The sequence below is a fragment of the Arthrobacter koreensis genome (assembly GCF_009193255.1).
GTDB lineage: Bacteria > Actinomycetota > Actinomycetes > Actinomycetales > Micrococcaceae > Arthrobacter_B > Arthrobacter_B koreensis.
This window is the reverse complement of record NZ_WACG01000001.1, coordinates 1,303,116-1,358,470: the sequence shown is the minus strand read 5'-3', so window position 1 is coordinate 1,358,470 and position 55,355 is coordinate 1,303,116. Positions and strand designations below refer to the sequence as shown.

Here is a 55,355-nt window from a genome sequence, read left to right as displayed (position 1 = left end):
TAGGGCTGCACGCCCGTCCTGCCTCGCTCTTTGCCGAAGCGGCTGCTGCCCAGCCGGTGGAAGTCACCATAGCGATGCAGGGTGAACCGGCTGAGGAAGCACTGGATGCCTCGAGCATGCTCTCGCTCATGAGCCTGGGCGCCTCCCACGGAGATGTGGTGGTCCTGCGTGCCGAGGGCGACGGCGCGGACGCCGCCCTGGACGAGCTGGTGAAAATCCTCGAGACCGACCTCGACGCAACCTAGGGAACCTGCTCCCGGGCTGCCGCCGTAAACGGATCCGAAACAAAGCGAAGCCAGCGGCCACTGGCCACTGGCTTCGATAGCAACTTCACGCTGACCCCCCACAGGCAGCGGACGTTACATATTCATTAGTCTGGCACAGGGTCATGAATTTGTGAACGCATCCCATGATTTTCGACTCACATTTTCGTAACGTTCCTCAGGCGTGCGGCACCCGCCGGCCGGCGCATCTGGAGGCGGTTCGAGACCCACATGACGGCGAGGCCGAGCGTCACCAGAATGACAGCGGAGAACGGGAGCAGCAGCATGAAGACTCCGATGTCCGCTACCAGGGTGAGGGCGGTGAAAAGCACCACCACGGCCAGCCCTACGCCGAAGAGGCCGGACCCTATCCGGTGCGGCAGCCGGTAGCGGGAGTTCCGCGCAGCAGCGAGCGCCGGCGCGCAAACGCAGGCCGCGACGTAGGCGGGATACAGCCTTCCGAGCATCCCGTAGACCTCCACGCTCACCTGGTCGTTGTAGTCCAGCAACCCCGTCGAGGTGACGGGGATGTCGCTGGCCAGGAAGAAGGCGGCAGTCAGCACCACCGTGAGCCCCAGGACAACCAGCCCAACCGGCCCCACGATGAGCCGCCGCGCCCATTCGGCACCGAAGGCGGCGGCACCGCGCAGGCCCAGGATCACGAAGACCCCGTACAGCGAATAGCGCAGCAGCAGGTTGGCCAGGTTGAATCCACCCAGGAGCGGGTCAACGAACTCGTAGATCAGCGGCAGGCTGAGACCGGTGGAGACGGCTATGAGCACCATGCAGAAGAAGATGCTGCGGTTGCGGCCGCGGATGGCGTCCGGCAGCCGGAACAGGGCAAAAAGGAAACTCAGCGCGAACGCCGATACCTGGACGGCAAATCCTGCGGTCATCCCAGATTCTCCAAGAGTGCGTGGTCATACTTGTCATCTTGTTCACGTTTGCGCAGCACCTTGGCCAGCGCATCCAGCCTGTCCCGGGCAAGGGAGACAAGTTCAGCGTCGGTCAGGGCAGCCAGTGCCTCTTCACGGCCCGTGGGCGGCCAGCCGCCCTCCTCGGGCTGCAGCACCCCGGTAACCACCAGGCCGCTGGTCAGGGACACACCTGCCTGGCGGGCGGCCTCGACGGCGAGCCTCGTAGCCAGCCGTCCAGCGGTCAGCTGGGCGGAGATGTTCTGGGGAGCGATTCCCGTGGCTGCCGAAAGTTTGGGGCGAAGGTCTCCGGGATCCACGGCGTCGAACCACGGCCGCACCGCTATCGAATCCGCATAGCCTGCCACCTTGGGCACGGCGGGGTGTTCCTGGTCCGCGCCTGCCCTGGCCAGGACATACTCCAGGATGCACTGGTAGGGGACCTGGCTGATCAGCTCGGCAGCGGACGGGGCGCGGCGGCCCTCGGCTAATCCGCGGAACCCGTCGAACTCGGAGAGTACTGCCACCGGGTCCTGGCCGTAGGCCCGTGCAACGCGGACCACCGTTGCCACAGCCACGTTTCCCCGCACCAGCTGCTGGGCAAGGGTTGAGCGTTTAATGCCCGTCCTGCGGCACAGATCCGCGGTGGATTCGTTGGGAGCAACACGGTTCCGCCAGCTCTGGAAGGCCTTAGCGGACACCCCCATTTGACCCCCATAACTGCTCGATTGGATTCCCTGCGACCGGATCAGTATACTTCTAGCACTGGCTCCCCCCTCTGCGTTCCCCCCATATGCAGAGGCGGGAGCCAGCTCCAATTAAGCGTCAATTGTGCGTGCTGGTCAGCGCGTCCCGCAGCCGGCTACCCTGCCCGCCGCTTCGCAGCATCGCGGGCGCGCTCCCACGCTGTTTCAAGCTCAGCCACTGCATTGCCGTAACGCTCCAGAGCTGAATCCCCGGCGTCGCCGGCCCCGGCCGCTTCATGCGCCGCCGCGGCCTCCCGCGCAGCACGGGCCAGCTGGCTGGTTTCCTTCTCACGCACGTCCGTCAGTCCCGGGTATTCCACGCCCTTCCAGGGATCGAGTTCATATGAGCCCCATTCCAACAGGACGGCTTCACGCCGGCTGGCAAGGGTTTCAAGGCGGCGGCGCCGAAGTTTCTCCACCCGCGCACGCTTCCGGGCCCGGTGCCGGCGGTCCACCCAGTACCACGCGCCGGCGGACCCGCCCAGGGCCAGAAGGCCGACCACTGCCCCGGCCCCCGGGGCCGCGAGCCCGGCCCAAGCAATCGCCGCGACAACGGCCAGTCCGCCCGTCAGGCTCACCCAAAAGAGCCGTTCTCCATCCTCGCGGCGAAGGGCCGAGTCGATGGCCGGGGCCGTAAGCCCGATCGCGGCAGCAGCCAGCAGCAGTGCAGGCAGGCCTGCCAGAAAGCCTGAGTCCATGCGCTGCTCCCCTTTCCGCGCGTCCCGTCCATGCGTCCGGCTACACTCACCAAAAACTTACCAAGTATGCTGATAAACAGTGTCTGCGCCGAGGTATTCGGAAGACTCAAGCATTGCATGACGTCTCACAGCTAAGGAATGACATGTTGGTACCAGCCCCGCGCGGTGAACTCACCTCCGCGCTCCTGACCGTGCTGCAGGACGGCCCTCAAGCGACTGCCGAACAGTACGGGACGCTCGACGGCGCAGCCGGACGGGTGCTCGACGGCTCGGCAGATGTCCTGCGGGACGATGACCTGCAGCTGGCCCTCTTCCTCCTGTACGAACTCCACTACAGCGGACTGGACGGAGTCGACGCGGACATGGAATGGCAGCCGGAGCTCATCCGGGTGCGCAGGAAGCTGGAGGCTGCCTTCGAGGCCGCCCTCCGGCAGGCCGTTCCCGTTCCCGCGGCCCCCTCCCCCGAGGCCGAAGAAGTGGCCCAGACCCTGTTCAAGCTGGCCGCGGACGACGACGGCCCGAGCGTTTCCCGGTTTGTTGCCCGTCACGCGACCGAAGACCAGCTGCGGGAATTCCTGGTGCTGCGTTCGGTGTACCAGCTCCGCGAAGCTGACCCGCACAGCTGGGCTATCCCCCGGCTGGCCGTGGGACGCGCCAAGGCGGCCCTGGTGGAGATCCAGGCTGACGAGTACGGCGGCGGACGTCCGGAACGGATGCATTCCGCACTGTTCGCGCGCACCATGGAAGGGCTCGGCCTGGATACCACCTACGGGCACTACCTAGACCGCATACCGGCCCTGGTGCTCGCTTCCTCCAACGCGATGTCACTCTTTGGCCTGAACCGCCGGCTCAGGGGCTGCATCGCCGGGCACCTCGCAGCATTTGAAATGACCTCCTCCATTCCGAACTCCTTCTACGCCCGCGGCTTCAAGCGGGCCGGCTACGGCCCGGACGTCACCTTCTACTTCGACGAGCATGTCGAAGCGGATGCTGTACACGAGCAGATTGCCGCCCGGGACCTCGCCGGCGGGCTGGCCGAGGCTGAGCCCGAGCTCCTGGAAGACATCCTCTTTGGTGCCGCCACCGTCCTGACACTTGATGCCCTGCAGGGTGCGGAACAGCTGGAAGCGTGGAAGGAAGGCCGGAGCGCGCTCCTGGAGAATTCCCCGTTCCGCGTGGATGCCCAGGCCCTGGACGCCGCAGCGGCGGGCGCCGGAGTGATGGCATGAGCGGGCAGCCGGCCAGCGGCCCCGATGCGGTGACAGTCCCCGGCTCCGAGGTCACCGTCGTCCCGTCCCCCGGTGCGCAAGCCGATGAACCGTTCGCCGTCACCGAGTGCCAGGGCGGACCGCTGCTGGTGCGGGGCGACTTCGAAATCCTGGACAGCAGCGGCAACGAGGTGCCCAAAAACCGGGAGACGGTGGCCCTGTGCCGCTGCGCCGGGTCCCGGATCAAACCCTGGTGCGACGGTACGCACAAACTGCTTCGGCGGGCCAGCGAAAACTGATGTACCGCCACCGGGCCCTCCGGACAGCAGAACACCCCGGTTCCAGACGGAACCGGGGTGTTCTTGTATTTCTTGGCGGGTGGGCCCTGTGGGGCTCGAACCCACGACCCACGGATTAAAAGTCCGATGCTCTACCAACTGAGCTAAAGGCCCCCCATCGACACGGCTGCACAAGAGCCGCCACGTCGACTTTTCCACTTTATCGCACCCCTTGGTAATCGTGGAAACCCTTCCCGGGGCGCGAATCAACCCCTCTGCGGCAAGTGGTTCCCATCTCCCGAAAGCGGCTTAGATTCCACACCCCGGCGGGAGTATTCTCAAAACATGACTGAGTCGAATGCATCGGTTCCCCGTCACCACAAACCCAAGCTGTACGCACCCATGGACTTCGCCAACCACCCCGGCGGCGCCGATCCTGCACGGGTCTCGGAAGCGGCCCACCTGGCAGCACAGGCGCTGGTGCACCATGGCAGGGAAAGCGATGACCCCGAGGTCACCCGGCGGCTGGTAGAGCTGGCCGACCAGCAGGGACTCGAGGCCGTCGCGGAGATCTGGGCCACGAGTCCGGCCAGGTCCCTGCCCGGCGCCCTCTGGCGCCTGTACGCCCTGCGGGCAGCCGTCCAGCAGAACCCGGACAAGGTGGCAGCGTTCTACGCCGCCGGCATGGAGGCTGCGCAGGTTTCAAGGGTGGTGTCCGGCGTTGCCGAGCCCATGGGCGCCGAAGAAGTGCGTGCCATGGCGGACACGATCCTCTCCGGCGCCTTTGAAGGAGAGTTCGACGTGGCACTGGAGCGTTTCGCCGCTTTCTGCCGCGTGGTTGCCCTCGGTGAAACCCATCACGCGGACTCGGCGGAAGCGGCCAGCAGCGCCCGCGCAACCGAGTTGACCCGGAACGCCCGGCAGCTGGTGCTCACGGCGGAAGACCTTGAACACTCGGCCGAGGCGTGGCGCCGGGGGGAGCTGGACTGACCCCGCGGCACCGTGCCAGGGCTGTGGATACTCCGGTTGACATCAGGGACCCCGAGTAGAAAACTGAAAGTGGTGTCGGACCGCGGAACCCCCGGGCTTCAACTTAGAGCCGCTTCGAGCGGCCTTCCGCCGAGAGGCGCTCCCGGTCCGGCACCGTTACTCTTTTCCGCATCGGATATTCTTACCGATGTGATGAGCCCCCAGCACAGCAGGTCAGCCCGGTGAAGCTCCAGCTGTTTCCCCAGGAGAACGCCGGCCTCGACCTTTTGTCCCGCATGGCCGCTCAGGGCGTCCGCGGGACGGCCACCCTCTCCGAGGCACTGGGGGCGGAGCCGGAAGAGTTCCCCAGGCTGGCCGAGGAACTGCACGCCCTTGAAGCGGAGACCACCGAACTTCACTTTGCGCTCATGACGCAGATGCGCACCAGCTTCATCAACCCGCTGCCGCGTGAAGACCTGTACGACCTCTCCCTGATCCTGCTCTCACTCATGGAGCGCCTGGACAGTGCCGCGGAGATCGTCTCGCTCTACAAGCTGACCAATGTTTCCCGGCGGGCCGCCGAGCAGCTGGAGGTCCTGGGCAGGCAGGCCGAGCTCTCCGTGGCGGCCATGCGGACCCTGGCCTCGCTGGATGACCTGGAAGACTACTGGATCGAAATGCTCCGGCTGAGCAAGCGGGTGGAACGCACGCACCGCATGTGGCTCGCCGAGCTGATTCATGACCATAAGGCGCTGTCCTACATCCGCCACCGTGACCTGGCCGACCAGCTGGCCGCCGCTTCGAAGGAGCTTCGCCGGCTGGGCACCTACGTGGGCAACATCCTGGTCCGGGAATCGTAGTTGACCACCGTACTGCTGGTGGCAGTGTTCGTCTTCGCGGGCGCATACGCCTTCATCAACGGCTTCCACGACGTCTCCAACTCGGTGGCCGCCGCCATCCGGACCCGGGCACTTACCCCGGGCGTCGCCGTCGTGCTGGCCAGCGTCTTCAACCTGCTGGGCGCCCTGATGAGTACTGCGCTGGCCCTGGTGCTGGCGGACCTGTTCGTGAAGCTGCCCGAAGGAAGCAACGGACTGGGCATCCTGATTGCCGCGCTGGCCGCGGCGTGCGCCTGGGGCCTGTGGACCTGGTGGCGGCGCATGCCTTCGTCCTCCACGCACGCCCTGGTGGGCGGAATCGTGGGCTCCTCCGCCGCCTCCCCCCTGGTGGGCGGGCCGAGCGTCTCAGAGTCCTTCCGGATGCTCTGGGACCAGATTGCCCTGCCGCTGCTGCTATCCCCGGTCATCGCGTTCGTGCTGGCGTACCTGCTGGTGTTCCCGGTCATGTGGCTGATGCGGTACAGCTCGCTGCGGCGCGGAGATGCCGGCAACCGGATTGCCCAGTCAGTCCTTTCGGCTGCGTTCTCGCTCGGCCACGGCATGCAGGACGGACAGCGGACCATGGCTGTCCTGGTGCTGGGACTGGCCGCGGCCGGTTACTCCAGCGGCGGCGGGATCCCGTGGGGGGTGCAGGTTTTTGCCGGCGTCGCACTGGCTGTGGGGGCGCTCTTCGGCGGCTGGCGGATCACCCACACGCTCGGCTACCGGCTGGTGCGCATCGACCCGCTGCGCGGCATGAGCGCCCAGGCCGTGGCCACCGGAATGCTTTTCCTGGGAGGACTCTGGCTGCACATCCCGCTCTCCAGCACGCAGACCATGACCAGCGCCGTCGTGGGCGCGGGTGCGAACCGGCGGTTTGCCGCCGTCCGGTTCATTCCGCTGCGTGAGATTCTCTTCACCTGGCTGGTCACGGCTCCGGCTGCAGCGCTGCTGGGCGGCATCTTCCTGCTGGCCCTCAGCCCGCTGCTCTAGGACCGCGCCTCCCGCGTCCGCCTCCCCCCTTCTCTACCCCTCCCCAGACCCGAACACGCCGAGAGGCCAGTTACGGCTCTTCTCAGGGCTGAAAAGAGCCGCAACTGGCCTCCCGATGGGTTGGGGGCGAGGGCGCCGGGTTACCCGAAGCGGCCGGAAACGTAGTCCTCGGTGGCCTTCACGGTCGGGTTGTTGAAAATGACCGTTGTGTCGTCGTACTCGATGAGCTTGCCGGGTTTGCCCGTGCCGGCGATGTTGAAGAACGCGGTCTTGTCCGAGACCCGGGCGGCCTGCTGCATGTTGTGCGTGACGATCACCACCGTGTAGTCGCTCTTGAGCTCCTCGATCAGGTCCTCGATGGCCAGCGTGGAGATCGGATCCAGGGCGGAGCAGGGCTCATCCATGAGGATCACTTCGGGAGACACCGCAATGGCGCGGGCAATGCACAGGCGCTGCTGCTGGCCGCCGGAAAGGCCGGAACCGGGCTTGTCCAGCCGGTCCTTGACCTCGCGCCACAGGTTGGCGCCGGTCAGGGACTTCTCCACCAGGTCATCAGCGTCCGAGCGGGAAATCCGCTTGTTGTTCAGCTTCACGCCGGCCAGCACGTTGTCCCGGATGGACATGGTGGGGAACGGGTTGGGGCGCTGGAAGACCATGCCGATGTGGCTGCGGACCGTCACCGGGTCCACGCCGGGGCCGTACAGGTTCTCGCCGTCCAGCAGCACTTCGCCCTCCACCCGTGCGCCCGGGAGCACCTCATGCATGCGGTTCAGGGTGCGCAGGAAGGTGGACTTGCCGCAGCCGGAGGGGCCAATGAACGCGGTGACGGAACGGGCATCGATCTTGATGCTGACGTCTTCGACCGCCAGGAAGTCGCCGTAGTAGACGTTGAGGTCCTTGACGTCGATTCGCTTGGACATGTAGTTCCTTCTGTTCTGTTCCTGGGGAGTTCCCGTCCGGGTCCTCCCGTGCCGCCGGAGCGGTGAGGGGTCTGGGGTCAGCGGCCGGTCTTGGGCGCGAAGATGCGGGCAACCAGGCGGGCGCCGAGGTTCAGCAGCATCACCATGAGGATCAGCAGCAGCGCCGCGGCCCAGGCGCGCTGGGTACTCGGGTCAGTGTTGGTGGGCGAGGTGGGGCTCATCAGCTGCCGGTAAATGAAGGTGGGCAGGGACGCCATCCAGCCGGCAAAGACGTTCAGGTTGATGGTGTTCACGAATCCTGCGGTCACCAGCAGCGGCGCGGTTTCGCCGATCACGCGCGCAATGGCGAGCGTGACGCCGGAGGCGATGCCGGAGATGGCCGTGGGCACCACGACCTTCAGGATGGTCCGCCATTTCCGGACGCCCAGGGCGTAGGAGGCTTCGCGCAGCTCATTGGGAACGATCTTGAGCATCTCCTCGGTGGAACGCACCACCACGGGGATCATCAGGACGGAAAGCGCGACGGCGGCGACGAACCCGGTGCGCGTGCCCGGCCCGAAGACCAGGCCGAAGAACGCGGCGGCGAAGAGGCCGGCAACGATGGAGGGGATGCCGGTCATGACGTCCACGAAGAACGTGATGGCCCGGGCCAGGGGCCCGCCCTTGCTGTATTCCACCAGGTAGACGGCGGTGAGCAGGCCGATGGGCACGGAGATGATCGTGGCCCAGAGGGTGATCAGCAGGGTGCCCATAATGGCGTGGTAGGCGCCGCCGAGGACCGGCCCGCCGCTGGCCACTGTCTCGTTGTCCACGGTGCCGGTCATGCCGCCCATGGAGGTGAACAGGAAGTCCATGCTCAGGCCCGGGATGCCGCGCACCAGGACGGTGAAGATCACCGAGATGAGGGGAACCAGCGCCAGGATGAACGCCCCGTAGATGAGGTTGGTGGCGAAGCGGTCCGCGGCCCGCCGGCTGCCTTCGACGACGCGGGTGGCGATGGTGCTGCCGGCCACGAAGAGCACGGCGGCGAAGATGGCGAACGTGGCGATGCTGAATCCCAGCAGCGCAGAGAATGCGGCACCGAGGACGATCGACGCGGCGAACGTGGCCCAGAGGGCCCAGCCCGGGAGCTGGTTCTTGGTCAGGGACGCGGAGCGGGTCAGCGTGGTGTCAATCATCAGTTGGCTCCCGAGAATTCTTTGTGGCGGCTGATGATCCAGCGGGCAATGACGTTCACGATCAGGGTGATCACGAACAGCACCAGGCCGGCGGCAATCAGCTCAGAGAGGCGCAGGCCGTAGGCCTCGGGGAAGTTCAGGGCGATCTCCGCGGCAATGGTCTGGTTGCCGGGGCGGATGAGGCTGGCGATCAGGCCGCCGGAGGAGAGCACCAGGGCAACGGCCATGGTCTCGCCGAGGGCGCGGCCCAGGCCCAGCATGACGGCGCTGATGATGCCGGGCCGGGCGAACGGGAAGACCGCCATGCGGATCATTTCCCAGCGGGTGGCGCCCATGGCCAGGGCGGCCTCCTCATGCAGCTTCGGCGTCTGGAGGAAGATTTCGCGGCTCAGCGAGGTGATGATGGGCAGCACCATCACGGAGAGCACGATTCCGGCGGTGAGCATGGTCTTGCCGGTCTGGCTGGCCGGCCCGGCGAAGAGCGGGAACCAGCCGGCGTTATCGGCCAGCCAGTTGTACGGGCCCACCAGGGCCGGCGCCAGGACGGTCATGCCCCAGGCGCCGTAGACGACGGAGGGGATGGCAGCCAGCAGGTCCACGACGTAGCCCAGGCCCTGGGCAAGCCGCCGGGGCGCGTAGTGGGAGATGAAGAGTGCGACGGCGATGCCAACCGGAGTGGCGATCAGCAGTGCGATGGCAGCGGCGATAACCGTGCCGATAACCAGCGGGAAGATGTAGGCGAGGAAGCCCGAGCCGCCGGAAATGTCATCCGAAGAAGCGGTGAAGGTGGGAAGTGCCTGCCAAAGCAGGAACGCGGCTACCGCAAAGAGGACGGTAAGGATCAGACAGCCCGCCAGCAGTGTGATGCCGGAGAAGACTTTGTCCCCCGCGCGCCCGGCACCGCCGGTGCCCTGTATTGACTTGCTTGACACTGCACAACCCTTCGAACTTTGTTGGCAACTTGCTGAATGTGGACAAGACACCGCACTCGCCAGTTTTCACTGATCCCGGGCCAGATTCAAGCTGGCCCCCGGCCCGGCAAATGCCCCCGCACCGCGCTTGTGGCGCCGTGCGGGGGCATCTGCCGGCTTGCCTCCAGCTAGGAAGCGGCCTTGATGGATTCGATCGCCTTGGCTGCCTGCTCCTGCAGCGCGGCGGACATCGGCGCATTACCTGCGGCTTCGCTGGCGGCGGCCTGGCCCTCTTCGCTGACCACGTAGGAACCGAAGGCCTTGATCAGGTCAACGGTCTCCTGGCTGTCGTAGGTGGTGCAGTAGAGGTGGTAGGAGACCAACACCACAGGGTAGGCCCCGGATTCGGTGGTATCGCGGGCCAGTTCCATGGCCATGTCCAGTTCCGGACGTCCCTCGCCCTTGACCGGGGTGGACGCCTCGACGGCCTTGGCAGCGGCGTCGGCGGTGTAGGCCACGTACTCGTCCCCCACCTTCACTGCCACGGTGCCCATGGAGCCGACGGCGGACGCGTCTGCGTAGGTAATCGCACCGTCGGTCGAGCTGGCTGCGGAGACGACGCCGGAGGTTCCCTGCGCGTTCTCCTGGCCGTCGAGTTCGGCCGGCCATTCACCACTGGCCTCGGTGGTCCAGACATCCGGTGCCGCGGCGGCGAGGTATTCGGTGAAGTTCTCGGTGGTGCCGGACTCGTCCGAACGGTGGACCACGGTGATGGCCGTGGCCGGCAGCTCGGTGCCCTCGTTCTGGGAGGCGATAGCCGGGTCGTTCCAGGTGCTGATCTCGCCGCGGAAGATGCCGGCGATCGTGTCGGCGTCGAGGTTCAGCTCGTCCACCCCGTCGAGATTGAAGGCGATGGCGATCGGCGAGATGTACGCGGGGACATGCAGTGCACCGTCCGGACCGCAGGTCCCAAGGGAAGCTTCGACTTCCTCATCCTTCAGGTAGGCGTCGGACCCGGCGAACTGGACGCCGCCTGCGAGCAGTGCCTCGCGTCCGGCACCGGAACCGTCCGGGGAGTACTGGATGGATGCGTTCGGGTTGGCCTTGGCGAACCCTGCAATCCAGGCGTCCATTGCGGAGGCCTGCGAGCTTGCTCCTGCACCGGAAAGCGTTCCGGTCAGGGCGGAGTCCGAAGACTCGGTATCGGCTGCTGCGTTCGTGGCGTTGTCACTGCCGCAGGCTGCCAGGGCAAGCGCTGCAACCGAGAGGACGGCCGCCGTGCGGCCAATGCGGAATACCTTCACAGTCGTGGTCCCTTTCAAGGGTGGTATACCGGCGCGTCAACGCCGGGAGACTTTTCGCTGGAACGTTTTTCTGCGTCCCGAAAAACACAGTGGCCTGCCAAGGTGAACAAAAAGTGAACTGCTGCCAAGCAGAACTGGAATAGTTCCGGGACACGTCACAGACTCCGTGCCTTCTCTTCCCAGACGCCCGCCGTCCTAGACTGTTCCCATGCCAGCCCGCGACCGTCTCAGCGCCTCGAGCAGGTTCCTGCGCAACAGGTTCCGGATCGGGCTCAAGCGCAGCGGCGCGTCTGTGTACCCCGCCCTGCAAATGACCATCTGTGCCGTGGGCGCCTACGCCTTCGCGGAATACGTGCTGGGACACCAGGGTCCGCTCTTCGCCGCCACGGCAGCGCTCATCTCCCTTGGCTTCTCCCGCGAACCGCGCACCCGCCGTGTCCTTGAAGTGGGAATCGGCTGCACGCTGGGCATCACCATCGGTGAACTGCTGCTGCATGTTCTGGGCAACGGCCTGTGGCAGGCCGCCGTTGTGCTCTTCGCCTCGCTGATGCTGGCCCGCTTCCTGGACCGGGGCGTTATCTTCACCACGCAGCTTGGCCTCCAGTCCCTGCTGGTGGTGCTGCTCCCGGCCCCCGACGGCGGAGTCTTCACCCGCAGCGTGGACGCGATTGTGGGCGGTGTCTTCGCCCTGGTGGTGACCATGCTGGCTCCGCGGGATCCGCGCCGCGAGCCGAAGTCCAACATCCGGGAGCTGCTCAGCGAGCTCTCCGCCGTGCTGCGCCAGGTCGCCGATTCACTGGCCCGCAGCGATTCGACCCTGGCCTGGCACGCGCTGGTTCGGGCCCGCAACACCCAGCCGCAGCTGGACATGCTCGCCCGCAGCATCCGGGATGCGCGGGAGATCGCCCGCATCTCGCCGGCCTACCGCAGGCACCTGGCCGAGCTCGGAGACCTGCGCGGCTCCGTGGGCTACCTGGACTTGGCGGTTCGCAACAGCCGCGTGTTTGCCCGCCGGACCACCTCGGTCATCAACCACGCCTCACTCTCAGACACCGCGGTGGACAAGGTCTCCGAAGTCATCAATGACACCGCCGACGCCGTGGACATCCTGGCCCGCGCGCTGGGCGGCGGTGAATCCCAGCCAACCCGCGAGCGCCACCTGCGCCAGGCCCGGAACGAGCTGGCCGCCGTCGCTTCCCGGCTGCATCCGGCGGCACTGGACGTCACGGACCTCTACGGGGATGCCCTCGTGATGCTCTTTAGGCCGTTGGTAGTGGACCTGCTGGAGGCTACCGGGCTCACCCACGAGGAAGCGGTCAGCTACCTTTCCGAGGTCTAGCCACCGGCGCCGGAACCGAACGGGGATGTCAGTGCCGGCAGATAGCCTGTTGGCATGGCAACAAAGACTTCCCGGGCGAAAACCGCCAACTACCGCTGCACTGAGTGCGGGTGGACTGCCGTCAAGTGGGTTGGCCGCTGCGGCGAGTGCCAGGCCTGGGGCACCGTCGAGGAGGCCGGAGAGGTCCTGGCCCGCACTACCCCGGCTTCGGTGGTGGCACGTCCTGCGCAGCTGATCGCCGACGTCGATGCCACAACTGCCGCTTACCAGCCCACCGGCGTGGGGGAGCTGGACCGGGTCCTGGGCGGCGGGCTGGTCCCCGGCGCCGTGATCCTGCTGGCCGGCGAACCGGGCGTGGGCAAATCCACCCTCCTGCTCGACGTCGCTGCCCGCGTTGCCGGGCAGGGCCGGGACGTGCTGTACGTGACGGGCGAGGAATCCACCGCCCAGGTCAAGCTGCGTGCGGAACGCATCGGCGCCGTCTCCTCCAGCCTCTACCTCAGTGCCGAAACCGACCTGGGCCAGGCGCTCGGCCAGGTGGAACAGGTGAAGCCCGCCCTGCTGATCGTGGACTCGGTGCAGACCCTCAGCAGCACCGCTGTGGACGGGAGCGCCGGCGGTGTCAGCCAGGTTCGGGAAGTCGCGGCGTCGCTCATCAACGCCGCCAAGACACGTAACATGACAACCCTGCTTGTGGGGCATGTGACCAAGGACGGTTCAATCGCCGGCCCGCGCCTGCTGGAACACCTGGTGGACGTTGTCTGCCAGTTCGACGGGGACAGGCACTCCAGGCTGCGGCTGGTCCGCGCGGTGAAGAACCGCTACGGACCCACTGACGAGGTTGGCTGCTTCGACCTCACCGAGGACGGCATCGAAGGCCTGGCTGATCCGTCCGGCCTGTTTGTCTCCCGGACCAAGGAACCGGTCTCCGGCACCTGCATTACCGTGACGCTGGAAGGGCGGCGCCCCCTGGTGGCGGAGGTCCAGGCCCTGCTGGCGGAGACCGGCAACGCACAGGCACGGCGCGCCACCAGCGGACTCGATTCGTCCAGGGTGGCAATGCTGCTGGCGGTCCTGCAGCAGCGGGCCTCCATGAACCTCGCCAAGGATGACAGCTATGTGGCAACAGTGGGCGGCGTGAAGCTCACTGAACCCGCCACGGACCTTGCCGTGGCCCTGGCGGTCGCATCCGCCAAAATGAACAAGCCCCTGCCTGCACGCCTGATCGCCTTTGGCGAGGTGGGCCTGGCTGGAGAGGTGCGTCCCATCCCCGGAATTGCCCGCCGGGTCCAGGAAGCTGAGCGCCTGGGATTCAGCCACGCTGTGGTGCCTGCGTCCCCGAACGGTCCCGGCCAGGTGCCGCCCGGGTTCAAGGTCCGGGAAGTCTCCACCCTTTCCGAGGCCCTCGAGCTCCTGTTCTAGGGCGCGTCCCGCTCCGGTTATGTCATTGGGGCTGTCATACTCCGGGAACTGAAGTGGCAGATGGGTATGGATTGCCCACTACTATGGGGAAGTGTCTGCGCAAATCCACGCCCAGAACGCCCCGTGGGCCGGAGTGGCCGGAAGGAAGTGACCATGCCTCGCACCCCCGAGGACGCGCTTAAGGCAACCCTCGCAAGGGTTGCTCCGGGAACTGCGCTGCGCGACGGTTTGGAGCGTATCCTCCGCGGCCGCACGGGCGCACTCATTGTCCTGGGGTTCGACCGCACAGTGGATTCGATCTGCTCCGGCGGGTTCGACATCGGCATTGAGTTCTCCTCCACCCGCCTGCGCGAACTGGCCAAGATGGACGGTGCGATCGTCTGCGACAAGGACGGCGCCAACATTCTCCGCGCTGCCGTCCAGCTGGTCCCTGACCACACCATCGAGACGCACGAATCCGGCACACGCCACCGGACCGCTGAGCGGGTGGCCATCCAGACCGGCTTCCCGGTGATCTCCGTGAGCCAGTCCATGCAAATCATCCAGCTTTACGTCGGTGGCCTCCGCCATGTCCTGGAGGGATCCGAGCCGGTGCTGGCCCGCGCCAACCAGGCTCTCGCCACGCTGGAGCGGTACCGCACCCGGCTGGACCAGGTCACCAATTCGCTCTCCGCCCTGGAAATCGAAGCCATGGTCACCGTCCGCGACGTAGCTGTCACCCTCCAGCGCCAGGAAATGGTGCGCCGCATCTCCGAGGAAATCGCACAGTACGTCCTGGAACTCGGCGTCGACGGCCGGCTTCTGTCCCTCCAGCTGGAGGAGCTGACCACCGGTCTCGGTCCGGGCAGCGAAATGATCGTGCGGGACTACGCGGACATCGGCGGAACCCCGGGCAACGTGGACGAACAGATCGCTACCCTGCAGGGCCTGAGCTCCTCCGACATGGTGGACCTGGGCAAGATCGCCGCCGTGGTTGGCTTCCAGCCCGGGCAGGATTCCCTCGAAGCCGTGGTCCAGCCGCGCGGATACCGCCTGCTGAGCAACATCAAGAGCGTCCCTCCGGCCGTCTCCAACCGCCTTGTGGACCACTTCGGCGGCCTGCAGAACCTCATGGCCGCGAACATCGAAGACCTGATGCAGGTGGACGGAATCGGCGAACAGCGTGCCCGCACCGTTCGTGAAGGCCTCTCCCGGATCGCCGAGACCAGCCTGCTCGACCGGTTTATGTAGCCCGCTGGCCGCTAGTCCAGCTGGAAGACAGCCGTTTCGCTGGTAGCCTCGCCCAGCCTCGCCGTGTAGACGTACCAGCCGGGGTTGGGGTTGCTGGCCACCGCCGCGCAGCCGGGTGCGGAGCGGAGCCGTTCCCAGGTGAAGTTCGCCTTCTCGGTTGCTCCCGGCTCGAACTCCTTGAGCAGGTCCTCCGCTCCATCCTGGCAGTCCGCTGAAGAGAAGATCCGGTCCGATCCTGAGGTGACGATGAATTCCATCTGCGTGGTGCCAACGTTGATCTTGCACGGCTCGGTGCCGGTGTTGGTCACTGCGAGGGTCAGCAGTGGATTGGATCCTGCGGCGTAGGCTGCGGCATCCGTGGCGGCCTCCACCTTCACAGCCGACGGCGGGCAGATGCCCTCGTCCGCCGGTTTGGCTTCGCCTGTGGCTTTGGGGGAGCTGCCGGGCGTCCCTTCAGCCTCCGCGGACGGACCGGGAGTGCTGTCCGGTGCTGTCTGGAAGGGTTCGGAGGCAGTCGCGTCCTCCTTGCCGCCGGAGAGCGTTGCGGCAACCACCACTCCCGCCCAGGCCAGGGCACCCAGTACTGCCAGTACCAGCAGGGCCAGGACAATCCTGCGGCGGCGGTAGACGGCTTGGCTCGGCTTGCGGGGGCCGCCCGGCCCCCGGCCGGAGACACCGCTGGTTTTTTGCCCCGCACTGCTCCGGGGTCCGTTTGCCGCCATGGGTTAAGGCTATGAACCCTGCCCCGGATTACGGCGCACACCACGCCGGTCAGTAAAGTATTGCTGGTCATTACCGAGGGAGATGCATGGAACCGAAGCACACGCGGACGCTGCACGCACGCATCATTTCCTGGTTCTCGGAGCACGCCCGTGACCTTCCCTGGCGGCATTCGGACTGTTCACCCTGGGGCGTCCTGGTGAGTGAAGTGATGCTGCAGCAGACTCCGGTGGTTCGGGTCCTTCCGGTCTGGCAGGAGTGGATGCAACGCTGGCCGGAGCCCGCCAGCCTGGCCGCCGAGCCGAGCGGTGAAGCAGTCCGGGCCTGGGGCCGCCTGGGCTATCCCCGCCGGGCACTGCGGCTGCACGCTGCGGCAGGAGAGATCGCGGCCAGCCACGGCGGGAAAGTGCCGGACACGCACGCCGCCCTGCTCGAGCTGCCGGGAGTAGGTGACTATACGGCTGCTGCGGTAGCGTCCTTCGCCTTTGGACGCCGCGAGACCGTGGTGGACACCAACATCCGCCGGGTCCATGCCCGGCTGGTGGCCGGGGACGCACTGCCCGCCCAGTCGCTGACCGCCGCGGAGAAGAAACGTGCTGTTTCCCTCCTGCCCCGGGACGACGCCGAGTCCGTTGCGTGGAACGCCTCGGTCATGGAACTCGGAGCGCTCGTCTGCACGGCACGTTCCCCCCGCTGCGGCGAATGTCCGGTCCTGGATGACTGCGCGTGGGTCCGGGCCGGCCGTCCTGAGCCGCACTACGTCCCCAAGGGGCAGGCATGGCACGGCACCGACCGGCAGGTCCGCGGAGCCATGATGGCCGTACTGCGCCAGGCGGACGGGCCGGTGCTGCGTGAACTGCTGCTGACCGGCCCGGTGGACCTGGTGGCACCTGAGGCCGATGCCGAACTGGCGCCGCTGGCTGCACTGCACGCCCTGTCCGCCCCACAGGAGCAGCTCGAACGCGCGCTTCAGGGACTGCTCCGCGACGGCCTGGCCGAGGCCACAGATTCAGGTGTGCGCCTGCCTGCCTGAGGCTTGCCCGGGCGCCCGCTAGATCTCCCCGAACCCGTTGCGTACTTCCAGGCCCAGCATCTCCACGGCCCGTCCCGCGTCCGGCCCATGGGCGGAAACGGTCAGCGTATCGCCGGCTTTCAGGCCCAGCGTCATGAGCATCATGACGGACTTACCGTCCACCCCGTTGATGGTGATGTCCGCGTCCAGGTCCGCCATGGCCTGCGCGACGGCGGCTGCCGGACGGGCGTGCAGGCCCATCGGGTTGATGAGCTCCCAGGAAGCCTCGTGCACGCCGTCGTCATCCTGGTCTATGTCATCAAGGGTGTCCGCAGGCGCAGGCACCGACCCACCCCCTGCCGGGGTGGGTGCCGTCCTGCCGGCACCCAGGGTGGCCGTTACGGCCTCAGCGTCGCGGATCACGGCCGCCAGGTCCTGATCCGTCTGGGCAGCGACGGCTGCGGCAACGGCACCCTCCACCAGCGGTGAGTCTGCGAGCCTCACCTTCTCCCGCTGGCCTGGATCCAGGAATTCAAGCGCCATTTCCGCGGTCATCACCGCTGACCCCAGGTCCGCCAGGATCGCCGCTCCGGCACCGCCGTCGGCCTGGGCGATTCCAGCCTGGACCTTCTCCAGGCTGGTGCCAATTCCGCCGTCGTCAGTGCCTCCGGCAGTGATGATCGCAACGTCGGGAGCCATTTGTCCGGCCAGTTCGGCGAGCCCTTCCGCAAGCTTGGCGCTGTGGGAGACGATGACCAGCCCTACCTTCATGCCTGCTCCGAGGCCGCGCGGGCAGCTGCCTGCAGGATCAAGGTTGTCGACGCCGCACCCGGATCCAGGTGCCCGGCGCTGCGTTCGCCGAGGTAGCTGGCCCGGCCCTTGCGCGCCACCAGCGGCTCCGTTCCGGCGAGGCCTCCCTCGGCTGCATTGGCTGCCGCAGAGAGCGTCGCAGCGGCGTCGGACCCTGCTCCGGCGGCTGTTTCGGCTGCCTCCACGGCCGGGGTGAAGGCGTCGACCATGGTCTTGTCTCCCGGCTCCGCCTTGCCGCGGCTGACTATGCCGTCCCGTGCCGCAACCAGGAAGGCAACGATGTCTCCGGCGTCCAGGACCTCCTTGCCGGAGACTGCGGCGGAACCACGCAGGAAGGCGGTGCCGTAAAGCGGGCCTGCGGCTCCTCCGACCTTTGACATCAGGGTCATGGCGGCGAGCTTGAACACGTCCGCCGGTGTGCCCGGAGTTCCGTCGGCGTCCAGCTTTTCAACGATGGCGGTGAATCCCCGGTCCATGTTCTCGCCATGGTCCGCGTCGCCTATGACCCGGTCCAGGTCAATCAGGCGCTGCCGGTTCTCATCCATCAACGCTGCGGCATCCCGCATCCACTGATCTGCCCACTGTGCGTTCAATTCCATGCCTACGCTCCCCACCGCAGGGCCGCGGTATGAACCGGCGAATCCCACAAATCAATCATTTCGTCATCGAGTTTGAGCACCGTGATGGAGGCGCCCTGCATTTCCAGGGCGGTGATGTAGTTGCCCACGAGGGAGCGCTCAACGTGCAGCCCGCGGTCAGCCAGCAGCTTGGCTGCATGCCGGTAGACAATGTAGAGCTCGCTGAGGGGCGTGCCGCCCATGCCGTTGACGAACAGGAGCACCCGCTCTCCGCTGCCGGCACCGAGGTCGGAGAGGATGGGTTCAAGGAGCTGGTCCGTAATGGCGTCGGCGGGAGCCATGGGCATGCGGCGCCGGCCGGGTTCGCCGTGAATTCCCACACCCAGCTCAATCTCGTTCTCGGCGAGGTCGAAGCTCGGCTCTCCGGCATGCGGAACCGTACAGGCGCTCAGGGCTACTCCCATGGACCGAACGCCGGTGTTGGCCCGTTCAGCCAGGCTGGTCACGGCGTCGAGAGAATCCCCCCGCTCGGCCGCTGCGCCGGCAATGCGTTCCACCAGCACGGTTCCGCCCACGCCGCGCCGCCCGGCGGTGTACAGCGAGTCTTCCACTGCGACGTCGTCATTCACCACCACCGACTTCACGTCGATCCCCTCGGCCTGGGCAAGCTCCGCCGCCGTTTCGAAGTTCAGGATGTCCCCGGTGTAGTTCTTCACGATCAGCAGGACCCCGGCGCCCGAATCCGTGTTGGTAATGGCCGGGAGGATCTGGTCCGGAGTCGGTGAGGTGAAGACCGCGCCGGGCACGGCAGCGTCCAGCATTCCGCGTCCCACGTACCCGGAGTGCAGCGGCTCGTGTCCGCTTCCGCCGCCGGACACCAGGGACACTTTCCCTGAAACCGGGGCATCCCGGCGGGTCACGTATGCGGGGTCCGCGTGGACCTTGACCAGATCGTGGTGGGCCATGCCGAATCCTTCCAGGGATTCGGCCACCACGGCGCGCGGATCATTGATGAGTTTTTTCATGCCTGACGCTCCTTTGCCCGGAGGCTCCACTGCGCTGGAACGGGCCCCGTCGCCCGCTCTCCTGAGTGAGCCAACCCTACCCCTGCCGGGGTGGGCCTGCACAGGCTTGAAGCGTGCCCTTAACGCACTGAAGGAAGGGCCGGATTGGCCCTTCCTTCAGTGGTTCCCCGGCCAGCAGTGACAACAGCGGCCCGGGAGTCCGGGTGTCCTTCGGGCCTCAGCGGCCCGGCGTGGATTTACTTACCCTTGAAAGCGTCCTTGACGTGCTCGCCGGCCTGCTTCATGTTGGCTTTTGCCTGGTCGCCCTGGCCGTCAGCTTCCATGCTGTGGTCGCCGGTGACCTTGCCGACGCCTTCCTTGATCTTGCCGCCGAGCTCTTCGCCCTTGTTCTGCATCTTGTCGTCTGCGCCCATATCCGGCACCCGCTTTCTGATCGGCCGGGGAGCCACCCAAATAAGCGTTCCGCCTGTTGGATAACCCGTCCGGCATTTCTTGATGCTAAGTACCCTTACTGTACCGTTTTCAGGTGCCGTTCTCCAGTAGGGCTGAAAATTCACCTATGCGCGAACATCCCGGATCATGCGGGTATTGCCCAGCGTGTTCGGTTTTACCCGGGCAAGGTCAAGGAATTCGGCAACCCCTTCATCATGTGAACGCAGGAGTTCCGAGTAGACCTCCGGGTCCACTGCGCTCTGGCTTTCCATGACGGTGAATCCGTGGCGCTTAAAGAAATCGACCTCGAAGGTCAGGCAAAAGACGCGGGAGACACCAATTTCGGCGGCATCCGCAAGCAGCTGGTCCAGGAGGGCGTGTCCGACGCCGCGGCCTTTCCAGTCCGGGTGGGCAGCCAGGGTGCGGACCTCCGCGAGGTCTTCCCACATGACGTGGAGGGCCCCGCAGCCAATAACCCTGCCATCGGCGTCCTCGGCAATCCTGAATTCCTGCAGGCCCTCGTAATAGGCGACGGTCTCCTTTGCCACCAGGACACGCTCCTCGGCCAGCGGGGCCACCAGGTCCCGGATGTGGCGGACATCGGAGGTGCGGGCCCGGCGGATGGTGAACGTTGCCTTCTGTGCGGTTGCAGTCATTGGTTCAGTCTAGGACTTTTGGTGGTTCTGCCTGTCTTCGGCGGAACTGAATGAAATGAACCGCAAACGCAAAGGGAGCCCCCGGTTTCCCGGAGGCTCCCTCTATTCAGTGCATTGCTGCACCGCTATTGCTGTCTACTGTCCGTCGCCTACACCGGCTTCGATGGCCGACGGGGCTTCTTCGATGGCACGCGGGGCGCCGTGTCCGGTGAAGGTGAACTTTGCGTCGTCACCCTCGCCTTCTACGTCCACCGAGACCGTTTCCCCGGGCTTGAGGTCCCCGAAGAGGATCTTCTCGGAAAGCTGGTCCTCGATCTCGCGCTGCATGGTGCGGCGCAGCGGCCGGGCGCCCATGGCGGGGTCGTATCCGCGGGTAGCCAGCAGCACCTTGGCAGCGGGGGTGAGCTCGATGCTCATACCCTTCTCCGCAAGGCGCTTGCCGAGGCGCTCCAGGAACAGATCCACAATCTGGACGATCTCTTCCTGGGTCAGCTGCGGGAACACCACGGTGTCATCGACACGGTTGAGGAACTCGGGGCGGAAGTGCTGGCGCAGCTCCTCCGTGACCCGTGCCCGCATCCGGTCGTAGCCGGTCTTGGTGTCCGTACCGGACTGGAAGCCGGTCATGACGCCCTTGGAGATGTCCTTGGTGCCAAGGTTGGTCGTCATGATGATGATGGTGTTCTTGAAGTCCACCACCCGGCCCTGGGAGTCGGTCAGGCGGCCGTCTTCGAGGATCTGCAGCAGGGAGTTGAACAGGTCCGCGTGGGCCTTCTCAACTTCGTCGAACAGAACCACGGAGAACGGGCGGCGGCGGACCTTCTCGGTCAGCTGCCCGCCTTCTTCGTAGCCCACGTATCCGGGAGGGGCACCAAACAGCCGTGAGACCGTGTGCTTCTCGGAGTACTCGGACATGTCCAGGGTGATCAGGGCTTCTTCGTCACCGAAGAGGAACTCTGCCAGTGCCTTGGCCAGCTCAGTCTTACCAACACCGGTGGGACCGGCGAAGATGAAGGAACCGCCCGGACGCTTGGGATCCTTCAGGCCGGCACGCGTACGGCGCATGGCCTGCGAGATCGACTTGATGGCCTCGTCCTGGCCGATGACCCGCTTGTGCAGTTCATCTTCCATCTTGAGCAGCCGCGTGGACTCTTCCTCGTTCAGCTTCACCACGGGGATGCCGGTGGAGTTGGCGAGGACTTCAGCAATCAGTTCCTCGTCCACCTCGGCAATGTCATCCAGGCCGCCGGACTTCCACTGGCGCTCCTTCTCCGCACGCTGGTCCTGGAGCTTCTGCTCCTTGTCCCGCAGGGAGGCAGCACCTTCGAAGTCCTGCGCGTCAATCGCGGATTCCTTCTCCATCTTCAGGGCGGAGATGCGCTCGTCGATTTCCTTCAGCTCCGGCGGAGCTGTCATTCGGCGGATACGCAGGCGGGCACCGGCCTCATCGATCAGGTCGATTGCCTTGTCCGGCAGGAAACGGTCGCTGATGTAGCGCTCGGCGAGGGTTGCTGCCGAAGCCAGCGCGGCGTCCGTGATGGACACGCGGTGGTGTGCTTCGTAGCGGTCCCGCAGGCCCTTGAGGATTTCGATCGCGTGGGCAACGGAAGGTTCGTTGACCTGGATCGGCTGGAAGCGGCGCTCAAGCGCTGCGTCCTTCTCAATGTGCTTGCGGTACTCGTCCAGCGTGGTGGCACCGATGGTCTGCAGTTCACCGCGGGCCAGCATCGGCTTCAGGATGGACGCTGCGTCGATGGCGCCTTCAGCGGCACCGGCGCCCACGAGGGTGTGGATCTCGTCGATGAAGAGGATGATGTCGCCGCGGGTGCGGATTTCCTTCAGGACCTTCTTGAGGCGTTCCTCAAAGTCACCGCGGTAACGCGAACCGGCCACGAGCGAGCCGAGGTCAAGGGTGTAAAGCTGCTTGTCCTTGATGGTCTCAGGGACATCGCCGCGGACAATCGCCTGGGCAAGGCCTTCGACGACGGCGGTCTTGCCGACGCCGGGCTCGCCAATCAGGACAGGGTTGTTCTTGGTCCGGCGGGACAGCACCTGCATGACCCGTTCCATCTCGTGTTCACGGCCGATGACCGGATCAAGCTTGCCTTCACGCGCTGCCTGTGTGAGGTTGCGGCCGAACTGGTCCAGGACGACCGATCCTGCGGGCTGGCCTTCCTGCTGCTGGCCACCGGCGGACACGGGCTCCTTGCCCTGGTAGCCGGAGAGCAGCTGGATGACCTGCTGGCGGACACGGTTCAGGTCTGCGCCGAGCTTGACGAGGACCTGGGCTGCAACGCCCTCACCTTCACGGATGAGGCCCAGCAGGATGTGCTCGGTTCCGATGTAGTTGTGCCCCAGCTGCAGCGCTTCGCGCAGTGAGAGCTCAAGTACCTTCTTGGCCCGCGGGGTAAAGGGGATGTGGCCGGACGGGGCCTGCTGGCCCTGGCCGATGATCTCCTGCACCTGTTCGCGGACGGCACCCAGGGAAATGCTCAGGGATTCAAGGGCCTTAGCGGCAACGCCTTCACCCTCATGAATGAGCCCAAGCAGGATGTGCTCGGTGCCGATGTAGTTGTGGTTGAGCATGCGTGCCTCTTCTTGGGCAAGCACGACAACGCGACGGGCACGGTCGGTAAATCTTTCAAACATGAGGCACACTCCTAGCTAACGCGTAATTCGATGCTACGGCGGTTACTGCCGCTTAAGGGGCGTGTTCGCCATGGGCGTGACCTCCGGGGGCGTATTAGCCCTGGGCGGCGCGGTAGGCCTCGATGATCTCGCTGTTCACGCGGCCGCGCTCGGAAACGGTGTAGCCGTTGCTGCGTGCCCATTCACGGATCTGTGCTGCTTCATTGCTGCGGGAAGTACCCGTGCCGCGGGGGCGGCCGGTGCGTCCTCCGGTCTTGCGGCCGGCATCAACATACTGCTTAAGCGCCGCACGCAGGTTCTTCGCATTGTCATTGGAGAGGTCGATCTCGTACTGTGACCCATCCAGCCCAAAACGCACGGTTTCATCGGCACTTCCGCCGTCGAGGTCGTCTACCAGAATAATTTTTACCTTTTGCGCCATGACGGGGCTCCTATGCATGAAGTGGCGGAATGCTGTTTATTTCGAGACCACTTCGAGTATGGCGCAATTGGTAATCTCCCGTCAAAGCAGGAGGGCGTTTTCTTTAGTTATTCTTTATCCGCCGGACCGGCAGGGTCTATTTTGGCTCCGGTTTCCGGCTGAACATTCTGATCGGCTTCGCGTTCTGCCTCAGCAAGGGCTTTTCGCTCGGACCGGTCCGCGTTCAACACTGCCTTCATCACGAAATAAAAGAGAGCAGCGACACATATTGAGGGCAGGAGTACTTCCACATATTCCATGTTCTAACCCATTTCAGGCTTTAGGAGGGGGAACAGAATTGTTTCCCTGATTCCGGCGTTCGTGAAAAGCATCACCAGACGGTCGATACCCAGGCCAATGCCGCCCATGGGCGGCGCACCGTACTCCAGGGCCCGGAGGAAGTCTTCATCCAGTGCCATGGCTTCGTCATCACCGGCAGCAGCCTTGCGTGACTGCTCGGTCAGCCGCTCCCGCTGGATAACCGGGTCAATGAGCTCGGAGAATGCCGTGCCGCGCTCCATTCCTCCGATAATCAGGTCCCAGGCCTCAATCAGGCGGGGATCTTTCCGGTGCGGGCGGGCCAGCGGCTGGGCCGACGGCGGGTAGTCGCACACGAACGTGGGCTGCAGCAGCGTCGGTTCGACGATTTCGCCGAAGAGTTCAATGACCAGCTTCTCCGCATCCCACTTGGGATCCACCTTCACGCCGTGCTTCTCCGCTACCGCGCGCAGCGTCTCGGCATCGGTATCCGGAGTGATTTCCTGGCCAACTGCCTCGGACAGGCCGGGGTACACCGAAAGCCAGCGCCATTCGCCGTCGAGGTCAATGGTGCCGGCCGGGGTTTCGATCTGCCGGCTGCCCGCGGCGTCCGCAGCGTTGAGGATAATCTCCTTGATGCGGTCCGCCATGACGTACTGGTCGGCGTACGCCTCGTAGCATTCGAGGGTGGTGAATTCGGGGCTGTGGGTGGAATCAACGCCTTCGTTGCGGAAGATCCGTCCCAGCTCGTAAACACGCTCGATACCGCCGACGACGGCGCGCTTGAGGTAAAGCTCGGTAGCGATGCGCAGGGTCATCGGCTGGTCGAAGGCGTTCAGGTGCGTCTCGAAGGGACGCGCAGCGGCGCCTCCGTGGATCAGCTGGAGCATCGGAGTCTCCACTTCCACGTAGCCGTGGCCGTGCAGGGTGTCACGGACGGCGCGGATGATCGCGGCCCGCTTGTAGACCATGTCCCGGGCCTCGTCGCGGACCATCAGGTCCACGTAGCGCTGGCGGACCCGGGTTTCCTCATTCAGGTCAGCGTGCAGCACCGGCAGCGGGCGCAGTGCCTTCGAAGCCATCGACCAGGAATCGGCCATGACCGAGAGCTCCCCGCGGCGTGAAGAGATGACCTCGCCACGGATGAAGACGTGGTCCCCCAGGTCCACGGAGGCCTTCCAGTCGGCGAGTGCTTCCTCCCCGATGGAGGCCAGGGACAGCATGGCCTGGAGGCGGGTGCCGTTCCCTTCCTGGAGGGTGGCGAAGCAGAGCTTGCCGGTGTTGCGGATGAACACCACGCGGCCGGTGACTCCCACGGTCTCACCGCTGGTCTCGTCAGCCTGCAGGTGGCCGAACTTGTCCCGGACCTGGCGGAGCGAGTGGGTACGCTCGACGCCGACGGGGTAGGCTTCCTGCCCCCGCTCAAGCAGCTTGGCGCGCTTTTCCGCACGGATGCGCATCTGCTCGGAGGAATCTGCTGCTTCGGGAACGACGTTAGAGGAGGTCACGGTTCTTAAGTCTACCCAGCCCCGTCAAAGCCGCGGACGGCGTGCCGTCCCGCAGCGGCCCAGGACATGCAGCTCAGCCGTGCAGTTCGGCGTTGTCGATAAGCCGGATTCCGCCCACCCGGGCGGCCACCAGTGCCAGGGCAGGTCCGGAGAGAACGTCCTGCACTCCTGCCGGGACCGGTTCAAGAGTGAGCGGATCGACAACTTCGAAGTAGTCCAGTTCAACACCGGGGGTTGCCGACACGAGTGCGGCGGCGGACGGCAGGTCCAGCGGACGGCGGCTGGAGGCATTCTCCTGCAGCCGGCCCAGGGCACGGGAAAGCACCAGGGCGCTGCGCCGGTCCGCTTCGCTGAGGAAGACATTCCGGCTGGACTCGGCGAGCCCGTCAGCGGCCCGCACGATGGGAACCGGATAGATCTGGACCGGGAAGTTGAGGTCCGCCGCCATGCGGCGGATCAAAGCCACCTGCTGAGCGTCCTTCTGCCCGAAGTAGGCGCGGAAATCGGCGGGCACGGCCGGCTGGACGCAGTGGAACAGTTTGGCCACCACGGTGAGTACGCCGTCAAAGTGTCCCGGGCGGGAGGCGCCTTCGAAGCGGGTTCCCAGGCCGCCGGAGCTGACCCGGACCAGCGGGAGTCCGCCGGGGTACATGGTTGCCTCGCTCGGCGCGAACACCAGGTCCACTCCGGCCTGTCCCAGCAGGTCAAGGTCCGCGTCCAGGGTCCGCGGGTACCGGGCCAGGTCTGCGGAATCGTCGAACTGCAGCGGGTTCACGAAGATGCTGGCAACCACTACGTCGTTGTCAGCCCGCGCGGCCTGCGCGAGAGCTGCATGCCCTGAATGGAGGGCTCCCATGGTGGGAACCAGACCGAGGGCCGGACGGTCCTTGCCGGTGGCTTCCAGGAGTTCCGTGACGGCTTTGCTGAGTTCTGCGGGGGTTGTTGCCAACCGGGGGTGGTTCACCGGGGTCCTTCGGGGTTGGAATTAAGTACTTCAATAATTCTCTCCCCCTGCGCAGGTGTCAGCAGACCGCGCTCAACAGCACGGCGGGCGGTGGCCGCTGAGAGCGCCTGGTAGGCCTGCGCCATATCCGGTGCGGCGTCGCGTCCCAGGGCGCGGGTGTGGGCCTGAACGGTGCCTGTGTCTCCGCGGGCCACGGGGCCGGTCAGGGCGTGTTCGCCCGAGGCCAGCGCGTTTTCGAGGGAGGCACGCATCAAAGGGCCCAGCAGCCGGGCCGGCTGGTCAACGCCGAGGCCCTGCAGCAGTTCAGAAGACTGGGCCGCTATGGTCACCAGGTGATTGGAGGCGTGGGCAAGCGCGGCGTGGTAAAGCTCACGGTCGCCTTCATCGATAACCACGGGTTCGGCACCCATTTCAACCACCAGGGCCTGCGCGATCGGCAGCACCGCGGTGGGAGCCGTGACGCCGAAGGAGCAGTCGGCCAGGCGTGTGAGGTCCAGGCTGAGGCCGGTGAAGGTCATGGCCGGGTGCAGTGCCAGCGGAATCGCTCCTGCCTGCCGTGCCGGTTCCAGGACAGCGGTGCCGAAGCGGCCTGAGGTGTGCGCCACGAGCTGCCCGGCCTGCCAGGCTCCCGTGGCGGCCAGTCCGGACACGAGCGGCGGCAGGGCGTCGTCGGGCACTGCCAGCAGCACCAGCTCGGAACGCTCAATGATGTCCGGGATTTCAAGCACCGGAACGCCGGGGAGCAGGTTCTCCGCGCGTTCCCGGCTGGCTTCGGATACGGCTGAAACGCCGACGACGGCGTGTTCGACCGCGCGGAGGGCCGCACCGAGGACCGCTCCCACCTTGCCTGCGCCGATGACGCCGATTCCCAGCCGGCCGCGCCGGCGCTGATCAGCGGTGTTCATTCCAGTTCTCCTCCATCTGTGGTCCGGCGGCCTGCGGCTTCCGTTCCGGTTCCGCACCCGCAGCCTGTGCTGGTTCCGGCGCTGACTGGGGCACCGCCGGGCCGGTGGCGGTTTCGCGGTGCAGCCAGCGTTCGGTTCGGTCCCGGCGGCGGGCGTCCGCAGCCCGCACGGATTGTTCGGTGAAGAGTTCCAGCAGCACGGCCTGGTCCAGCTGCCTGATCCGCGGCGCAACCGGACCGGGTGTCGAGTGCAGCCGCAGGTCAGCGATCCGCAGGCGGCGTGCCAGCGGGCCCTGTTCCAGCGCCATGGACTGGATGCGCTCGTGCGGAACCACGGTGAGGCTGCGCCACAGCCGGCCGGTACGGCTAAGCAGGGCCGTTCCGGTGAGCGCATAACCGCTGCGCCGCCACTGCAGAGGTGCAACCCAGCGCGCCCGGCGGGGCGACGTGGTGAACCCGTGTTCCGGGCCGCTGCCCCGGAGCCCGGCGGTGAACAGCCCCACCGGATCTTCGGTGCCGGGGTTGGGCAGGACGAGGGCCAGGATCTGCAGGGTCTCGTCCAGGGTTCCGGCGGGCAGCAGGCGGGTGCGTGCTCCGTCAGAGCCCGGCGATGCCCCGTAGCCTGCCACATTAACGGAAATCCGGTACCAGCCGGTGGGCCGCCAGAGCAGGGGCTGCGTGACGGACACGGCCTGGATCCGGCCCGGGGGCACCGTCTGGGTGCGGGTGTCCAGGAGTCCGTAACGGATGCGGACGCCGTCCCGGGAAACCGCGGCGCGGAAGTTCCAGGCGGTGCTGAGCATGGACCAGTAGCCGCTGGCGACTGCCAGGCCCACCGGAATGAAGACGGCCAGGGAGACACCTTCGCCGGTAATGACCGTCAGGGTCACGACGGCGATGATGCCCAGCAGCAGGACAACGGTGTTTCCGGAGAGCAGCGCCGCACCGATGACCCGTCCTGGGCGGAGGGCGAGGATGGGGTACTCCGGGGCTTCGGCTGCCGTCCGGGCAGGTGCCGCTGCGGCGTCCGGATGGCCGGCGGTGTCCGCCGCCGCGTGTTCCTCGCCGGTGGCGGCCTGGGCTCCGGAGGCGCGTTCCAGGATGGTGGCGCGCAGTTCGCGGGCGTGGTCCATGCGCAGGTAGGCCAGGCGCACTGCCGATTCACCGGCGTCGGCCACCTCGAACCGGAGTTCGCCCAGTCCGAAGAGCCGTGCCAGCAGCGGCTGGTTGATGTCGATTGCCTGCACCCGGTCCAGGCGTGCCTGACGGTGCTGGCGGAACAGGACCCCGGACCGGACCCGGACGTGGTCCCCGCTCACCTGGTACCGGGTGAACCACCAGGACAGGAAGAACACGACGCCGATGGCCAGGATGAGGACTGCCAGCCCGATGACGGCCCAGATCAGCGGGGTGCCGTCCGGCAGCGGCCCGCCGGGCCGCTCACGCAGGAAGAACGCCTCGACCGAGTCCCGGCCCAGGAAGTACGCGACAGCGGCCAGCGCGATCCAGCCCCGCACGAGCGGGGAGACCGGGTGGACCCGTTTCCAGTCTGCTTCCGCGGAACGGGCTGCGTCCGGTTCCTGCCCGCTCACAGTCCCGCCAGCTGCGCCTCGCCGCGCGCAGAGAGATGTTCCCGCAGCCTTGCGCCCTCAGCGGCGGGAAGCCCCGGGATGGTTGCGTTGGTGGTTTGGGAGGCCGTATGCAGTTTGAGGGTGCACAGGCCGAAGAGGCGTTCCATCGGTCCCACGGCGACGTCCACGTACTGCATGCGGCCGTAGGGAACCACGAGGGTGCGCTGGAAGAAGATGCCGGAGCGCAGCAGCAGGTCCTCGTTGCGTTCGGCGTAGCCGATGGCCCGTACCTGCCGGGGTACCAGGATGGCCCGCCAGATGAACCCGGCCAGGAACACGGCCGGCAGCCCCCAGGCGAGCCAGGCCGGGAAGCCGGACCAGATGCCCAGGCTGTGCAGGATGAGCGGAATGCTGGCCAGGGCAAGGGTGATGACGGCTTCAACTGCCAGGGACAGCAGCCGCAGTGTCAGGTAGCGCTCAGAGACCCGCTGCCAGTTCAGGCCCTGCGGATCTATGGCCTGGTTACGCATACTCTCCCCCGCTGTTGTTGTCTTCGCCGCCGTCTTTGTCTTCCGGCGGGAGCTTGCAGAACCGCTCCACCACCAGTCCGGTGGCTATCATGATCATCCCGCCGGCGGTCATGGCAAGTGAAGCCCAGGTGGGGGCATGGTTGGGGCGCATTTCCCACAGCCGCACCTGGTCCAGGAAGATCCCGCCGTGCCAGCCGAGCAGCAGCGCACCTGCGTACGCAGTGGCCTGCGCCAGGACCAGCGTCCGGGCGGCGGCAATGGGGTCCAGGGGCTTCTCCCGCTCACCGTTGCGCCAGCGCCGCACGCGCAGGCCGAGGAAGAGGGTGAAGCCCACAATGAAGGCAAGAGTGAGAAGGGCGGTGAAGTTCAGTACCGGCGCCGGAAAACCGTTGCGCGTGGCCCAGGCGTTCACCTGCCAGCCGGCAATGCCAAACGCCACGGCCGTGACCGCAAGCCAGCGGTACCGGATGCTCCTCACGTGATACTCACTCCCCCTCGAAGAGTTCGACGCCGGACAGGTCGGCAGCGCGGGCAGCCAGGTCGGCCACCGGAACTCCTTCCAGCCTGGCGTCCGGATCCATCCAGGCCCAGGGCTGGAGCACAAACGCCCGCTCCGCCGCCCGCGGATGGGGCACCGTCAGGACCTCGTCATTGATCCGGCTGGAGCCGTAGGTGATGATGTCGACGTCGAGCGTCCGCGGCCCCCAGCGCACCTCACGCGTGCGGTGGTGCCGGTTTTCAATGTCATGGCAATGGTCCAGCAGGGCATGGGCGTCCAGGGTGGTTTCGAACTCGGCCACCAGGTTGAGGTAGTCCGGCTGGCCTGCCGGTCCGCCTACGGGAGCCGTACGCGCCACGGGTGAAACAGCCACGAGCTTCATACCCGGGTGGTCTGCCAGGGCGGCCACCGCATCAGCCAGCGTGCTGCGGGATTCCCCGAGGTTGCTGCCCAGTGCGAGGACGGTGCGCACGGCATTCATGCGCGTTCCCGGTGGATCTGGATTTCGACGTCGCCGAAGGGCACGGTGATGGGTGCGTGGGGTTTATGCACGGTGACGTCCACGGCCTCCACCACGCCGAAACCGGCCAGCACATGGTCAGCGATCCGCTCGGCGAGGGTTTCGATCAGGTTCACCGGATCCCCGGCAATCAGGGCGCAGACCTGCTCGGCAAGCTCACCGTAGTGCGCCGTCAGGGTCAGGTCGTCAGCGGCAGCGGCCGGGCGCAGGTCCGTGTACAGGACCAGGTCCACCGTGAATTCCTGGCCGTCCCGCCGCTCATGGTCGAAGACTCCGTGGTAGCCGGTTGCCTTCAGCCCGGACAGGCGGATCCGGTCGCGGACGGGCACCGGGGTCGCCGGGGTGGCCACGCTAACCCTGCCAGGCAGCGGCAACCTTGACCGCGTCCACGTTCGCAGCGACGTCGTGCACGCGGACGGCCCAGACGCCCTGGCTGGCAGCCAGCGCCGTGGTGGCCAGCGTGGCGCTGTCACGTTCGGCCGGCGGTGCGGCCTTGCCGGCAGTGGTCAGCAGGGAGCCGAGGAAGCGCTTGCGGGATGCACCGATCAGCACCTTGTGCCCCAGGACAGTCAGCCGGTCCACGTTGCGCAGCAGCGCCCAGTCGTGCTCGGAGTTCTTCGCGAAGCCCAGCCCCGGATCCAGGATGATCTGCTCCGGGGTAACACCGGCCTCGTAGAAGCGGTCCCGCAGCGTGGTGAGTTCGGCAATGACGTCTTCGACGACGTCGTCGTAGCTGGCCTTCGGATCCTGGCTGCGGACGCTGCCGCGGCTGTGCATGAGGATGTAGGGAACCTTGGTGCGGGCGATCAGTTCAGGCATCTCCGGGTCCAGTTCGAGCCCGGACACGTCGTTGATCAGGCCTGCCCCCGCCTCGATGGCCTTTTCCGCGGTGGAAGCGTTCATGGTGTCCACGCTGATCAGGGCTCCGGCCTTCGCGAGGGCCTCGACCACGGGCAGGATGCGGCGTTGTTCCTCCTCGGCGCTGATGCGTTCGGCGTCCGGCCGGGTGGATTCCCCGCCAACGTCGATGATGTCGGCGCCGTCGTAGTGCATCTTCAGTCCCGCGCGGATGGCGGCATCCGTGGTGTCATGCTCGCCGCCGTCGCTGAAGGAATCCGGCGTGACATTCAGGATTCCCATCACCAGGGTGCGGCCTTCGGGCAGGTCCTCGAAGCGCCGCTTCCGGGCTCCCGGCCGGATCACCGGCAGCGGATTGGTGGCGGGCCCGGTTCCGGGCGTGGCAGCTAGCGAATCCATCGAGTCGTCCTATCGTCCGAGTATCAGGCTCATTGCTTCTGCACGCGTGGCGGTTTCGCGCAGCTGGCCGCGCACGGCCGAGGTGACCGTCTTGGCACCGGGCTTACGCACGCCGCGCATCGACATGCAGAGATGTTCACATTCAATGACGACGATCGCGCCGACGGGCTGCAGGTTGTCCATCAGGGCGTCCACGATCTGCGTGGTGAGGCGCTCCTGGACCTGCGGCCGGCGGGCGTACACGTCAACCAGGCGGGCAAGCTTGCTCAGCCCGGTGACCTTGCCGTCGTGGGAGGGGATGTACCCGATGTGCGCCGAACCGTGGAACGGAACCAGGTGGTGCTCACAGGTGGAGTAGAAGGGGATGTCCTTGACCAGCACCATTTCCTCATGGTCCAGGTCAAACGTGGTGGCCAGCAGGTCCGAGGGACTCTGGTGCAGTCCGGCGAAGATCTCCGCGTAGGACTTCGCAACCCGGGCAGGGGTTTCCTTCAGTCCGTCGCGGTCAGGATCCTCCCCGATGGCAAGGAGGATTTCGCGCACCGCCCGGGCAATGCGGGGCTGGTCCACCTCGGAGGCCGTCTCTGTCAGCTCGGCCAGGCTCAGTTCATCGTCGAAATCCGTCACTGCACGATCCTACCGTGGACGCTGGAAGCGGCTGGACGGCCGGAGCAGCTGCTCCGGCCGTCCAGTCTTTCGGTTATTCGAGGTTCGAGGTGCCGGTGTGGCTGCCCCGGCCGCTGTTCTCAGGCTCCGGGAGCCCGTTGGCTGAGACGTCGAAGTCCTGCGGGATATCGGCGTCGGCAATCTGGTCCTGCGGTGCCACGGTATCCGGGCTGGGCTCGCCGGCGGCTGCGGCCTCTTCGCGTTCGCGCGGGGAAACCACCGGAGGAATGTCATGCACCGGGCGGGTGGGCTTGGAGAGCCACACTTCACGGACATCGCGCTTGCGCACGTCCCGGAACACGTCGGCGATCTCGGCCTGGTTCAGGGTCTCGCGCTCAAGCAGCTCCAGGGCCAGGCGGTCCAGCACGTCGCGGTTCTCGGTAAGGATCTGGTACGCCTCGTCGTGGGCGTTGTCCAGCAGGCGCCGGACTTCCTCATCCACCACGTACGCCACCTGGTCCGAGTAGTTCCGCTCCTGTCCCATGTCCCGGCCCAGGAAAGGTTCTCCCCCGCCGGAGCCGAGCTTCACGGAGCCGATCCGCTCGCTCATGCCGTACTGCGTGACCATCTTGCGGGCGGTGGCGGTGGCCTTCTCAATGTCATTCGAGGCGCCGGTGGACGGATCGTGGAAGACGATTTCCTCTGCGACGCGGCCGCCCATGGCGTAGGCCAGCTGGTCCAGCAGTTCGTTGCGGGTGACGGAGTACTTGTCATCCTGCGGAAGGACCATGGTGTAGCCCAGTGCGCGCCCGCGGGGCAGGATGGTCACCTTGGTCACCGGGTCGGTGTTGCGCAGGGCCGCGGCCACCAGGGCGTGGCCGCCTTCGTGGTACGCGGTGATCTTGCGCTCGAGTTCCTTCATGACGCGGCTGCGCTTCTGCGGTCCGGCGATCACGCGGTCGATCGCTTCGTCCAGCGCGCGGTCATCGATCAGCTGCGCGTTGGAGCGCGCGGTGAGCAGGGCGGCTTCGTTGAGGACGTTCGCCAGGTCCGCACCGGTGAAGCCGGGGGTCTTGCGGGCCACGCTCTCCAGGTCGACGCCGGGTGCCATGGGCTTGCCCTTGGCATGGACCTGCAGGATGTGGAGGCGGCCCTGCATGTCCGGAGCCTCGACGCCGATCTGCCGGTCGAAGCGGCCCGGGCGCAGCAGCGCGGGGTCCAGCACGTCCGGGCGGTTGGTGGCGGCGATCAGGATGACGTTGGTGTTGCCGTCGAAGCCGTCCATCTCGACCAGCAGCTGGTTCAGCGTCTGCTCGCGTTCGTCGTTGCCCCCGCCCACACCGGCGCCGCGGTGGCGGCCGACGGCGTCGATCTCATCAACGAAGATGATGGCCGGAGCGTTGTTCTTGGCCTGTTCGAAGAGGTCCCGGACACGGGAAGCACCCACGCCGACGAACATTTCGACGAAGTCCGAACCGGAGATTGAGTAGAACGGCACGCCGGCTTCACCCGCCACTGCGCGGGCCAGCAGGGTCTTGCCGGTTCCGGGAGGGCCGTAGAGCAGGACACCCTTGGGGATCTTGGCTCCCACGGCCTGGAACTTGGCCGGTTCCTTCAGGAATTCCTTGATTTCGTGGAGTTCCTCCACCGCTTCGTCAGCGCCGGCGACGTCCGCGAAGGTGACCTGCGGCATGTCCTTGTTGGTCAGCTTCGCCTTTGACTTGCCGAACTGCATGACCTTGGATCCGCCGCCCTGCATGCGGGTAAGCAGGAACCAGAAGATGAGGCCCAGGATGATGATGGGCAGGAACAGGCCCAGGAAGCTGGTGAACCAGTTCGTCTGGACAGGCTGGTCCGTAAAGCCGTCGACGTCGGAGTTGTTCACGGCCTCGACAATGTCATCGCCGCGGGCGGAGCCGAAGAAGAACTGGACGTTCTCGCCCTTGTCCTCATACGGTTCCCGCAGGGTGAGGTCCACACGCTGGTCGCCGTCGTAGATCTTTGCCTGTTCAACCTTGTTGTCAGCCAGCAGCTTCAGGCCAACGTTGGTATCAACCTGGGAAGCGCCGGAGGGGGCAAGGTTGGGAAGGATGATCAGCAGCGCGGCAAGAGCCAGCACGATCCAAATGATCGGTCCCTTGAAGAAGTTCTTGGATTTCATTCGTCGTCAGGGCAGATGCCCCGTCCCTCCTGATCAACAACGCTGATACTGCGCGGAATTCGTTGGCTAGCAATGTCTAGCTATACACCGTCTCCAAGAACCACACGGTTCAAAGGGCGCATTAGTTCCCTCAGGGCGTAGCCCGGTTCCGTGATTCCGCTCATGCGGCGGAGTGCGAAAAACCCGCCGGTCCGTGCCGGGCACCGGAGTGCGCCGGTAAGGACCAGCGGGTTCAGCAGGCGGGCTGACTGCCTGCCTGACGCTTTATTCGTAGACGTGGGGCGCCAGGGTGCCGATGAAGTCCAGGTTGCGGTACCTCTCGGCGAAGTCCAGGCCGTAGCCAACCACGAATTCGTTGGGGATCTCGTAGCCGACGTACTTCACGTCGATCTCAACCTTCGCTGCATCCGGCTTGCGCAGCAGCGTGCAGATCTCCACGCTCGCCGGTCCGCGGGACTGCAGGTTGGTGCGCAGCCAGGACAGGGTGAGGCCGGAGTCGATGATGTCTTCGACGATCAGCACGTGCTTGCCCAGCAGGTCAGTCTCAAGATCCTTCAGGATGCGGACAACGCCGGAGGACTGGGTGCCGGAGCCGTAGGAGGACACTGCCATCCAGTCCATGGAAACGTGGCTGTGCAGCGCACGGGACAGATCCGCCATGACCATGACGGCGCCCTTGAGCACGCCGACGAGCAGGATGTCGCGTCCGGCGTAGTCGCGGTCGATTTCCGCCGCCAGTTCCTTGATTCGCTCGGCAATCTGTTCCCTGGTGTAGAGAACGTGTTTGAGGTCTGACTGGACGTCGTGTGAATCCACGAATGGCTCCCGGGTACGAGATGTTGCAGCTGGACTTAGGCGCTGCTCTTTTTCCTAAAAACAAGATTGCCATAGCTTGGGCTGCCTTGGGGAACCGGCTTTGCCCGCACCTGCCTGTACGCGGAGACCTTGCCGGCCAGCTGCACCGGCCCGGCCGACCCCTCGCGGCGCAGCAGCGCCTCCACCGCGCGGACCCGCTCCCAGCTGGGACGGGCGGCTCCAAGCTCAGCTGCGGCGAGCGCCAGCACGCGCTGCCGCAGTGCCGGAGCCAGCTCGCGCAGGGCCTGTTCTGAGAGGAGGATCTCTTCCGGGTCGCTGCCGGCGGGAGGATTTCCGGCTTCGGCACGCAGCCGCTCGTAGGTTTCGGCGGCCTGGGCGTCCAGGTAGTCGGCGTCCTGGGCGAGGATCCGGGAACTGCGGAAGAGCGCTTCGGCGATTCCGGGGCCCAGTTCGGCTTCGAGGAACGGCAGTACCGAGGTCCGCACACGGGAGCGCGCGAAGGACGGGTCAGCGTTGGTGGGGTCGTACCAGGGATCCAGCTCCTGCGCGGCGCAGATCTCTTCGACTTCTTCCCGGCGCAGGCCCAGGAACGGGCGCAGATAGATTCCGCGCCGCGCGGGCATGCCGGCAAGGGAACGCGTTCCGGATCCCCGGGCGAGGCCGAGGAGGACCTGTTCAGCCTGGTCATCGAGTGTGTGGCCGAGCAGCACGGCGTCCGCTCCCGCCGCGGCGGCAGCGGCGTCGAGCGCTTCATAGCGCACGGTGCGGGCCGCGGCCTCCGGGCCCATGCCGGATTCCGGAACGTCCACCCGGTGGACGGTAACCGGGTCAAGTCCCATGCCGCGCAGCTTCGCGGCCGCGGTTTCGGCGATGACCGCCGATCCCGGCTGCAGGCCGTGATCGACAACGGCGGCGCCCACCGCGTAGTCTCCGCGGCGGTGAAAGAACGACGCCGCTTCCGCCAGGGCAAGCGAGTCCGGGCCGCCGCTGCAGGCCACCAGCAGCACCGGCGGGCTGGCCGGATTGGGCGCCAGGCCGGCGTCGCGCAGGAAATCCTTCAGCATGGCGCGTGCCTTGCCGAGGGTGGGGTTCAGGCGGCGCCGCGCCCGCACTGCCGGAACCAGGGGGTGCATTGGGGTCTCGCTCACGTGCTGCCTAGAGTCCCATCCGCTTGATCCAGAGGTCCGGGTTGTGGATTTCCGCCTCGGTGGGCAGGTTCCCTGCCTCTTCCCAGACCCGGTTGAACCCTTCCATGCCCACCTTGTCCACCACTGCGCGGACAAACTTCGATCCGTCTGCGTACTGCCGCATCTTGGCATCGAGACCCATGACGCGGCGGAAGAACTTGTCCAGCCAGCCGCGGTTGATGCCGCGGTCGTTGAAGCGGCGGCGAATGGTCTTGACGCTGGGGATGATGCTGGCGTCCACTGCGTCCATGACCACGTTGGCGTGGCCTTCCAGAAGGCTCATCACGGCCGTGACGTGGGACAGGCGTGCCTTGTCCGCCGGGTCCTGCAGCAGGGTCAGGACATCCAGCTGGCGCTCCGGAACGCCGTCGGCCGGGGTCTCGTCCCTGCCGCCGGCGGCAGCGGAGAGCTGCTTGGCCATTGAACTGATCCGTTCCGGCAGGGTCTGCGCCTTGTCCATCAGTCCTGTGCTCAGCAGCCGGATCTGCTCCAGCAGGTGGTCCCGCAGCCACGGGGCCGCGGCGAACTGCACGCGGTGGGTCTGTTCGTGCAGGCAGACCCAGAGCCGGAAGTCGGACGGCTCTACGTTCAGTTCCTGTTCGGTGCTGATGATGTTGGGGGCGACGAGCAGCAGGCGGCCGCCCTTTTTGCCCGGGCTGTCCGGAGCCAGGGCCGCAAACGGGTCATACTGGCCCAGCACCTTGCTGGCCAGGAACGCCAGGACGGCGCCGAGCTCGGCCCCCGTAACGGTACCGGCAACAGCGGTATTGGTGGCCTTGACGGCTTCCGGCCTGGTTTCGGCCAGATGCTCCAGCATCGGGTTCATCAGCGCGGCGAAGCTCTGCGAGTTGGCCTTGGCCCAGGACGCCCGGTCCACGATCAGGACCTGCGAGTCGCGCAGGTCCTCCGCGGCGTCCAGCCCGGTGATGCGGTGGACGTGGGCTACGGACTCATCCGCCAGCCGGCGCAGGTCCGCGACGGCGGCCTGGATTTCGCGGCGGCTCATCTTGGGCCCCGGGGCCACGAGGGTGGCGGCGGTGGCAGCGGCGAAGTCCCAGTTCACCAGTCGCGCGGCGTTTGAGTTGCTCAGGTGCTGCTGGTTGCTCTCCATTGGTCCATTCGATCACAGGGACGCCGCACTGCGCTCCCGCAGCCGTTCCAAGATCCCCCGAGAGGCCAGTTACGGCTCGTTTGAGGGGGTGGAGTCATACGGGCCGTAACTGGCCTGTCGATCGGTTTGGGGCGGCCGGGGAGGGAGTATGCGGCAGGACCGGCGGCAGGACTCAGCGGCAGCCGCAGGCGGCCAGCACCGCAGCAGCGTTGTCCACGGCAGCGCGGGCCTCGGCGGTATTGCCGTCCAGGCCCCGCGCCACGAGCGTAAAGGACAGCAGCCGCCCGTCAGCGTCCGTCACGTAGCCGCCCAGGGCCGTCACGGCGCGCAGCGTTCCGGTCTTGGCGCGCACCAGGCCGGCTGCGGCCTCGTCGCCGTACCTGCCCTGCAGCGTACCGCTGAGTCCGGCAACGGGCAGCCCCCGTGCAACTGCGCGCAGTCCGTCATCGCCGGTGGTCAGGACGGCGCGGACAGTCTCTTCCAGCTGGCGGGCAGTGACAGAGTTCTCCGCCGCCAGCCCGGAGACGTCCGCAAGCGACATTCCGGCCGTATCCACGCCCAGGCGGGCGATCTCGGCTGCCACCGTTTCGGCCGCGCCGGCAAAATCCGCCTCCCGGCCGGACGCCTTCGCGGCTGAGCGGCCCAGGGCCTCGGCCAGGTAGTTGTCCGAAACCAGCAGCATCTGCTCCACCTGTTCGGCCACGGTGGCCGACTCGACTACGGCCAGTTCCTGCGAACCGGCCGGTGCAGTTCCACGGTCCACTCCGTCCGCAACCGTGATCCCCTGCGCTTGCGCGGACACGGCCAACGCGTCCCGGAACGCTGTGCCGGCTGCGAGCGCTGCGTCGTCGGTACGTTCCCCGCCCTGCCGCGTCTCGTCCGCCCAGGCTGAATTGACCGCCAGGGCGTACACCGGGGCAATCTCCCCGGCTGCGACGTCGGCCTCGTTCCAGGCGCCGGACAGTGCCGGCCCGGTAAACAGGGAGTCATCGACCTGCACGCGGACGGTCCCCGCATCCGGCCCCAGCTCCTGCAGCGCCTCCGCTGCCAGCGTGGCCAGGCCTGCATGGCCGACGACGCCGTCCTCCCGGGAGTCTCCGCTGCCCAGCAGTACGTCGCCGCCCCCGCGCAGGGTCAGCACGGTTTCCCCATCCTCCCTGGCCGCGTAGACAGCGGTTTCAAAACGGGAATCCGGGTCCAGGGTCCGCACAACGGCGGCAGCGGTAAGGATTTTGAGGGTGGAGGCGGGCATGCCGGATGCCTCCGGGCTGCGTTCATAGAGCACAGTGCCCGTGAGCGCGTCGGAGACCACCGCCGAGACGGTGCCGGGTCCTTCGAAGGCCAGTTCGGCGTCGAGCAGGGAACCCAGCACCGCGGCATCGGGGACCGGCGCGGCCGGGTCCAGGGGCGTGATGAAGGGGTTGGCGGTCAGCTGTGCCGGCGGACGCTGGTGGGTGGGCACTGCGCTTTGGCGTTCAGGGGCGGCGCCGGTAAGGGCTTTGACCACCGGCGGACCGGCGTAGACGGCAACGGGAACCAGCAGGAGGGCAAAGGCAAGCAGCAGGGCAATGCCGGAGAACATCCTCGCCAAAGCCCACCATTTCCTTATTTTTCCGTGCCTGGTTCCCCAGGTTCCGCCTGCTGCGGCGGGTATTTGGGCAGCTGGAAACGCCGGGAAACCCGCCAGTGCCTCAGGACATATATCTTTAACACTAGACCGGCGCAGTGAACCAAACGGACATTCCCAAAGGGACGGGGGAATTCCGGCTGCGTCCATCCTCGCAAAGTGCATGTGCCATGCACGATCTTCTCTGTCCGTTTGACCGGCCCTTTTACGTGGCCGCACCCCTAGGAGCCGTTATGAAACTCGACGTAACGATCGAGATCCCCAAGGGATCCCGCGTCAAGTACGAAATCGACCACGAGACGCACCGCCTGCGCCTGGACCGTGTGCTGTTCACTTCCATGCAGTACCCCACGCACTACGGCTACTTCGAGAACACCCTCGGCGAAGACGGCGATCCGCTGGACGCCATGGTCATGCTGCAGGACTTCGACCTGATCCCGGGCGTGCTGGTTGAATCCCGCCCGATCGGCGTCTTCAACATGGTTGACGACGGCGGCGGAGACGCCAAGGTCCTCTGCGTTCCCGTTGACCCCCGTTTCGACCACATCCAGGACATTTCCGACGTGTCGGATTTCCTGCTGGACGAAATCAAGCACTTCTTCACCAAGTACAAGGACCTGGAGCCCGGCAAGTGGGTAGAGGCCGCTGACTGGGAAGGCCGCGAAGCCGCCGAGGCCGAGGTTGAAGCTTCCCTGGCACGCTTCGAAGCCCAGGGCGAGGAGCGCGAAGAGGACGAGCCGCAGGGCCGCGACGTGGACGCAAACCCGGAGAACAACTAAGGGTTAGCCTCTCCCAACGAGATGACAGAAACTGCACGTACCAGCGCTGGTACGTGCAGTTTCTGTCATCTGGAGGGAAAGGACGGCACGCCGCAACCGATATCGGTTGTCCGGCGCGGTTGCTCTGCCATGCTGATGCCATGCATTTTGTGCTGACCATCAACCAGCGGGACTCCCGCGAAGCAGGGGACCAGGTTCCGGAGCTGGTGCGCTCACTGCGGCACATTCCCGCCGCAGTGGATTTCCAGCGGTCCGTGGGCGATGAGGCGCAGGGCATCCTGGCCCATCCCTCGGCAGCGGTTGATGCGGCACTGATTGCCATCCGGGCCCGCCGCTGGAACGTGGGAATCGGCGTCGGCGAACTCCTCCGCCCGCTCCCGGAGGACGTGCTGCAGGCGGAGGGGTTTGGCCTGGTCTACGCGCGCCGGGCAGTGGAACGCGCGCAGCGCTCCGGCGACCGTATTCCGCTGGCCGTGGAGGGGCCCGACGCCGAAGTGGCCTCTGAGGCGGAAGCGGTGCTGCGACTGCTGGGCATGATCGTTGCCAGCCGGACGACGGCGGAGTGGAAGGTCCTGGACCTGATGACTCCCGGAGCCCGGGGACAGCAGAAGTACGTCGCGCAGGAACTTGGCATCACGGCCCAGGCTGTCAGCAAGGCCGTGGTGCGCTCCCACTGGGTGGAGGAATGGGCCACACGGCCCGCGGCTGCCCGCCTGCTGGACCTGGTGGCCGGCCCGGTCTCGCTGCCGCCCGCTCCCCTGCCCTATGCGGCCAGGTAGGCGCTAGCGCGGATCGAGCAGGCTGCGCAGGACCTTGGCGGCGCCGTCCTCATAGACCGAACCGGTCACCTCGGTGGCGGCGGAGAGCACTTCCTCCGGGGACTGGCCCATGGCGACGCCGCGCGCCGCCCAGGACAGCATCTCGATGTCGTTGCGGCCGTCGCCCACGGCAACGGTGTGCAGCGGGTCGATATCCAGACGGCGGCGGACCTGTTCCAGGGCCGAAGCCTTGGTCACTCCGGCTGCGGCGATGTCCAGCCAAGCGGTCCAGCCCACCGAATAGGTCACTCCGTGCAGGCCGATCGCGGCCACGGCGTCGCCGAACTCCTCGGCGGTGCTGTCGGTGCTGAAGACCACCACGCGCACGGCCTTGCTCTCGCGCAGGTACTCGAAGTCCACTGCCTGTGCTTCCGCGCCGAAGCTGGCGTCCTGGAAGCGTTCAGTGGAAAGGAAACGTCCCTCGTGGTCTTCCAGGGCGAATTTTGCGGTGGGCAGTGACACGCGCAGGGCGTCCAATGCAGGACGCGGGTCGAAGACCACCCGGTCCACAACTTCATAGCCGTCCGGCAGGGAAGTGTCGATCGAGAGGGTAACGCCTCCGTTGGAGCAGACGGAGTATCCCTCGGTGAGCCCAATGCGTTCAAGGATGGGAAGCGCGGCACCAAAAGAGCGGCCGGTGGAAATGACCAGGTGGTGTCCGGCGTCGATCGCGTCCCTGGCCGCGGACCGGACGTTGGGGGACATGTGTCCGTCGTGGTCCACCAGGGTTCCGTCGACGTCCAGGGCGATGAGGTGTTTGCTGACTGTGTTGAACCGGTCTTCGGTGCCGGCTGAAGTGAGAGTTGTCATCGATTCATATAAACAGAAGCGGGTAAATACCGGTAGGACGCGGTTCACACTGAGCTCAAACAGCAGGTGAACTCTTTTCGGGGACCGTCCTGCCCCGCGTTCGCGCAGGGGCAGGACGGCCACGCAGGCTACTGGACGGGCAGGACTTCCAGGCCGCCCAGGTAGGGCTGCAGTGCCTTCGGAACGTTGACCGAGCCGTCCGGGTTCTGGTGGTGCTCCAGGATGGCGACGATCCAGCGCGTGGTGGCCAGCGTGCCGTTCAGCGTGGCCACAGCGCGGGTCTTGCCGTCCTGGCGTTCGCGGATGTTCAGCCGGCGGGCCTGGAACGTGGTGCAGTTCGAGGTGGAGGTCAGCTCGCGGTAGGCGCCCTGTGTGGGAACCCAGGCTTCGCAGTCATACTTGCGGGCTGCGGACATGCCCAGGTCTCCGGCGGCCGTTTCGATGACGCGGTAGGGCAGCTCCACCTTGGCGAGCATTTCCTCTTCCCAGGCCAGCAGCCGCTGGTGTTCGGCGGCGGCTTCCTCGACGGAGGTGTAGGTGAACATTTCCACCTTGTTGAACTGGTGCACGCGGATGATTCCGCGGGTGTCCTTACCGTGGGATCCGGCTTCGCGGCGGTAGCAGGAAGACCAGCCAGCATAGCGGACGGGCCCGGCACTGAGGTCCATGATCTCGTCGGAGTGGTAGCCGGCCAGCGGAACCTCGGACGTTCCCACCAGGTACAGGTCGTCTTCGGCGAGGCGGTAGATCTCGGCGTCGTGTGCCACGTCGAAGCCCGTGCCCTGCATGGTCTCGGGACGGACCAGTGTGGGGGTAATCATGGGGATGAAGCCGGCCTTGACCGCCTGGTCCATGGCCATCTGCAGCAGGGCCAGCTCCAGGCGCGCTCCCACGCCGCGCAGGAAGTAGAACCGGGATCCGGAAACCTTGGCGCCGCGTTCCATGTCGATCGCACCAAGCATTTCGCCCAGTTCGAGGTGGTCCCGCGGAGTGAAGCCCTCGGCGTCGAAGTCCCGGGGGGTTCCCACGGTCTTCAGGACCGTGAAGTCATCTTCGCCGCCGGCGGGCACGCCGTCCTCGACGACGTTGGCGACGCGGCGGACCAGGGCCTCCTGCTCGGCCTGCACTGCGTCGGCTTCGGTGCCTGCAGCCTTGACGGCGGCAGCCAGTTCCTTCACCTCTGCCAGCAGTGCCTGCTTCTCCTCGCCCTTGGCCTGGGCAACGCGCTTGCCGAAGGCATTCTGCTCGGCGCGCAGGGTCTCATAGCGGGTGCGGGTCTCGCGCCGGCGGGCATCCGCGGAAATGATCGCGTCCACCAGCTCCGGATCGGCCAGCCGTGCGCGCTGGGATGCTCGGAACTTCTCAGGGTTTTCTCGCAGCTCATTTACATCGATCACGTCTCAAGAGTACCGAAAACACCTTCCGGGGCCCGCACGCTGACCGGAGGCTATCCTGAAACCACCATGCCCGCCGAAATCGCCGTACTCCTGCTCATTGCGGCCACTGCCGTCCTCGCCTCGATCGCCACCTGGCAGGTGACCTCGCGGCGGCACCGGCGGCAGGCGGCGGCGGACCGGATTACCCGCCCCGTCGCGTCGGCGAGCCAGCGGGTGGCCGTGGTGATCAACCCGATCAAGGCGCAGGCAGCGGAAGCGGAAGCCGCACTGGCAGCCGCATGCGAAATGGCCGGCTGGGAACCACCGCTGGTTTTCGAGACAACCGTGGATTCCCCCGGCTACCGGCAGGCGCAGGACGCGCTGGCGGCGGGGGCCGACGTCGTACTGGCCGCCGGCGGTGACGGCACCGTCCGGGAGGTGGCACGGGCACTGGCCCACCAGCGTGCGGCGATGGGACTGCTGCCGCTGGGAACCGGCAACCTGCTGGCCCGGAACCTGGGCGTGGCCGTCAATGACCTGTCCGGAAGCATCCAGGCCGCACTGCACGGGTCCGAACGGCGGATAGACATGGGCCGGGTGGAGCTTGAGAATGCACGCACCGGTGCCCGTTCAGCCAGCAATTTCCTGGTCATGGGCGGGATCGGACTGGACGCGGAAGTCATTGCGGCAACCCGGGATGACCTGAAGCGCCGGGTGGGGTGGCTGGCCTACAGCGAGGCCGGTATCCGGCTGCTGCCCGGGCCGAGGCGGCGGATGAGGATCCAGCTCGACGGCGCCCCGGGCCAGGTTCGCAAGGTCCGCAGCGTGCTGTTCGCCAACACCGGGAAGCTGCCGGCCGGAATCGACTTCATTCCAACCGCCGCCCTGGATGACGGGATGCTGGACATTGTGGTCCTCACGCCCCGCACGGTCCTGGGGTGGCTGGCAGTAGCGGGCAAGGTCGTGACCCGGAACCGGAGGGAGATCTCACTGATCGAATACACCCGGGCCCGGAAGGTCACCGTGAGCACCGAGGAGCCGATCATTACCCAGCTTGACGGCGACCTGACCGGCGCCGCGACGCGCGTGAGCGTCAGCGTCGATCCGCGTTCCCTGCTCGTGCGGGCTCCGGATACAGAAACCGGCCCGGCCGCCGTGGGTGGCGGACGGACCGGTGCATTCAGGCGCTTCGGCGCTGCGTAGCCGCCTAGTCCTGCGTGCCTTCTGAATCGGTGTAGCTGCCTTCGGTTTCTGCAGCGTTGTGGGAGGTCGACGGCGGCTGCTTGCGGCCGTCGGCGTCGGTGTATTCGCCTTCTTCGTGTTTCACGGATGCCGGGGAGGCCTGTTCGCGGATGAGCTCCTGCTCTTCGGCGAAGCGGAGGTCATTGCCCTGGTCGCCAATGTCTCCGCGGTAGTTGTCATCACCGCTGGCCTGCCCGCTGGGCTTGGGGTTGGTGAGCTGCTCGTCTTCGTTCGTGTACTCGCTCATGGTCCGCCTTTCGCATTGATGGCTTCTCCCGCCGGCAGCCGGTGCCGTCGGTCTATAAGCATACTTACCATAAACCGAGGCGGTTTTTCGCGGGTTATTCGCTCAGCATTTCCCGCACGGCTGTCTCGGAGGCGGAGTAGCCGGCCACTGGAATGACCTCGCCGTCCAGGAACCTGTCAACCAGGCGTGGGTCGACGTAGGACTTCCGCGCGACGGCCGGAGTGTTGCCCAGCCGTTCAGCAACCTCCCGGATGGTCTGAGCCACGGCCTGCTGCTGGGCGCGCTTGGTTGACGCCGTCCGTGCGGCCCGGGCAAAGCCCATGGCGGCCGAGACGGTGGCCTGCCAGGTACGGAAATCCTTGGCACTGAAATCTCCGGCAGTGACCTCCCGGAGGAAACCGTTCAGCTGGGAGGCGTCAATACTGTGCCACTGCCCGTCTACGCCCACGTAGGCGAGCGCAGTGTCCGGTTCCGGACGCCGGAGCATTGGCACGAGCGCAGCCACCAGGTCCTCGTCCTCGAGTTCAACGTGCCATTCCTGGCCGCTTTTGCCCGGGAAGTCCAGCAGCAGGCGGGAGTCCTCCACCGTAACGTGCTCCACCCGCAGCGTGGTGGTCCCGTAGGAGCCGTTCATTTCCGCGTACCGGGATCCGCCCACCCGCAGGGCCCCGGAATCGACGATCCGCAGGGCTGCGGCCAGTGCACGTTCGGGACCGTTGCCGTCCGAGCGGAGGTACTTGGTGATAATCCGGCGGGCGGATGGCAGGGCCTGGGCGAATTCAAGGGCGCGGTCGAACTTCTCCCGGTCCTTCATCTCTCGCCAGTGCGGATGGTAGATGTACTGCCGCCGGCCGGCACCGTCCTGGCCGGTGGCCTGGATATGGCCGTTGGCGTAAGGGCTGATCCAGACGTCCTGCCAGGCCGGCGGAATGGCGAGGGAGCGGATCCGGCGCAGCTCGGCCGGATCCTTCAACACCTCACCCTTCAACCCGCGGTAGCTGAACCCCTTGCCCCACCGCAGGCGGGTGTAGCCGGGATGTTCGCAGTTACTGCGTCGCAGCCGTGGCACGTCAGCCGTTAATCAGGGATTCGAGCCACTGGTCCGCCGCCTCGAAGGCCGGATCGGAGGTGTGCGGCAGGACGTGGGCGCGGCGGTGGTCCGCGCGCGGATAGGAGCCCAGGAACCTGAGTTCCGGGGACACCCGGTGCAGACCTTTCAGCGCGTCCGCCACCCGGGCGTCAAAAATGTGCCCGTCAACGTCGATGCTGAAGAAGTAGTCCCCAAGAAAGGCTCCGGTGGGTCGGGACTCAATTCGGCTGAGGTTCACGCCCCGGGTGGAGAACTGGTCCAGGATCTCCATCAGTGCGCCCGGGCGGTCCTCAGGCAGGGGAATGACCACGGTGGTCTTGTCCGCGCCCGTGGGTTCCGGCAGCAGCCCGGGCAGGCTGATCAGGATGAATCGGGTAACGGCGTCGGAAACGTCCCCAATGTCCCGGGCAACCACGTTCAGCCCCAGGCGGGAGGCAACCAGAGGGGAGCAGATCGCGGCATCGAAGCCGGAGGAGTCATCCTGGAGTCCGACGGCGGCGGCTGCTGTCGAGGAGGCCGGGAGATATTCCGCCTTCGGAATATTCATTTCCGCCCAATTGCGGCACTGCGCCCAGGCATGGCTGTGGGTCGAGACCCGGCGGACGTCGTCGAGCTCAATACCCGGGCGGACCGCCAGCACGAAGGTGATGGGCACAAGGATTTCCCGCAGGATCCTCAGCGGCTGGCCAATGGAGATGGCATCCAGCGTGGCGCTGACGCCGCCTTCCACGGAGTTTTCGATCGGCACCACCGCAGCGTTTGCATGCCCGGACCGGACCATCTCCAGTGCAGACGTGACGCTGGTGGAGGGGATCCTCACCGCTTCATCGGCTCCGGGGACCTGCAGGAGGGCCGCTTCGGTGAAGGTTCCCTCCGGCCCAAGGTAGGTGTAGACCATGGTTCCCGGGAGCTTGGGCGGCCCGGGGGTGCCCTCAGGACTCATACGACGGTCGGTTCTTGTCCGTTGTCGGAGACCATTTCCTTGCCGGCTTCGAGCCAGGCACCCATCCCGCCGTTGACGTTGACCGCGGAGTAGCCGTGGGATTCAAGCCACTGGGTTGCCCGTGCGCTGCGCCCGCCGGTCCGGCAGATAACGGCCAGGTCCTGGTCCGGATCAAGGTCATCGAGGCGGTCCGGCAGCTGGTCCAGCGGGATGTGCACGGCGTTCGGAATATGCCCTGCTTCCCACTCATAGTCTTCGCGGACATCCAGGATCCGGGCGCCTTCGCCAATCGTGTCCACAGAAACGCTTTCCATCTCGCTCACACTTCCTCACAGTCTCTGCACCGGGTCTGATCAGGCGCGGAACCAACCCGCTGCGGGGGCGTGCGCGCCGTTTATCCCAGCCTATAGTGGGATGCACCGCCAGAGAACAAAGCCGCCCGCGCCCCGGAGGTAACAATGCCCAATGGTCCAGCCGTCCCGCCCCGGCCCGGAACCCTTCCCGGGGAGGGCATCGGCGCCCTGAGCGCACTCGCACTGCGGGATGCCCTGGCCCGCGGGGAGGTTTCGGCGCGGGAGGCCACGGAGTACTTCCTGGGACGCATCGAGGCACTGAATCCGGAACTTGGCTCCTTCATCACCGTCACCGCGGATGCGGCGCTGGCTGAGGCACGGCAGGCCGACGACGCCCTGGCCGCCGGACGCCCGCCGGGAATCCTGCACGGCATGCCGCTGGCGCATAAGGACCTCACCGACGTCGCCGGCGTCCCCACGACCATGGGCAGCGCCGCAGTGCCGCCGGTACCCGCCGGGGCGGACGGACCGCTGCCTGCAGTGCTGCGGGCAGCGGGTGCGATCAGCCTGGGCAAAACCCAAGTGCCGGAATTCGGCCTCAGCAGCTACAGCGAGAACCTCGTTGCACCGCCGGCCCGGAACCCCCTGGACCCGGCGCTCAGCCCGGGCGGCTCTTCCGGCGGCAGCGCGGCCGCCGTCGCCGCGCGCATGCTGCCTTTCGCTCCGGGGACCGACGGCGGCGGTTCAGTGCGCATCCCGGCCGCCGCCACCGGTCTGGTGGGCCTGAAGCCGAACCGCGGCAGGGTGCCCTCCGGCGGCGGCCAGCGTGACCTGGGCCAGTTCGTGGTTGCGGGGCCGCTGGCACGGACAGCCGCGGACGCCGCCCTCCTGCTCGATGCCATGGTGGCGGAACCGAACCATCATGCCACCAGCGCCCCGCCGGCAGCCGGCTCGTTCCTGCAGGCTGCACTGCGGGCCGAGGGAAGGTTCCGGATCGGCGTCAGCACACGTTCTCCCTTCGAATCCCGCCTGGACATTGCACTGGATCCGGCGGCGGTGCTGGCACTGGAGGCCGGCATCGTGGCACTGACCGGGGCGGGGCACGATGTATCAGAAGCCGACGTCCACTACGACGAGCGGTACCCGGAAGCGTTCGAGCTGGTGTGGACCGCACCGCTGGCCAACATCCCGCTGCCGCCGGAGGGAGAGCAGCACCTCACGCCGCTGACCGCCGGGATGCGCCGTCGTTCCCTGCAGCGCTCCGCTGCGGACCTGGCCGGGGCCATCGACGTGCTGCGCGGGTTCGAAGAGGAAACCATTTCCCAGTTCGCCGCCTGGGACATGATCCTCACCCCGACCGTCGCCATGACACCGCGGCCCATCGGCTGGTACTGGTCCGGGGATGCCGCGGAAGACTACGCACTTCAGTGCCAATACTCTCCGTTCACCTCAATGGTGAACGTCTGCGGACTGCCCGCCGTCACCATCCCCGTCTATGTGACCGCCGAAGGCCTGTCCATGGGTGTGCAGCTGATCGGACAGCCGGGGGCAGAGGCAGACCTGCTGGCGGTGGCAGCCCAGCTGGGTCCATAACAGGCAGAGCCTTCATCGGAAGCCTTTTTGTCCAGCATGCGGACAAATATGCCGTTTTGACGGTGACAATGACCACATACACTTGCATGGAAGCCGGTAAAACACCCCGATTTTCACCGTGGACGTCGAATCGGTCACAGCGGCCCTTTGGGACTATTGGATGATGAGTCCTAGCCCCACCACTACCAGCCCCGCGCCTTCCGCGCGGAAGGCATTCTTCGGCCATCCCCGGATGCTCGCGAATCTCTTCAGCGTTGAGCTCTGGGAACGCTTCTCCTTCTACGGCATGCAGGGCATCCTGCTCTACTACATGTACTACTCCGTCACTGACGGCGGACTTGGCATGTCAGAGGGAGTGGCAGCAGGCCTCGTTGGCGCCTACGGCGGCGGCGTCTACCTCTCCTCGATCGTCGGCGCCTGGGTAGCGGACCGCATCCTGGGATCCGAACGGACCCTCTTCTACTCCGCCATCCTCGTGATGGTTGGCCACATCTCCTTGTCCCTGGTTCCCGGTTACGCCGGGCTGGCAATCGGCCTGGTACTGATCGCCATTGGCTCCGGCGGCCTGAAGGCCAACGCCACAGCCCTGGTGGGAAGCCTGTACGACGAAAAGGATGAACGCCGCGACGCCGGCTTCTCCATCTTCTACATGGGCATCAACATCGGCGGCCTCATGGGCCCCATCCTCACCGGCCTGCTCTGGAATTCCTTCGGCTTCCACTTCGGGTTCGGCCTCGCAGCGGTCGGCATGGCCATCGGCCTGGCCCAGTACGCCGCGACCCGCAAGTACCTTCCGGAGTCCGCGCACCTGGTAGCCAACCCGCTCCCCCGGAACCACTTCATCCGCGTGGGATCCATCGCCGCAGGCGCAATCGCCGTCGTCCTGGCCGCGGTTGCCTTCGGCCTGATCAACAGCGAAAACCTGGTTGGCCTGATGGCGATCCTCGCCCTGGTTGCAGCAATCGCGTACTTCGTGGTCATCCTGTCCAGCAAGCGCGTCAGCCAGGTTGAACGCCGCCGCGTGTTCTCCTTCATGCCGCTGTTCGTTGCGAGCACCGCCTTCTGGGCACTGTTCCAGCAGCAGTTCACCGTTGTTGCGCTCTACGCAGACACTTCCCTGAACCGGGAAATCTTCGGCTGGGAGATGCCGCCGAGCTTCGTCCAGTCGATCAACCCGATCTTCATCATCATCTTCGCCGCAGTCTTTGCCAGCATGTGGACCAAGCTGGGCTCCCGCCAGCCGGGCACTCCGCTGAAGTTCGGAATCGGCCTCGCCGTGATGGGCCTGGCGTTCCTTGCCTTCATCCCGTTCTCCGGCGGCGGTCCTGCCAGCACGCCGCTGCTGGCCCTGGCCGGCATCCTGCTGCTGTTCACCTTCGCTGAACTGTCCCTGTCCCCGACCGGCCTCTCCGCAGCGACCAAGCTGGCACCGTCCGCGTTCCCCACGCAGATGGTTGCGCTGTTCTACCTGTCGGTGTCCCTGGGCAGCACGCTCTCCGGCTGGCTGGCACAGTTCTACAGCCAGGACACCGAAGTCAGCTACTTCTCCTTCCTGGGCATCACCGCCATCGTGCTGGGCGCCGCCCTGGCGCTGTGCGCCCCGGCCATCAAGAAGCTCATGGGCGGAGTGCGGTAACCCGTTCTTTCCTTCGCCTAGCAAAAAGTGCCCGTTTGGATTCCAAACGGGCACTTTTTGCGTATCCGTTTCCTACAGAACAATGGCCCCCGCCGTAGACACTCTGAGAAAAATGGACCCAGGAGGTCCATCATTTGTCCTGCTGCGCCGCACTCTGGCAGGCATCTGTCTCTACGTCGCGCGTCGCATTAGACAATGTGAGCGCCCTCACAGTTAGTATCGTTCAATCAGCCGGTGCTGAATGCACCCGTTTGCCGGGCTCCGATCAACGACGTCGGGGCCGGGGACCGGATGCCAGCGTCCGGCACAACGACACCCTGCCCGGCCGGCGCCGTCCGCCTGCGGGCAGCGCACTGAAAGGGCAACGATGAAGCGTTCAAAGACAGGGGCACTGGGGGCCCTGCTGCTGGGTGCATCCCTCGCGGCGACCGGCTGCGGCTCGGATTCCGCAGCAAGCGGCGATTCGGACATGGTCAGGATCGGCATCACCCAGATCGTGGAGCACGATGCCCTGACCTCCGCCAAGGAAGGATTCAAGCGGGCGCTGGCCGAGAACGGCTACACCGAGGGCGAGAACATCTCCTACGACGAGCAGAACGCCGCCGGCGAGCAGGCCACCGCCACCTCCATTGCCTCCAAGTTCGCCTCCGATGACCTGGACCTGGTGCTGGCCATCGCCACCCCGACCGCACAGGCCGCCGCGCAGGCCATCACCGACATCCCCATCCTCATCACCGCGGTCACCGAGCCGGAAGAAGCCGGCCTGGTTGACTCCTGGGACGCACCGGGCGGAAACCTCACCGGCACCAGCGACCTCAACCCGGTTGAGGACCAGCTGGGACTGATCAAGGAACTGGCTCCCGAGGCCAAGACCGTGGGAATCGTCTACAGCTCCGGCGAAGTGAACTCCGAAGTCCAGATTGAACTCGCGCAGGAAGCCGCCAAGGACCTGGGCCTGGAACTCAAGCTCGCCGCAGTGAGCAACACCGCCGAGGTTCAGCAGGCAGCCGAGTCCCTGGACGTCGACGCCTTCTACATCCCCACGGACAACAACGTCGTGGCAGCCCTGGACTCCGTAGTCCAGATCGCCGAGACCAAGAAGATCCCGCTGGTCACCGGTGACGCAGGCAGCGTTGAAGCAGGCGGCCTGGCCACCTGGGGCATTGACTACGAACTGCTGGGCTACCAGACCGGCATGATGGCCATCAAGATCCTCGAAGAGGACGCCGACCCGGCCACCATGCCGATCGAGACCCTCACCGAAACCAAGCTGGTCATCAACAAGAGCGCAGCAGCCAACATGGGAATCGAAATTCCCGCCTCGATGCTCGACGAAGCCGACCAGGTCATCGAGTAACACCGAAGCTGCCTTTCCCACCCTGCTGTAAGGAACAGAACTTCCATGATCACTGCTGTTGAACTGGGGCTTATTTACGCCGTTATGGCCCTGGGCGTTTACCTCACCTTCCGGATCCTGGATTTTCCGGACCTTACCGTGGATGGCAGCTTCACCACCGGCGCAGCCGTGGCGGCCATTTTGATCACCAACGGGGTTCCACCCCTGGCCGCCACGGCAGCTGCGTTCGGAGCAGGCCTGGTGGCCGGCTGCGTCACGGGCCTGCTCCACACCAAGGGCAAGATCAACGGCCTGCTGGCCGGCATCCTCACCATGATCGCCCTCTACTCCATCAACCTGCGGATCATGGGGACCTCGAACCTCTCCCTGCTCCGCCAGGACACGCTCATCACGCCGCTGCGTGAAAACGGCTACCTGGGCGGCGCCGTCGCCATTGCCCTGTTTGCCCTGCTGGCTCTGGGCGTGAAGCTCTTCCTGGACTGGTTCCTGCACACTGACCTGGGCCTGGCCATGCAGGCCACCGGTGACAACCAGGAAATGGTCAGCAGCTTCGGCGTCAGCACCGACCGGATGAAGATCCTGGGCCTGGCCCTCTCCAACGGTTTCGTGGGCCTCTGCGGCGCGGTTGTGGCCCAGTACCAGGGCTTCGCCGACATCGGCATGGGCATCGGCCTGATCCTGGTTGGCCTCGCCTCGGTGATCATCGGCCAGGCGATCTTCGGTTCCCGCCTGATTGTCGTCTCCACCCTCGCCGTGGTGCTGGGCGCCGTCGTCTACCGCATTGTGATTGCCCTGGCCCTGGACCTCGGCTTCGAACCCAATGACATGAAGCTGATATCCGCGGTGCTTGTGGTCCTGGCACTGATCCTTCCGCAGTGGAAGGTCTTCCGCCGGCTGCCCACCTTCAGCAGCCTGCGCAAGTCCAACGTCACCACCGCCAGCTAGCAACGAAAGCAAACCGATGCTGAAAATCGACAACGTACAGAAGACCTTTTTCGCCGGCACCGTCAACGAACGCGTTGCCCTGGCGAAAATCGACCTGGAGCTGGCGGCCGGGGAATTTATCACCGTGATCGGCTCCAACGGTGCCGGCAAGTCAACATTGCTGAACATGGTCTCCGGCAAGCTGCGCCCGGACACCGGATCGGTGCTCATTGACGGCAAGGACGTCACCAAGCTGGCCGACTACCAGCGGGCGCGTTTCATCGGCCGGGTCTTCCAGGACCCCATGGCCGGTTCCGCCCCGCAGCTGAGCATCGAACAGAACATGTCCATCGCCTATGAGCGCGGCAAGCGCCGAGGCCTGGGCTGGGGTGTGTCCGGCAAGAAGCGGGAGCTGTTCCGCGAGGAACTCAAGTCCCTTGAACTGGGGCTGGAAAACCGCCTCAAGGCCAAGGTCGGCCTGCTCTCCGGCGGCCAGCGCCAGGCGCTCTCCCTCCTGATGGCAACATTCAGCGAGCCGAAAATCCTGCTGCTGGACGAGCACACCGCCGCCCTGGACCCGCAGCGCGCCGCCCTGGTGTCCCGCCTCACCGGTGAAATCGTGGCCCGCCACAACCTCACCACGCTCATGGTCACGCACAACATGCAGCAGGCACTGGACCTGGGCACCCGGCTGATCATGATGCACGAGGGCCGGATCATCCTGGACCTGGACAGCGAGCAGAAGGCCGCCATGACCGTGCCGGACCTGCTTCACGAGTTCGAGAAGATCAAGGGCGGCCTGGACGACCGCACCCTGCTCCAGTAACCACCAGCCCTTCCCCCCTCCCCATCGAGATGGCAGAAACTGCCCGTTAGACGTCTCTAACGGGCAGTTTCTGCCATCTCGTTTAGGTGGGCCGAGGCACGGCGAGGGCGGCACGGAAGGTACGTGCCTGCCGGATCACCTGAATCTTTGGCATGCTTGGAGCTATGTCTAACCGAGCCGGCACACCCGCCCAACCATCTGACCTCGTCGATCTCACGGCACTGCTCGACGCGTACTACGACGTCGCGCCGGACCTCGCTGACCCCGGCCAGCGCGTAGCCTTCGGCACCTCCGGGCACCGCGGAAGCTCCCTGAAGGGATCCTTCAACGAACCCCACATCGCCGCCATTACACAGGCGATCGTTGAGTACCGCACCGGCGCAGGCATCACCGGCCCGCTGTTCATGGGCAAGGACACCCACGCACTTTCGGAGCCGGCGCAGAACACCGCCTTGGAAGTCCTGGCCGGCAACGGCGTGAACGTCCTGATCGACGCGCGCACCGGGTTCACTCCCACCCCGGCCCTGAGCCACGCGATCCTGACGCACAACGCCACCCGCACGGACCAGGCGGACGGTATTGTCATCACGCCGTCCCACAACCCTCCAGCCGACGGCGGATTCAAGTACAACCCGCCCAGCGGCGGTCCCGCCGACGCCGAAACCACGGCCTGGATCGCCAACCGGGCCAACGAACTGCTGGAGAATGGGCTGCGCGGCGTGCAGCGGGTTCCGCTGGGCGAAGCACGGCTGGCTGAATCGGTGGGCGCCTACGACTTCCTGCAGCACTACGTGGGGGACCTCGGTTCGGTGCTGAACATGGACGCCATCAAGGGTTCCGGCCTGCACATCGGCGCGGATCCCATGGGCGGGGCCTCCGTCGATTACTGGGGCGCCATCGGCGAGCAGTACGGACTGAACCTGACCGTGGTGAACCCCAGCGTTGATCCGCAGTTTGGTTTCATGACGCTGGACTGGGACGAGAAGATCCGGATGGACTGCTCTTCCCCCGATGCGATGGCATCGCTCATCGCCCAGGCCGGACGCTACGACATCGCCACGGGCAACGACGCCGACGCCGACCGTCACGGCATCATCACCCCGGACGCCGGACTGATGAATCCCAACCACTACCTCGCCGCTGCCGTGGAATACCTGTACGCCAACCGCTCCGGCTGGCGCGGCGACGCGATGGTGGGCAAGACCCTGGTCTCCTCCTCCATGATTGACCGCGTGACCGCCAGCCTGGACCGCCGGCTGATGGAGGTGCCGGTGGGCTTCAAGTGGTTCGTTCCGGGACTGCTGTCCGGCGAAGTGGCATTCGGCGGCGAGGAATCTGCCGGCGCCTCTTTCCTGCGCCTGGACGGCTCGGTCTGGACCACGGACAAGGACGGAATCCTGCTGGCCCTGCTGGCCTCGGAGATCACCGCCACCACATCCAGGACTCCGTCCCAGCATTACCGGGAACTGACGAACCGTTTTGGGGATCCGGTCTACGCCCGGGTTGATGCCCCGGCCACCCGCGAACAGAAGGCAGCGCTGTCCAAGCTGTCGCCGTCGGACGTCACTGCCACCACACTGGCAGGTGAGGAGATCACCGCGCGGCTGACCGAGGCGCCCGGCAACGGCGCGGCTGTCGGCGGGCTGAAGGTCACCACGGAGAACGCCTGGTTCGCGGCACGGCCGTCCGGGACCGAGGACGTGTACAAGATCTACGCCGAGTCCTTCAAGGGCGCAGAGCACCTCAGCGAGGTCCAGACAGAGGCCAAGGCGATTGTTGACTCAGTGATTTCGTAGCCCGCCGCATCGAGATGACAGAAACTGCCCGTATGAGCGTTCATACGAGCAGTTTCTGTCATCTCGAATAGTTAGAGGAGGCGGCGCAGGATCCGGCCCTTGAAACCGTTGTACGGCGGATAGGCCACGCGCAGGGTATCCAGCAGTGTCCCCTTCGAAAACACCGGGCGGGCCTGGCTGAACGTGTCGAAGGAGTGCTTACCGTGGTACGCGCCCATCCCGCTGGCACCGGCGCCGCCGAACGGCAGTTCCGGGACCGCCAGCTGCACTATGGCGGCGTTGTGGTTCACTGACCCGGCCCGCACGCCCTGCTCGAACCGGCGCTGCTGCGACGCGGAGCTAGTGAACAGGTAGGACGCCAGCGGAACCGGCCGGGCGTTGATGATCTCCATGGCTTGGTCCAGGTCCCGGACCGTGACCACCGGAAGGATCGGACCGAAGATCTCCTCCTGCATCACGGGGGCGTCCAGCGGCACGTCCGCCAGCACGGTGGGCTCGAGGTACAGGTCTTCC

The 55,355-nt window shown here is 66.2% G+C and carries 57 protein-coding genes and 1 tRNA gene (2 of these 58 cut by a window edge); 19 read left to right on the top strand and 39 right to left on the bottom strand.

Translation table 11 applies throughout. The annotated features are described in order from the left end of the window. Window positions 1-245, top strand: partial view of an HPr family phosphocarrier protein gene (locus tag GD628_RS06475; RefSeq protein WP_091600764.1) — the 3' portion only. 34 nt of this gene lie to the left of the window's left edge; only the last 245 of its 279 coding nucleotides appear in the window; the start codon falls outside the window, past its left edge; the stop codon is at window positions 243-245. 176 nt (window positions 246-421) lie between these two features. Here GD628_RS06475 and GD628_RS06470 read toward each other — a convergent pair whose 3' ends face one another. From GD628_RS06470 to GD628_RS06460, 3 genes are all read right to left on the bottom strand, one after another. After that, window positions 422-1,159, bottom strand: a complete 738-nt coding sequence (locus tag GD628_RS06470; protein WP_152274145.1) for a hypothetical protein — start codon at window positions 1,157-1,159, stop codon at window positions 422-424. Next, a complete protein-coding gene (locus tag GD628_RS06465) occupies window positions 1,156-1,884 on the bottom strand; it encodes a hypothetical protein (protein ID WP_152274144.1) in 729 nt (242 codons plus the stop codon). Before GD628_RS06465 ends, GD628_RS06470 begins: the two co-directional genes overlap by 4 nt. A gap of 155 nt (window positions 1,885-2,039) precedes the next feature. Beyond that, window positions 2,040-2,621, bottom strand: a complete 582-nt coding sequence (locus GD628_RS06460) for a hypothetical protein (protein ID WP_152274143.1) — start codon at window positions 2,619-2,621, stop codon at window positions 2,040-2,042. A gap of 143 nt (window positions 2,622-2,764) precedes the next feature. On the opposite strand from GD628_RS06460, the gene GD628_RS06455 reads away from it, so the two are divergent. Together GD628_RS06455 and GD628_RS16900 are read left to right on the top strand one after the other, a co-directional pair. Next, a complete protein-coding gene (locus GD628_RS06455; protein ID WP_152274142.1) occupies window positions 2,765-3,850 on the top strand; it encodes an iron-containing redox enzyme family protein in 1,086 nt (361 codons plus the stop codon). Then, window positions 3,847-4,128 (top strand): CDGSH iron-sulfur domain-containing protein, encoded by a 282-nt coding sequence (locus tag GD628_RS16900; RefSeq protein ID WP_152274141.1) that lies wholly within the window; start codon window positions 3,847-3,849, stop codon window positions 4,126-4,128. The genes GD628_RS06455 and GD628_RS16900 overlap by 4 nt, the downstream gene beginning before the upstream one ends. An 80-nt stretch (window positions 4,129-4,208) precedes the next feature. Here the strand turns inward: GD628_RS16900 and GD628_RS06445 are convergent. Beyond that, window positions 4,209-4,281: transfer RNA gene (locus GD628_RS06445), tRNA-Lys, on the bottom strand. 171 nt (window positions 4,282-4,452) lie between these two features. Here GD628_RS06445 and GD628_RS06440 point away from each other — a divergent pair. From GD628_RS06440 to GD628_RS06430, 3 genes are all read left to right on the top strand, one after another. Then, window positions 4,453-5,097, top strand: a complete 645-nt coding sequence (locus tag GD628_RS06440; protein ID WP_091600770.1) for a hypothetical protein — start codon at window positions 4,453-4,455, stop codon at window positions 5,095-5,097. Window positions 5,098-5,318: 221 nt separating this feature from the next. Further along, on the top strand, window positions 5,319-5,936 hold the full coding sequence (locus tag GD628_RS06435; protein ID WP_091600771.1) for a DUF47 domain-containing protein: 618 nt from the start codon (window positions 5,319-5,321) through the stop codon (window positions 5,934-5,936). Then, window positions 5,937-6,947: an inorganic phosphate transporter gene (locus GD628_RS06430; RefSeq protein ID WP_091600772.1), complete on the top strand. Its 1,011-nt coding sequence runs from the start codon at window positions 5,937-5,939 to the stop codon at window positions 6,945-6,947. Between the two features lie 140 nt (window positions 6,948-7,087). Here GD628_RS06430 and pstB read toward each other — a convergent pair whose 3' ends face one another. The 4 genes from pstB to pstS form a co-directional block, all read right to left on the bottom strand. Beyond that, window positions 7,088-7,867 (bottom strand): phosphate ABC transporter ATP-binding protein PstB, encoded by a 780-nt coding sequence (pstB, locus tag GD628_RS06425; RefSeq protein ID WP_091600773.1) that lies wholly within the window; start codon window positions 7,865-7,867, stop codon window positions 7,088-7,090. A gap of 77 nt (window positions 7,868-7,944) precedes the next feature. Next, complete coding sequence (gene pstA, locus GD628_RS06420; RefSeq protein ID WP_176697487.1) at window positions 7,945-9,045, bottom strand: phosphate ABC transporter permease PstA; 1,101 nt, start codon at window positions 9,043-9,045, stop codon at window positions 7,945-7,947. Further along, window positions 9,045-9,977, bottom strand: coding sequence for a phosphate ABC transporter permease subunit PstC (pstC, locus tag GD628_RS06415; RefSeq protein ID WP_091600774.1), 933 nt, complete (start codon window positions 9,975-9,977; stop codon window positions 9,045-9,047). Before pstC ends, pstA begins: the two co-directional genes overlap by 1 nt. A gap of 167 nt (window positions 9,978-10,144) precedes the next feature. Further along, the gene (gene pstS, locus GD628_RS06410; RefSeq protein WP_152274140.1) at window positions 10,145-11,260 is read right to left on the bottom strand and encodes a phosphate ABC transporter substrate-binding protein PstS; all 1,116 of its coding nucleotides are present in this window, start codon (window positions 11,258-11,260) and stop codon (window positions 10,145-10,147) included. 208 nt (window positions 11,261-11,468) lie between these two features. Here pstS and GD628_RS06405 point away from each other — a divergent pair, with 208 nt between their 5' ends. The 3 genes from GD628_RS06405 (at window position 11,469) to disA (ending at window position 15,251) form a co-directional block, all read left to right on the top strand. Next, window positions 11,469-12,599, top strand: a complete 1,131-nt coding sequence (locus tag GD628_RS06405) for an FUSC family protein (protein WP_152274139.1) — start codon at window positions 11,469-11,471, stop codon at window positions 12,597-12,599. Between the two features lie 54 nt (window positions 12,600-12,653). Next, window positions 12,654-14,021 (top strand): DNA repair protein RadA, encoded by a 1,368-nt coding sequence (gene radA, locus GD628_RS06400; protein ID WP_091600777.1) that lies wholly within the window; start codon window positions 12,654-12,656, stop codon window positions 14,019-14,021. Window positions 14,022-14,174: 153 nt separating this feature from the next. Beyond that, window positions 14,175-15,251: a DNA integrity scanning diadenylate cyclase DisA gene (gene disA, locus GD628_RS06395; protein ID WP_091600778.1), complete on the top strand. Its 1,077-nt coding sequence runs from the start codon at window positions 14,175-14,177 to the stop codon at window positions 15,249-15,251. Between the two features lie 11 nt (window positions 15,252-15,262). Here the strand turns inward: disA and GD628_RS06390 are convergent, their stop codons facing one another. Further along, window positions 15,263-15,973 carry a hypothetical protein gene (locus tag GD628_RS06390; protein WP_152274138.1) on the bottom strand — a complete coding sequence of 237 codons (711 nt, stop codon included), beginning with the start codon at window positions 15,971-15,973 and terminating at the stop codon, window positions 15,263-15,265. Window positions 15,974-16,059: 86 nt separating this feature from the next. Here GD628_RS06390 and GD628_RS06385 point away from each other — a divergent pair, with 86 nt between their 5' ends. Further along, window positions 16,060-17,004: an HhH-GPD family protein gene (locus tag GD628_RS06385; protein WP_091600780.1), complete on the top strand. Its 945-nt coding sequence runs from the start codon at window positions 16,060-16,062 to the stop codon at window positions 17,002-17,004. An 18-nt stretch (window positions 17,005-17,022) separates the two neighbouring features. Here GD628_RS06385 and dhaM read toward each other — a convergent pair whose 3' ends face one another. The 23 genes from dhaM to dacB form a co-directional block, all read right to left on the bottom strand. Then, window positions 17,023-17,754, bottom strand: coding sequence for a dihydroxyacetone kinase phosphoryl donor subunit DhaM (gene dhaM, locus GD628_RS06380; protein WP_152274137.1), 732 nt, complete (start codon window positions 17,752-17,754; stop codon window positions 17,023-17,025). Then, the gene (gene dhaL / locus GD628_RS06375; RefSeq protein WP_152274136.1) at window positions 17,751-18,392 is read right to left on the bottom strand and encodes a dihydroxyacetone kinase subunit DhaL; all 642 of its coding nucleotides are present in this window, start codon (window positions 18,390-18,392) and stop codon (window positions 17,751-17,753) included. The genes dhaM and dhaL overlap by 4 nt, the downstream gene beginning before the upstream one ends. Window positions 18,393-18,394: 2 nt before the next feature. After that, window positions 18,395-19,396 carry a dihydroxyacetone kinase subunit DhaK gene (dhaK, locus tag GD628_RS06370; protein ID WP_152274135.1) on the bottom strand — a complete coding sequence of 334 codons (1,002 nt, stop codon included), beginning with the start codon at window positions 19,394-19,396 and terminating at the stop codon, window positions 18,395-18,397. 236 nt (window positions 19,397-19,632) lie between these two features. Further along, window positions 19,633-19,809, bottom strand: coding sequence for a CsbD family protein (locus GD628_RS06365; protein ID WP_091600784.1), 177 nt, complete (start codon window positions 19,807-19,809; stop codon window positions 19,633-19,635). 144 nt (window positions 19,810-19,953) lie between these two features. Beyond that, window positions 19,954-20,484 (bottom strand): amino-acid N-acetyltransferase, encoded by a 531-nt coding sequence (locus tag GD628_RS06360; protein WP_091600785.1) that lies wholly within the window; start codon window positions 20,482-20,484, stop codon window positions 19,954-19,956. A gap of 135 nt (window positions 20,485-20,619) precedes the next feature. Beyond that, the gene (locus GD628_RS06355) at window positions 20,620-23,133 is read right to left on the bottom strand and encodes an ATP-dependent Clp protease ATP-binding subunit (RefSeq protein ID WP_091600786.1); all 2,514 of its coding nucleotides are present in this window, start codon (window positions 23,131-23,133) and stop codon (window positions 20,620-20,622) included. A gap of 94 nt (window positions 23,134-23,227) precedes the next feature. After that, window positions 23,228-23,554 carry a histone-like nucleoid-structuring protein Lsr2 gene (locus tag GD628_RS06350; RefSeq protein ID WP_091600787.1) on the bottom strand — a complete coding sequence of 109 codons (327 nt, stop codon included), beginning with the start codon at window positions 23,552-23,554 and terminating at the stop codon, window positions 23,228-23,230. Window positions 23,555-23,661: 107 nt separating this feature from the next. Beyond that, window positions 23,662-23,853: a hypothetical protein gene (locus GD628_RS06345; RefSeq protein ID WP_091600788.1), complete on the bottom strand. Its 192-nt coding sequence runs from the start codon at window positions 23,851-23,853 to the stop codon at window positions 23,662-23,664. Between the two features lie 3 nt (window positions 23,854-23,856). Beyond that, on the bottom strand, window positions 23,857-25,311 hold the full coding sequence (lysS, locus tag GD628_RS06340) for a lysine--tRNA ligase (protein ID WP_091601485.1): 1,455 nt from the start codon (window positions 25,309-25,311) through the stop codon (window positions 23,857-23,859). A gap of 121 nt (window positions 25,312-25,432) precedes the next feature. After that, on the bottom strand, window positions 25,433-26,308 hold the full coding sequence (panC, locus tag GD628_RS06335) for a pantoate--beta-alanine ligase (protein WP_152274134.1): 876 nt from the start codon (window positions 26,306-26,308) through the stop codon (window positions 25,433-25,435). A gap of 11 nt (window positions 26,309-26,319) precedes the next feature. Next, window positions 26,320-27,228 carry a Rossmann-like and DUF2520 domain-containing protein gene (locus GD628_RS06330; protein ID WP_152274133.1) on the bottom strand — a complete coding sequence of 303 codons (909 nt, stop codon included), beginning with the start codon at window positions 27,226-27,228 and terminating at the stop codon, window positions 26,320-26,322. Next, complete coding sequence (locus tag GD628_RS06325) at window positions 27,215-28,819, bottom strand: PH domain-containing protein (RefSeq protein WP_152274132.1); 1,605 nt, start codon at window positions 28,817-28,819, stop codon at window positions 27,215-27,217. The genes GD628_RS06330 and GD628_RS06325 overlap by 14 nt, the downstream gene beginning before the upstream one ends. Then, window positions 28,816-29,328, bottom strand: a complete 513-nt coding sequence (locus GD628_RS06320) for a PH domain-containing protein (RefSeq protein ID WP_091600791.1) — start codon at window positions 29,326-29,328, stop codon at window positions 28,816-28,818. The genes GD628_RS06325 and GD628_RS06320 overlap by 4 nt, the downstream gene beginning before the upstream one ends. Further along, a complete protein-coding gene (locus GD628_RS06315) occupies window positions 29,321-29,806 on the bottom strand; it encodes a DUF3180 domain-containing protein (protein ID WP_152274131.1) in 486 nt (161 codons plus the stop codon). Before GD628_RS06315 ends, GD628_RS06320 begins: the two co-directional genes overlap by 8 nt. A 7-nt stretch (window positions 29,807-29,813) precedes the next feature. After that, window positions 29,814-30,308 (bottom strand): 2-amino-4-hydroxy-6-hydroxymethyldihydropteridine diphosphokinase, encoded by a 495-nt coding sequence (gene folK / locus GD628_RS06310; RefSeq protein WP_152274130.1) that lies wholly within the window; start codon window positions 30,306-30,308, stop codon window positions 29,814-29,816. Further along, the gene (gene folB / locus GD628_RS06305) at window positions 30,305-30,697 is read right to left on the bottom strand and encodes a dihydroneopterin aldolase (protein WP_226802361.1); all 393 of its coding nucleotides are present in this window, start codon (window positions 30,695-30,697) and stop codon (window positions 30,305-30,307) included. The genes folK and folB overlap by 4 nt, the downstream gene beginning before the upstream one ends. A 1-nt stretch (window position 30,698) precedes the next feature. Further along, window positions 30,699-31,604, bottom strand: coding sequence for a dihydropteroate synthase (gene folP, locus GD628_RS06300; protein WP_091600794.1), 906 nt, complete (start codon window positions 31,602-31,604; stop codon window positions 30,699-30,701). Between the two features lie 9 nt (window positions 31,605-31,613). After that, window positions 31,614-32,231 (bottom strand): GTP cyclohydrolase I FolE, encoded by a 618-nt coding sequence (gene folE, locus GD628_RS06295; RefSeq protein ID WP_091600795.1) that lies wholly within the window; start codon window positions 32,229-32,231, stop codon window positions 31,614-31,616. Between the two features lie 73 nt (window positions 32,232-32,304). Further along, a complete protein-coding gene (gene ftsH / locus GD628_RS06290; protein ID WP_091600796.1) occupies window positions 32,305-34,371 on the bottom strand; it encodes an ATP-dependent zinc metalloprotease FtsH in 2,067 nt (688 codons plus the stop codon). Window positions 34,372-34,635: 264 nt separating this feature from the next. After that, on the bottom strand, window positions 34,636-35,187 hold the full coding sequence (gene hpt, locus GD628_RS06285) for a hypoxanthine phosphoribosyltransferase (protein ID WP_091600797.1): 552 nt from the start codon (window positions 35,185-35,187) through the stop codon (window positions 34,636-34,638). A 35-nt stretch (window positions 35,188-35,222) separates the two neighbouring features. Next, entirely contained in the window at window positions 35,223-36,251 is a 1,029-nt protein-coding gene (gene tilS, locus GD628_RS06280; RefSeq protein ID WP_152274253.1) for a tRNA lysidine(34) synthetase TilS, read from the bottom strand. Window positions 36,252-36,342: 91 nt separating this feature from the next. Continuing rightward, a complete protein-coding gene (locus GD628_RS06275; protein WP_091600798.1) occupies window positions 36,343-37,485 on the bottom strand; it encodes a zinc-dependent metalloprotease in 1,143 nt (380 codons plus the stop codon). 172 nt (window positions 37,486-37,657) lie between these two features. After that, window positions 37,658-39,067: a D-alanyl-D-alanine carboxypeptidase/D-alanyl-D-alanine endopeptidase gene (gene dacB, locus GD628_RS06270; protein WP_152274252.1), complete on the bottom strand. Its 1,410-nt coding sequence runs from the start codon at window positions 39,065-39,067 to the stop codon at window positions 37,658-37,660. 278 nt (window positions 39,068-39,345) lie between these two features. Here dacB and GD628_RS06265 point away from each other — a divergent pair, with 278 nt between their 5' ends. Both GD628_RS06265 and GD628_RS06260 read left to right on the top strand, forming a co-directional pair. Next, window positions 39,346-39,891: an inorganic diphosphatase gene (locus GD628_RS06265; protein ID WP_091600800.1), complete on the top strand. Its 546-nt coding sequence runs from the start codon at window positions 39,346-39,348 to the stop codon at window positions 39,889-39,891. Window positions 39,892-40,031: 140 nt separating this feature from the next. Next, entirely contained in the window at window positions 40,032-40,670 is a 639-nt protein-coding gene (locus GD628_RS06260) for a hypothetical protein (RefSeq protein ID WP_152274129.1), read from the top strand. Window positions 40,671-40,673: 3 nt separating this feature from the next. Here GD628_RS06260 and GD628_RS06255 read toward each other — a convergent pair whose 3' ends face one another. Together GD628_RS06255 and serS are read right to left on the bottom strand one after the other, a co-directional pair. Then, a complete protein-coding gene (locus GD628_RS06255; protein WP_152274128.1) occupies window positions 40,674-41,519 on the bottom strand; it encodes an HAD family hydrolase in 846 nt (281 codons plus the stop codon). Between the two features lie 128 nt (window positions 41,520-41,647). Beyond that, on the bottom strand, window positions 41,648-42,916 hold the full coding sequence (serS, locus tag GD628_RS06250) for a serine--tRNA ligase (RefSeq protein WP_152274127.1): 1,269 nt from the start codon (window positions 42,914-42,916) through the stop codon (window positions 41,648-41,650). A 66-nt stretch (window positions 42,917-42,982) separates the two neighbouring features. Here serS and GD628_RS06245 point away from each other — a divergent pair, with 66 nt between their 5' ends. Further along, window positions 42,983-44,098: a diacylglycerol/lipid kinase family protein gene (locus GD628_RS06245; RefSeq protein ID WP_091600804.1), complete on the top strand. Its 1,116-nt coding sequence runs from the start codon at window positions 42,983-42,985 to the stop codon at window positions 44,096-44,098. 4 nt (window positions 44,099-44,102) lie between these two features. On the opposite strand, the gene GD628_RS06240 is transcribed toward GD628_RS06245, so the two are convergent. The 4 genes from GD628_RS06240 to GD628_RS06225 all read right to left on the bottom strand — a co-directional run bounded on the left by GD628_RS06240 (window position 44,103) and on the right by GD628_RS06225 (window position 46,731). Then, window positions 44,103-44,384: a hypothetical protein gene (locus GD628_RS06240; RefSeq protein WP_091600805.1), complete on the bottom strand. Its 282-nt coding sequence runs from the start codon at window positions 44,382-44,384 to the stop codon at window positions 44,103-44,105. Between the two features lie 94 nt (window positions 44,385-44,478). Beyond that, entirely contained in the window at window positions 44,479-45,453 is a 975-nt protein-coding gene (locus tag GD628_RS06235; RefSeq protein WP_091600806.1) for a DNA topoisomerase IB, read from the bottom strand. A 1-nt stretch (window position 45,454) separates the two neighbouring features. Further along, window positions 45,455-46,417, bottom strand: coding sequence for a prephenate dehydratase (pheA, locus tag GD628_RS06230; RefSeq protein ID WP_226802360.1), 963 nt, complete (start codon window positions 46,415-46,417; stop codon window positions 45,455-45,457). Further along, the gene (locus GD628_RS06225) at window positions 46,414-46,731 is read right to left on the bottom strand and encodes a rhodanese-like domain-containing protein (RefSeq protein ID WP_377955361.1); all 318 of its coding nucleotides are present in this window, start codon (window positions 46,729-46,731) and stop codon (window positions 46,414-46,416) included. Before GD628_RS06225 ends, pheA begins: the two co-directional genes overlap by 4 nt. A 144-nt stretch (window positions 46,732-46,875) precedes the next feature. On the opposite strand from GD628_RS06225, the gene GD628_RS06220 reads away from it, so the two are divergent. The 6 genes from GD628_RS06220 (at window position 46,876) to pgm (ending at window position 54,842) form a co-directional block, all read left to right on the top strand. Next, complete coding sequence (locus tag GD628_RS06220; RefSeq protein WP_152274126.1) at window positions 46,876-48,303, top strand: amidase; 1,428 nt, start codon at window positions 46,876-46,878, stop codon at window positions 48,301-48,303. A gap of 163 nt (window positions 48,304-48,466) precedes the next feature. After that, window positions 48,467-49,939 carry a peptide MFS transporter gene (locus GD628_RS06215; protein WP_091601493.1) on the top strand — a complete coding sequence of 491 codons (1,473 nt, stop codon included), beginning with the start codon at window positions 48,467-48,469 and terminating at the stop codon, window positions 49,937-49,939. Window positions 49,940-50,306: 367 nt separating this feature from the next. Continuing rightward, window positions 50,307-51,296 carry an ABC transporter substrate-binding protein gene (locus GD628_RS06210; protein WP_152274125.1) on the top strand — a complete coding sequence of 330 codons (990 nt, stop codon included), beginning with the start codon at window positions 50,307-50,309 and terminating at the stop codon, window positions 51,294-51,296. 45 nt (window positions 51,297-51,341) lie between these two features. Beyond that, entirely contained in the window at window positions 51,342-52,241 is a 900-nt protein-coding gene (locus tag GD628_RS06205; RefSeq protein ID WP_091600811.1) for an ABC transporter permease, read from the top strand. Between the two features lie 16 nt (window positions 52,242-52,257). Next, window positions 52,258-53,046, top strand: coding sequence for an ABC transporter ATP-binding protein (locus tag GD628_RS06200; protein WP_091600812.1), 789 nt, complete (start codon window positions 52,258-52,260; stop codon window positions 53,044-53,046). A gap of 164 nt (window positions 53,047-53,210) precedes the next feature. Then, entirely contained in the window at window positions 53,211-54,842 is a 1,632-nt protein-coding gene (gene pgm, locus GD628_RS06195) for a phosphoglucomutase (alpha-D-glucose-1,6-bisphosphate-dependent) (RefSeq protein WP_193313206.1), read from the top strand. A gap of 71 nt (window positions 54,843-54,913) precedes the next feature. Here pgm and GD628_RS06190 read toward each other — a convergent pair whose 3' ends face one another. Further along, window positions 54,914-55,355 carry the 3' end of an aldehyde dehydrogenase family protein gene (locus tag GD628_RS06190; RefSeq protein WP_152274123.1) on the bottom strand. 959 nt of this gene lie beyond the right edge of the window, so only the last 442 of its 1,401 coding nucleotides appear in the window; its start codon lies beyond the right edge, outside the window; the stop codon is at window positions 54,914-54,916.

Excerpts from the sequence above, each read along its gene's own strand:
- GD628_RS06470 (WP_152274145.1), bottom strand. The coding sequence starts at position 1,159 with ATGACCGCAGGATTTGCCGTCCAGGTATCGGCGTTCGCGCTGAGTTTC.
- GD628_RS06465 (WP_152274144.1), bottom strand. The coding sequence starts at position 1,884 with ATGGGGGTGTCCGCTAAGGCCTTCCAGAGCTGGCGGAACCGTGTTGCT.
- GD628_RS06460 (WP_152274143.1), bottom strand. The coding sequence starts at position 2,621 with ATGGACTCAGGCTTTCTGGCAGGCCTGCCTGCACTGCTGCTGGCTGCT.
- GD628_RS06455 (WP_152274142.1), top strand. The coding sequence starts at position 2,765 with ATGTTGGTACCAGCCCCGCGCGGTGAACTCACCTCCGCGCTCCTGACC.
- GD628_RS16900 (WP_152274141.1), top strand. The coding sequence starts at position 3,847 with ATGAGCGGGCAGCCGGCCAGCGGCCCCGATGCGGTGACAGTCCCCGGC.
- GD628_RS06440 (WP_091600770.1), top strand. The coding sequence starts at position 4,453 with ATGACTGAGTCGAATGCATCGGTTCCCCGTCACCACAAACCCAAGCTG.
- pstB (WP_091600773.1), bottom strand. The coding sequence starts at position 7,867 with ATGTCCAAGCGAATCGACGTCAAGGACCTCAACGTCTACTACGGCGAC.
- pstA (WP_176697487.1), bottom strand. The coding sequence starts at position 9,045 with ATGATTGACACCACGCTGACCCGCTCCGCGTCCCTGACCAAGAACCAG.
- GD628_RS06405 (WP_152274139.1), top strand. The coding sequence starts at position 11,469 with ATGCCAGCCCGCGACCGTCTCAGCGCCTCGAGCAGGTTCCTGCGCAAC.
- radA (WP_091600777.1), top strand. The coding sequence starts at position 12,654 with ATGGCAACAAAGACTTCCCGGGCGAAAACCGCCAACTACCGCTGCACT.
- disA (WP_091600778.1), top strand. The coding sequence starts at position 14,175 with ATGCCTCGCACCCCCGAGGACGCGCTTAAGGCAACCCTCGCAAGGGTT.
- GD628_RS06390 (WP_152274138.1), bottom strand. The coding sequence starts at position 15,973 with ATGGCGGCAAACGGACCCCGGAGCAGTGCGGGGCAAAAAACCAGCGGT.
- GD628_RS06385 (WP_091600780.1), top strand. The coding sequence starts at position 16,060 with ATGGAACCGAAGCACACGCGGACGCTGCACGCACGCATCATTTCCTGG.
- dhaM (WP_152274137.1), bottom strand. The coding sequence starts at position 17,754 with ATGAAGGTAGGGCTGGTCATCGTCTCCCACAGCGCCAAGCTTGCGGAA.
- dhaL (WP_152274136.1), bottom strand. The coding sequence starts at position 18,392 with ATGGAATTGAACGCACAGTGGGCAGATCAGTGGATGCGGGATGCCGCA.
- dhaK (WP_152274135.1), bottom strand. The coding sequence starts at position 19,396 with ATGAAAAAACTCATCAATGATCCGCGCGCCGTGGTGGCCGAATCCCTG.
- GD628_RS06365 (WP_091600784.1), bottom strand. The coding sequence starts at position 19,809 with ATGGGCGCAGACGACAAGATGCAGAACAAGGGCGAAGAGCTCGGCGGC.
- GD628_RS06360 (WP_091600785.1), bottom strand. The coding sequence starts at position 20,484 with ATGACTGCAACCGCACAGAAGGCAACGTTCACCATCCGCCGGGCCCGC.
- GD628_RS06355 (WP_091600786.1), bottom strand. The coding sequence starts at position 23,133 with ATGTTTGAAAGATTTACCGACCGTGCCCGTCGCGTTGTCGTGCTTGCC.
- GD628_RS06350 (WP_091600787.1), bottom strand. The coding sequence starts at position 23,554 with ATGGCGCAAAAGGTAAAAATTATTCTGGTAGACGACCTCGACGGCGGA.
- GD628_RS06345 (WP_091600788.1), bottom strand. The coding sequence starts at position 23,853 with ATGGAATATGTGGAAGTACTCCTGCCCTCAATATGTGTCGCTGCTCTC.
- lysS (WP_091601485.1), bottom strand. The coding sequence starts at position 25,311 with ATGCGCATCCGTGCGGAAAAGCGCGCCAAGCTGCTTGAGCGGGGGCAG.
- GD628_RS06330 (WP_152274133.1), bottom strand. The coding sequence starts at position 27,228 with ATGAACACCGCTGATCAGCGCCGGCGCGGCCGGCTGGGAATCGGCGTC.
- GD628_RS06320 (WP_091600791.1), bottom strand. The coding sequence starts at position 29,328 with ATGCGTAACCAGGCCATAGATCCGCAGGGCCTGAACTGGCAGCGGGTC.
- folK (WP_152274130.1), bottom strand. The coding sequence starts at position 30,308 with ATGAATGCCGTGCGCACCGTCCTCGCACTGGGCAGCAACCTCGGGGAA.
- folP (WP_091600794.1), bottom strand. The coding sequence starts at position 31,604 with ATGGATTCGCTAGCTGCCACGCCCGGAACCGGGCCCGCCACCAATCCG.
- ftsH (WP_091600796.1), bottom strand. The coding sequence starts at position 34,371 with ATGAAATCCAAGAACTTCTTCAAGGGACCGATCATTTGGATCGTGCTG.
- tilS (WP_152274253.1), bottom strand. The coding sequence starts at position 36,251 with ATGCTGAAGGATTTCCTGCGCGACGCCGGCCTGGCGCCCAATCCGGCC.
- GD628_RS06275 (WP_091600798.1), bottom strand. The coding sequence starts at position 37,485 with ATGGAGAGCAACCAGCAGCACCTGAGCAACTCAAACGCCGCGCGACTG.
- dacB (WP_152274252.1), bottom strand. The coding sequence starts at position 39,067 with ATGTTCTCCGGCATTGCCCTGCTGCTTGCCTTTGCCCTCCTGCTGGTT.
- GD628_RS06265 (WP_091600800.1), top strand. The coding sequence starts at position 39,346 with ATGAAACTCGACGTAACGATCGAGATCCCCAAGGGATCCCGCGTCAAG.
- GD628_RS06260 (WP_152274129.1), top strand. The coding sequence starts at position 40,032 with ATGCATTTTGTGCTGACCATCAACCAGCGGGACTCCCGCGAAGCAGGG.
- GD628_RS06255 (WP_152274128.1), bottom strand. The coding sequence starts at position 41,519 with ATGACAACTCTCACTTCAGCCGGCACCGAAGACCGGTTCAACACAGTC.
- GD628_RS06245 (WP_091600804.1), top strand. The coding sequence starts at position 42,983 with ATGCCCGCCGAAATCGCCGTACTCCTGCTCATTGCGGCCACTGCCGTC.
- GD628_RS06240 (WP_091600805.1), bottom strand. The coding sequence starts at position 44,384 with ATGAGCGAGTACACGAACGAAGACGAGCAGCTCACCAACCCCAAGCCC.
- pheA (WP_226802360.1), bottom strand. The coding sequence starts at position 46,417 with ATGAGTCCTGAGGGCACCCCCGGGCCGCCCAAGCTCCCGGGAACCATG.
- GD628_RS06225 (WP_377955361.1), bottom strand. The coding sequence starts at position 46,731 with ATGGAAAGCGTTTCTGTGGACACGATTGGCGAAGGCGCCCGGATCCTG.
- GD628_RS06220 (WP_152274126.1), top strand. The coding sequence starts at position 46,876 with ATGCCCAATGGTCCAGCCGTCCCGCCCCGGCCCGGAACCCTTCCCGGG.
- GD628_RS06215 (WP_091601493.1), top strand. The coding sequence starts at position 48,467 with ATGAGTCCTAGCCCCACCACTACCAGCCCCGCGCCTTCCGCGCGGAAG.
- GD628_RS06210 (WP_152274125.1), top strand. The coding sequence starts at position 50,307 with ATGAAGCGTTCAAAGACAGGGGCACTGGGGGCCCTGCTGCTGGGTGCA.
- GD628_RS06205 (WP_091600811.1), top strand. The coding sequence starts at position 51,342 with ATGATCACTGCTGTTGAACTGGGGCTTATTTACGCCGTTATGGCCCTG.
- GD628_RS06200 (WP_091600812.1), top strand. The coding sequence starts at position 52,258 with ATGCTGAAAATCGACAACGTACAGAAGACCTTTTTCGCCGGCACCGTC.
- pgm (WP_193313206.1), top strand. The coding sequence starts at position 53,211 with ATGTCTAACCGAGCCGGCACACCCGCCCAACCATCTGACCTCGTCGAT.